Raw genomic sequence first — 57,671 nt, forward strand, 5'->3', positions numbered from 1 at the left:
TGCCGTCGCATGCCCGCCGCAGCTTCACCTTCGACCGCGGTACGGAGTTCATGGGCTATCGGGCTCTGGAAGATAGCATCGGTGCGAGAAGCTGGTTCTGCGATCCCAATTCGCCGTGGCAGAAAGGCGCCGTCGAGAACGCCAACAAGCGCATCCGCCGCTTCATGCCTGGCGACACGGATCTGGCCACGGTGGGGTCAGTCCCAACTCGTCGCCCTCGCCCATCACCTCAATTCACTGCCACGCAAGTGCCTTGGCTTCAGAACACCTGCCGAGATGTTCATGGCGCATTCGCGCGAAGGCGGGTGATCCCCCTATCCTGCACACGCCCATATTGCACTTGGAGTCGATTCTCCAAAAAAGATGGATGGCGTAGACCCCGATGATGAGGTCTACGTCAGATTAAGCTGCCACGAAGTTGTGCATCGTCTGCACGATCAGCAGGCCCACGGTGGCGCCGGCATCCTGCAGGCCGCGGGACTTTTCCTGGAACGCGGCTGCCTTGCCGTGCTGAGCAACCATGGTCTTGGTGTTTTCCAGGGCTTCTGCAGCCGCACGGGTCGCCGCCGATAGTCCGCTCGCGAGGGAGGCGCCGTCTGCGGCCGAAGCTTCCATCGAACGGGCGATTGGATCGAGGACGTCGAGCAGCGTCTTGTCGCCGACCTTGGCCTTGCCGCGTTCGGCAACGCCGTCCGCGAAGGCGCGCCAGAAGGCGGCGAGTTCGGCGGTGCCGATCGCGGTAGCCTCGTCGAGCGCCTTGCCGCCGCGCAGGAAGCCGGTCGCCGTCAGCGTGCCCATGGTCGAGGGAGCGGTCTTCGCCATGATGACGCCGGCCGACTTCAGGAGCTTGGCGATCGAAGCCCCCTCGCCTTCGGCGACGACCGTGTCATAGGCCGCCGCAAAGGACTTGCTCATCGTGATGCCGAGATCGCTGTCGCCGACCTTGCCGTCGAGCGCAATCAGGAACTCGCGCTGCTCGGCGAAGGTTGCCTTCAGCGCTTCGAACAGCTTGATCAGCCCGGCTGCATTGATTGCATCCATCGGACGGTCTCCTCAGATCTTGTAATGATTGAAGAACGGCGTGCTGGCCGGAGCGCCGATCAGGCGATCGAGTTCCTCGTCGAGGTGCAGCACCGAAACCGAAGCGCCAGCCATCTCCATCGAAGTGGCGAACTCGCCGACCCAGACATGCTTGGTCTTGACGCCGCGCGCTTCGAAAAGCTGCGAGACACGGCGGAACATGACGTAGAGCTCTTCCTGCGGCGTGCCGCCGAGGCCGTTCATCAAAACGGCCACTTCATCGCCCTTCTTGTAGTCCTGCTCGGCGAAGATCCGCTCCATCATCTCGTCGATGACGGCATCGGCGGGAGCGAGCTTCTTGCGGCTGATGCCCGGCTCGCCATGGATGCCCATGCCGATTTCCATTTCGTCGTCACCGATGGTGAAGGTGGCATGGCCGACTTCCGGGACGACGCAGCTCGACAGTGCGACGCCCATCGTGCGGGTGCGCAGGCGCGCCTTGTCAGCAAGACGCGTCACTTCATCAAGCGACAGGCCTTCGGCGGCAGCCGCACCGGCCGCCTTGTAGACGAAGAAGATGCCGGCGACGCCGCGGCGCTTGTGCTCTTCACCGACGATCGAGGACGCGGCGTCGTCGTTGCCGACGACCTGCTTGACCTTGATGTCGTCGACATCGGCAAGCTCGGCCGCCATGTCGAAGTTGATGATGTCGCCCGTGTAGTTGCCGTAGATGTAGAGAACGCCGGCGCCCTGGTCGATCGCCTTGGTCACTTCATACATCTGCTCGGCACTCGGCGACTGGAACACGCCGCCGACGGCAGCGCCATCGAGCATGCCGTCACCGACATAGCCGAGGAACAACGGCAGATGGCCGGAACCACCGCCGGTGGCGATGCCGACCTTGCCCTTCTTCGGACGCGCAGTGACCATGCAGCGCTTGTCGTCAGCCACATAGGTCAGTTGATTGGGATGGGCGCGATAGATGCCGTCGAGCATTTCATCAACGAAATCGACGGGATTGTTCAGGAACTTCTTCATATTTCCCTCTTGGCTGGAAAGCTTATTTCTTGTGTTGGCTGGTGACGAAGAATGCGGCGGCGAGCAGGATAAAGCTGCCGACCACGACACGCTGCCAGGTGCTGGGAATGCCGACCATCACGAGCACGCTGTTGACGACAACGACGAGAAGGACGCCGAGGATCGTACCGAGCACGGTGCCGGTGCCGCCGGTGATGCGCGCGCCACCGAGGACCACGGCGGCGATGACGTTGATCTCCGTGCCGACGAGGTCGAAGGGGTTCGCCTGCCGGTTAGCGCAGACGTGGATGATGCCGGCGAGACCGGCGAGCGCGCCGGCATAGGCGAACATGAACACATGGACCTTGCGCAAGTTATAGCCGAGGCGGCCGGCGACATTCGCATTGCCGCCGACGGCGAAGATCGCGCGGCCCATCAGCGTCCGGTTCAGGATCCACCAGGTTGCGAGCGCCGCGATCGGCAGGATCAGGAAGTAGACAGGCAGCGTGATCATCGCGCCGTTAGCGCTCTCGAACTGCAGCAGCGGCATCCGGCCGAAGGCGCCCATCTGCGGCGGCAGCGACATGATCCAGGTCGTGCCGATGAACGACAGCAATGCCCCACGGAACAGGTACTGCGTGCCGATCGTGACGATCAGCGAGGGAACCTTCAGCGTGTGCACCAAAAGGCCGTTGATCACGCCGAGCAAGGCGCCGCCGACCGTCGCGATCAGCAGGATTACCGGCAGCGGCAGGTCCGGCGCCACTTTCAGCACGAACAGCGTCAGCGAATACATGGTGAAGGCCGCGATCGCCGTGAAGGAGACGTCGATGCCACCCGCCGCCAGGATCACGAAGACGCCGAGCGCGAACAGTCCCATCACCACGCTCGCACGGCCGATATCAATCAACGACGAGGGCTGCAGGAACGCGGGATTGGCGATCGAGACGATGACGCAGATCGCGACGAGCAGAATGAGCGTGATCGTCTCGGGCCGGCGACGCACGAGTTCACTGAGGCTGAACGAACGGGTCTGTTCCGGAGCGGCCCGAAGTTCTTCGAGATGTGACGCACTCATGCGGCATTCTCCGTCTTGGAAGTAAGCATTGCTTTGTAGAGCTGGTCCTCGTCGGCCTTCTCGGCGTCGAATTCGGCGACGACGCGGCCGCCATTCATGACGAGAATGCGGTCGGCGTTCTGCAGGAGTTCCGGCAGGTCGTCGCTGACGATGATCAGCCCCATACCGGCCTCTGCGAGCCTCTGGATCACGCGGTAGATCGTGTCCTTCGAGCCAATGTCGACCCCCACCGTCGGGCCGTGCAGCACCAGAAGCTTCGGCAGGATGCTCAACCAGCGGCCGATCAGCACGCGCTGCTGGTTGCCGCCGGAAAGCGCGCCGACCGGCAGATCGAGATCGCGCGTGTTGAGGCGCATCTCCTCGGAGAGCTTGGCGGCGAGCGCGCGGCCCTTCTCCCTGTCGACGACGCCGAAACCGTTTGCGAGCTTCTTCACGACCAGCGCGATTTCGTTTTCGAAGATCGACTTGTCAAGGAACAGACCCTCGGCAAGCCGGTCTTCCGGGACGTAGCCGATGCCGTGTTCGATCGCATCGGAGGGGTTGCGGACCTTCACAGCCGCGCCTTCGAGACGCATACCGCCCCGGCTCGCGGGCTCGACGCCGGCGATCGCCATGGCGAGTTCGTTGCGACCGGAATCGGCAAGGCCGGTAATACCGAGGATCTCGCCCTTCTTCAGGGTAAGGTTGACGTCCTCGAAACCGCTCGATGTGCCGAAGCTCTGGGTGCTGAAAAGCTCCACATCATCTGGCTTGCCAGTGCGATAACGCTCGGCGGCGATCAGCCGGCCGGTCATCAGCTCGGCGATCTGGGCCTTGGTGTACTGCTCGATCGGTCCCTGCGCGACGCATTCACCGTCGCGGAAGACGACCGCATGCCCGCCGATGCGGTAGCATTCTTCGAGTTTGTGGGTGACGAACAGAACCGCGACGTTTTCCGAACACAGGCGTTCGACGACCTGAATGAGATTGTCCACTTCGCGGCGGGTGAGCGAGGTCGTCGGCTCATCCATGATGACCAGCTTCGCCTTGGTCGCGATGGCGCGCGCAATGGCGACGAGCTGGCGGGACGCCAATGGCAATTCTGAAACGATGGTATCGAGGAAGGCGCGGTCCGTCGGCAATCCAACGGTCTCCAGCGCACCGGCCGCCGTCTCCATCAGGCGCTTGCGGTCGAACAGGCGCGCAAGCCGGCCCCCGCCGCGCACGAGCTGCTCGTTGAGCGCCACGTTTTCCGCGACCGTCAGGTTCGGCAGCAGCGAAAGATCCTGGTAGACGGTCTCGATGCCGGCTTCGAGCGACTGGATCGGCGATAGCGAGCGGAAGCTCTTTCCGTCGAGGACGATCTCGCCCTCGTCGGGCGCGTGCGCACCGGACATCACCTTGATGACCGTGCTCTTGCCGCAGCCGTTTTCACCGAGCAGATGATAGGCCTCACCACGCTCCAGCGTCAGATCAACACCACGCAACGCATGCACACCGCCAAACCGCTTGTGGATCTGCCGCAGCTCGAGAAAGCGGCCGCCGCGGCCCTCGCCGTTCGAGTTCTCTAGCACCCGCGAATTCCTTTATGTGATGATGGTTGGTCCGCGGTCGAAAGCACCGCCGCCGGGGGGCGGCGAGCCGACCCCCGGGGCAAGCATTCACGACCGGCTTTAGAACAGGCGTTCCTTGTAGGTCGCCTTGTCGGCCAGAACCATGCCATTGCCGATGATCAGCAGGCCTTCGCCGGCACCCTTCTTGACGGAAACCTTGTTGTAGCCTTCGACGCCGAGGTCCATGCCGTCGGTGACCTCCTGCTTGTTGACGAGCAGTTTGGCAACCGCATTCATCGCCATGCCGGCGTTCTTCGGGTCCCAGAAGCCGATCGCGGTGATGGCGCCCGACTCGAGCAGGTCTGCGGACGGGTTCGGAAGGCCGGTACCGACCAGGCACACCTTGCCGGAAAGACCGGCTTCGTCGATCGCGCGGCCAACGCCAAGCACGTCGTTGCCAGCCGAGGTCTGGAAGCCCTTCAGGTCCGGATGCTTGCGCAGGATCTCCTTGGCCTTCTCGTAAGTGCCGTTGGCATCATCGAACGACTCATTGTTCGGGTCGACGAGTTGCATGTCGGGGTACTTCTTGGCGTTCTCTTCAGCGGCGCCGACCCACTGCAGGTGCGTGCGGCTGCCGAGCGAGCCGACAAAGGTCGTCCACTTACCGGTCTGGCCCATGCACTCGGCCAGACGCTCGTTAAGCGCGGCTCCGTACTCGCTGTTGTCGAAAGCTTCAACGTCGGCGTGGGTGTTGATCTGGTTGTCAGCCTCATGGGTGACGACGATCGTGCCGCGCTCCATGGCGCGCTTGAGCGTGCCTTCGAGAACCGCCGGATCCATCGGCACGACAGCGAGAGCGTTGACGCCCTTGGCGACGAGGTCCTGCACGATCTGGAGCTGCTGGGCGGCGTCAGCCGTGGCCGGGCCGCTCTGGCTCGCGTCGACGTCCGTGTTCGCTTCTGCGAACGCCTTGACGCCCGTATCCATCCGGTCAAACCACGGAATGCCGCTGATCTTCACGACGGTCGCGATAACCGGCTTGTCCTGCGCCATCAGCGTCCCGACGGAACCAGCCAGAAGGGCTGCGGCCATGACGGAACCGGCCAGAATCTTCTTCGAATTTACTCGCATAGTTTCCTCCACTAATACGCAGTATTTCCCTCAGGTGTCGCGCTTCGATGCGTGAGGGACGCGCATCGAACCGGTCCGCTGGCGATTGCCGGGGAACAGGTGGCCGACGAGGTCGAAGCGACCGACGGCAAGAAAGGCGAGCAGCAATGCACCCCATGCGAAATCACGCACGAAGTTGGAGAGGCCGCCGAAGTTGAGCATGCTTGACATCAGCTGAAGCGCGATCGCCGACAGGACGACGCAGACGACGCGCCCGTAGCCGCCCTCCGGCTTCACGCCCGCCATGACGGCGATGAGGATGGCGATCAGCAGGTAGGATGTACCGTAGTCCCACTTCACGTTGACATTGCGCGCGGCGATGATGATGCCGGCAAGGCTCGAAAGCACGCCGCTCAGCGCATAGGTCGCGACGATCACCCGATTCTTCGGAAAGCCGGCATAGGTAGCGGCTTTGGGATTGGAACCCATCAGCATCAGCCAGAGACCGTAAGGCGTGAACTTCAGGACCGCGGCGATCAGCGCGGCAACACCCGCAAAGATCAGGAAACTGATCGGAACTTCGAGGAACATGCTGTTGCCGATGCTCGACAGCGGCTCGGGGCTGCCAACCGTCACGGCCTTGCCGTTGGAAACGACGACCGCGACGCCGGTGAAAGCCATCTGCGTGCCGAGGGTGCAGAGGATCGGCGTGATGTTGAGGCGCGAGATGAGCAGGCCGTTTATGAGGCCACCGGCAAGGCCGATCACCAGTGCGCAGGCGATGAAGGCGAAGGTGAAGACCGCGCCGTTTTCTGAGCCTGAGACGAAGGAGGTGACGATAACTGCCGCAAGTACGCCGGAGAGATTGGCGAGCGCTATGCCGGAAAGGTCGATGCCGCCATTGCCAGCACACATCGCCAGCATGACGCCGATCGCAAGCAGGCCGATTTCGGGAACCTGGCTGGCCATGGACTGTAGATTGAACAGCGAGAGGAACGATCCGCCAGAAATGGCGGCACCCAGCACAAGCAGAAGGCAATTGATGGCGACGAGAACCACGAGCTGTCTGTTGGACTGGTGCATACTCTCCTCCGTTGTTTAGTAAATTTCATATCACTTCACTAAAGCGATTACCAAAGCTGATGGCCCCGCGCAAGGCGGTTTTTTGTGCAGATTGCATTTGCACAGGGCGGCGTTTTGCCTTAACGCTCGGCAAAATTGGCGTAATAATTTACTAAACAGAATTACGATTGCGGCCCTCTTTCAGCCGATAAGAACAAGCGCGGGAACCGATGAAGACTAAGAAATCCTTAACAATTCGAGACATTGCGGGCGCCGCCGGGGTGTCGCCAGCAACGGTTTCGCTGGTGCTGAACGGAAAAGGGGACATTTCTGAGGAAACGCGCGCACGCGTCCTGGAGGCGGTCGCCAGCCTCAACTATGTGCCGCGCGCGGCCAAGGGTCGCGTCGAGGCCACCGACACACTGCGCTTCCTCAAGATCGCCAAGCACGGGCATACCGTGAACCGCGACCACAACGTCTTCATCTCCGACTATATCGACGGCATGTCGAACGAGGCGACCCGACGCGGCTACACGCTGCAGGTGGTGACCTATGAGAGCCAGTCGATCGGCGCCATCGCCGAAACGCTTGCTGGCGCGCCGGTCCGCGGCGTCATCGCGCTCGGGACGGAGCTTTCCGAATCCGACATCCGGGTGATCCAGGGCCTCGGTTTACCAACCGTTTTCATCGACACGTTCTACGACGTGGTCGACGCGAACTTCGTCAACATGAACAATGAGGACGCCGTCCATAAGGTGCTCTCGCGCCTGAAGGGCCAGGGTTTTGAGCGCATCGGCTTCGTCGCCAGCCACGTCGACACGACCAATTTCCGCCTCCGGCAGGAGGCCTTTTTCAAGAACATGGCAAGGCTCGGCCTGAAGGTAAACGAGGCGGACATCCTTTCGGTCGAGTCGACCTATGAGGACGCCTATGCCGATACGCTCGCCCTGCTGAAGAATGGCATCGAGCTCGCCGAATGCTACTTCTGCACCAACGACGTCATCGCCTACGGCTTCATCAAGGCCCTGAAGGAATTCGGCATCCGCATTCCCGACGATGTCGCGATCATCGGCTTCGACAACCTGCCGCTGAGTTCCACCATGGATCCTTCGCTGACGACGATCGACGTGTCGAAGCGCAAGATCGGCTATCTCGCGGTCACGGTGCTGGACGAACTGATCAACGCCTCGGAGGCGCAGCCACCCGTCAAGATCCTGGTCGGCGCCGAACTGATCACGCGCGACAGCGACATGCGCAGCCCGACACCGCCCCAGTCGTCAAAGGCGAAGGAAAAGCTCGCCCGCACCTGAGGACACCGAACAGAGCCCCCCTGCCGGGCATCGGCCCGTCGCGACGCCTTCAACCACCTGCGCCGGAGCCCGCCCGGCCCGGCGCTCAATCGTCTTTCGGGAGTGAAAAAATGGAATACAGGACCCTCGGCCGCTCCGGCCTCAAAGTTTCCGCCCTCAGTATGGGCACCTTCTCATTCGGTGGCGAAGGTGATTTCGCCATGGTCGCCAGACAGGGGGTGAAGGAAGCCCGTCGGCTTGTCGATGCCTGTATCGACGGCGGCATCAACCTCTTCGACACGGCCAACATGTATTCGCTCGGCCGCTCCGAGGAGATCCTCGGCGAGGTGCTCGAAGGCAAGCGCGACGAGGTGCTGATCTCCTCGAAAGCGCGCATGCGCATCGGCAACGGCCCCAACGACGAGGGCGTTTCCCGCTATCACCTGATCCGTGAATGCGAACGCAGCCTCAAGCGCCTGCGCACCGACCGCATCGACATCTATTTCATGCACGAATGGGACGGGCTGACACCGCTCGAGGAGATGCTGTCGGCGCTCGATACACTCGTCCAGCAGGGCAAGATTCGCTACATCGGCTGCTCCAATTATTCGGGCTGGCACATTATGAAGGCGCTCGGCGTGTCGGACCTCCGCAACCTCCCGCGCTTCATCACCCAACAGATCCACTACACGCTGGAAGCGCGTGAGGCGGAATACGAACTCCTGCCGATATCGGTCGACCAGGGGCTCGGCGTCATGGTCTGGAGCCCGCTCGCTGCCGGCCTGCTTTCGGGCGCCTTCGGCCGCGACAGGTCGCCCGCATCCTCGCGCCAGGCGGCCGGCTGGAGCGAACCGCCGATCCGCGACAAGGAGCGGCTGTGGGCCATCGTCGACACGCTGACCGACATTGCCGCCGCGCGCGACGTTTCCGCCGCACAGATCGCCCTCGCCTGGACGCTGACACGACCAGCCGTCAGTTCGCTTGTCGTCGGCGGCCTGTCGGTCGAGCAGTTCCAGGACAACATCGCCGCGGTCGACCTCAAGCTGACCAGCGAGGAACTGGAAAGGCTCAATTTGGTGAGCCGCCTGCCCTACCTCTATCCCTACTGGCATCAGCACAACTTCGCCAAGGACCGATTCTGTGCGGGCGACTGGGCCCTGCATACCTTCTATGAGGATGTGGGGAAGGTCTAGGCGCAAACGTCGACGTTGATCATGCCCTATATTCAGGGATATGGCCCACTTTCAGATAATCTCATGGCTTGAGCCGTGTTGAGCCATGCAGGCGAGGTTGCAATGCGCCGCGGTTAGGCGCGTTGCGGCATCCTTGGCGTGCTGGCGAGCAGCCTTTGCGTATAGGGATGCGCCGGGCGGGCGAGGATTTCGCGCGTTGCGCCCTCTTCCACGACCCTGCCCTTTTCAAGAACCACCAACCTTTCGCACAACAACGCCACCAGCGCGATGTCGTGCGAGACAACGACGAAGGTCATGCGGGACGAGAGGTCGCGCATGAGATCGATGATGCGGGTGCGGGTGGAAAGGTCGAGCGCGCTCACCACCTCGTCGGCGATGATGAGGTCGGGTTTGGCGACGATCGCCCGCGCAATGGCGATGCGCTGGCGCTGGCCGCCGGAAAACTCGTGCGGATAGCGCCGCGCCGCATCCGCTGGTAGGTCGACATCCTGCAAGGCCTGCGCCACCGCCTCAGTGAGGTTCGTCTGGATTTTCAGCGAGCGCAGCGGCTCGGCGATAATGTCGAACACCTTCTGACGCGGATCGAGCGAGGAATAGGGATCCTGGAAGACCGCCTGGACGCTGCGGCGAAAGCCGCGCATGAAGCCGCCATCACGGGTATCAAGGCGCTCGCCACGGAAGGATACGGTGCCGGCGGAGGTGTGCTCCAGCCCGAGCAGCAGTTTCAGAAGCGTCGTCTTGCCAGAGCCAGACTCTCCGACAATGCCTAGATTGCTGCCGGCCTCAACGGTCAGATCGATGCCGTGCAGCACTGGGGTCCCCCGCGCATAGGCGAAGGACACCGCGGAAAGGTTGAAAAGAGTCATGGCGTCATCTCCAGCGCGGCATCAAAGGCGCGCGCGGCGGCGACCAGGCCCTCGGTATAGGGATGGGTCGGCCGGTCGAAAAGCGTTGCGACCCGGCCTTCCTCGATCAGATTGCCGTGGCGCATCACCAGGGCGCGCTCTGCGATGGTCGCCACCACCGGCAGGTCGTGGCTGATGAAGAGCAGACCCATGGCCTCGTCCCGCACCAGCGTCTCGAGCAGTTTCAGGATTTCGGCCTGCGTGGTGACGTCGAGCGCGGTGGTCGGCTCGTCTGCGATCAAGAGTTTCGGCCGGCAAGCGATCGCCATGGCGATCGCTGCGCGCTGGCGTTGGCCGCCGGAAATCTCGTGCGGATAGGCGCGTGCGATGCGCTCCGGCTCCGGCAGGGCGACACGTTCTAGCAAGGCCAGAACACGCGCCTGCACCTCGGTGTTGCCGGGCTTCTCGCCGTCCCGAAGAGTTCGGCGGCGCACCACCTCCCCCACCTGATCGCCGATCCGCATCAGCGGGTCCAGCGCCGTCATCGGCTCTTGGAACACGGCGGCGATGCTGACGCCGCGCAATGGCACCAGGTCCCGGTCGTGCGCACCGATCACCTGACGGCCGTCAAGTCGGATCGAACCACCGGCGCGCATGGTCTCCGGCAGGAGGCCGAGCACGGCCAGCGCCGTCAGCGACTTGCCGGAGCCGGATTCGCCGATAAGTCCGACCCGTTCCCCGGCGGCGATAGAGAAGGAGACGCCGGAGACGAGCGTGCGCCCGACGGTGCGGATGTCGAGATTGTCGACAGACAGCAAAGCGCTCACCGGCTTCTCCTCCGGGTTGGATCGGCGACCTCGCGGAGGCCATCGGCGAAGAGATTGAGGCCGATGACCAGCGAGACCAGTGCAAGGCCGGGCGCGATAGCGCCGAAGGGCGCGGTGTAGACGGAGGCCTGTGCCTCCTGCAGCAGTCGCCCCCAGGAGGCGTTCGGCGGCGGGGCGCCGAGGCCGAGATAGGAGAGCGAGGCCTCGGCGATGACCGCCAGTCCGAATTGCAGGGCAAAGTTGACGATCAGCGTAGGCCAGATGTTCGGCAGCACATGGAGGCGCACGATGCCCGGCCAAGCGGTGCCGGAAATGCGCGCCGCCGTGATGTAGTCCATCGCAAGGATTCGCTTGGCGAGGATGCGCGTCAGCCGCGCGACGATGGCGGAGCCCGCGATGCCGATGGCGAGGATCGCAGTTCCAAGGCTCGCGCCATCGCTGGAGGCGACGATCAGCATGGCGAGCAGCAGCGTCGGGAAGGCGATGAGGATATCGAGTGCTGCGGCCAGCACGTCGTCGAGCGTTCGCGTGGCGAAAGCCGCCAGCACGCCAATCGTAACGCCGATCAGCGCACCGAGCGCCACCGCTCCGCAGCCGACGAACAGCGCGATGCGCGAGCCGATCATGATCTGGGTCATCAGATCGCGGCCGAGCCGATCCGTGCCCGCCCAATGCGACAGCGACGGCCCTTCAAGGCGTCCGCCGACCATGTCGCCGACTCCATAGGGTGTCCAGACCAGCGAGAGCAGCGCAACGATGATATGCAAGCCGATTAGCAGGCCGCCGACGGCGAGTGGCCATGGAAGGGAGGACTTTTGCGGCACGCTCGTGCCGAGTGTTTCCGGCGCGCTCATGCGGTGCCTCCCGCCATGCGGCCGCGCAGGCGCGGATCGACGAGGCGCTGGATGAGATCGGCGGCAAAGCCGACCAACAACACCATCAGCGTCGAGACGAAGAGCACACCCTGCACATTGGGATAATCGCGCTGCTCGATGCCGAGCAGCAGCATGGAACCAAGGCCCGGCAGCGCAAACACCCGTTCTACAACCACCGCGCCGAGCAGCGTGGAGGCAAGCTCCATGCCGAGCACGGAAATGACCGGGACGGCGCCATTTCGGATGCCGTGGCGGAACAGCGCCTCGGAAAAGGTGGCTCCGAGCGCGCGGGCGGTACGCAGGTAGTCGCTGCCGAGCACATCCTGCGTCGCCGAGCGCACATAGCGGATCAGCGAGGCGGACATGACGATGGCGATGGTCGCCACCGGCAGGGTGAGCGCCTGGAAAGCCGCCCCGGCCGATTGCCATCCGCGCGAGGGGAAGCCGCCGGAGGGGAAAAGCCTGAGATTCACCGCAAAGACCGTGACCAAGAGGATGCCGATCCAGAATACCGGCACGGCGATGCCGAGTTGCGAGACGACCGAGATCAGCCCGCCATACCAGCGGTTCTGGCGCACGACCGAGAGGATGCCGAGCGGCACGGCGATGGCGATGGCGACCACGAAGGCGAGCAGCGTCAGCGGCACGGTGACGATGAGACGCTTGCCGATCTCGGTGAGCACGGGCGCGCCGGAAACAAAGGACGTGCCGAGATCGAAGCGCGCCAGGCTGCCGGCAAAACGCAGGAATTGTTCATAGAGCGGCAGGTCGGAGCCCACCTGCTTACGCGCCGCCTCGATCTGCGCCGCATCGGCTCCGACGGAGACTAGCGCGTTGGCGGGATCGCCCGGCAGAAGACGCAGCAGCACGAACAGGATGACGGCGGCAATGACGACCGACAGCGCCAGAATGGCGGAGCGGCGGATAATGTAAGAAAATATGGTGGTTACCTCTCACGCGCGGACGCCGCCCGAACATAGAGCAATTCCGGCAAAAGTGCGAAGCGGTTTTGCATCTGGAATGCGCCAAACAGGAAACCGGAACGTTTTCGCGAATGGCGACAACGCTCCGGTTCCAGACGACTTATCGTGTCGAGCTTACCGTTACTCGGCCTTGGCAATGCCGTAGGCGAAGAACTGCGAGTTGAGGCCGTTCACCGGATAACCGCTAACCGATGCCGTCGATACGACGATCTGCGGATAGAGGTAGAACCAGTTGCTGGCCGCATCCTCCGCGACGATCGTGTTGGCTTCTTTCAGCTTTTCGGTCTGCTCGGCTTCGGTGGCGCTGGCTTCGGCCTGCTTGATCAGGTCGACGACCTTGGGGTTGTTGTAGCCCCAATAGAAGTCCGGGTTGCCGTAAAAGACGATGTCGCGGTGGTTGACGTGCTCCTGCAGGGTCGCCTGGAAGTCATGCGCCTTGTAGATCTTCGTGTACCACTCGTTGGCGGTGATGACGTTGATCTCCACCTTCACACCGATCTTGGCGAGTTCACTCTGGATGAACTGGGCGGCAATCGGGTGCGGATCGTAGTTCGGCGTGTCGATGGTGAAGGTGAAACCGTCGGGGTAGCCGGCTTCCTTCAGCAGCGCCTTGGCGCTTTCCGGGTCGTACGCATCGGTCTTCGTCAGATCGACATACCAGGTATCCGTCGGCGGTACGAAGGAGCCGATGAGCGTGCCGTAATCGCCCCAGACGGCATTCAAGAGTTTCTCGTCGTCAATGGCGCGGGCAAGTGCCTTGCGGACCTTCACATTGTCGAAGGGCGCGACGCGGTCGTTATAGGCCAGCAGCAGCTTGGTGGTGGATTGGCCCTCGCTGACGGTGAAGTCCGGATTGTCCTTGAACTGCGCCAGCGAATCCGGGCTCTGCACGGAGGTGATGATATCGACCGAGCCGGTCAGCAGCGCATTGTTCAGCGCCGTCGCCTCGGTGAAATACTGGAAGACCACTTCGCCGTTCTTCGGCTTGTCGCCCCAATACTTGTCGAAGCGGGCAAGCGCCAGCGACGAGCCGCGGCGCCATTCCTGCAGCGCATAGGGCCCAGTGCCGTCCTCCTTCGCCTGAAAATCCGTCGCCTCGTCATTGGCGATCCAGACATAGCTGAGGTTATAGGGCAGCGAGATGGAGCGGGAGGCGAGTTTCACGACGACGGTCGCATCATCGGGCGTCTCGATGCCAGCGATGGACTTCAGGCTGCTCTTGCGCGAGCTCTTCGAGGCTTCGGTCGTCACGCGCTCGATAGAGAATTTCACGTCCTTGGAGGTGAGCGGCGCGCCGGAATGGAAGGTGACGCCCGGCTGCAGCGTGAACGTATAGGTAAGGCCGTCCTCGCTGACCTTGGTGTCTTTGGCGAGCACCGGCTCGACCGTGCCCGCATCCGTCAGGCGGAACAGCGCTTCGTAGACGTTGCCGTTGAAGGCTTCGTTGATGCCCTGCCCGGCGCCGGCGGTATTGTCGAGGTTCTGTGGCTCATAGAGCGAACCGATGTTGATCGTCGCGTCTGGATCGCTCTCTGCGGCAAGCGCCTGGCCGAAGGTGCCCAAAGCGAGCACGGTGGCAAGCGCCGTCGTTGCTGCCCGGTTGTTGCGTCCTGCCCTGTTGCCGGTTTCAAAACCGCTCATCTCATTCTCCTGTTTGCATAGGTCGTTGGCAGAGGCCCGACATGGGCGGGGATTGTATGCATCCCCATAGGCCGGCGATATCCGGTTCCACTCCAATTTGCGGAAATTAAAGGGAATTGTCTTTCAACGATAGCCAAATCCATAGATAGTTTTCGCGGCTACGGCCGGTCGACAGTCCCGGCAACAGCGCGCGGGCACAGCAGATCGATCGCGACGATCTAGCCGTCCTGCGACGGAGTTACCTTGCGTAAGCTGGTCCGAACTTCTGACCTCTATTCCGGAACGTTTCATGCGAAAGATTGGCGGTCATAGTCGATCGGAAGGCGCAGGTGGCGGCGTTCGAGCGGACGCTTGCCATCCCTCCCCAACGGGAACCAACGACGGCACTTAGTATCAAGGATTCCGAGACAGTGCGCTTGGCAAGGCGCTGGCCGAGAAGACGGGCTAGACCATCACGATGGCCAACCGCCGCGCACTCGAAGAGCGACTGCGGCACCTCGTCAATGCGGGAAATCGTACCGTGGTGGACGATTCAACCTAGCTGCCACATCGTTGTAGCCGCGGTACGTAGGGTTTGCCATTTCTCGGCGCCAGATCTGAAACCCCGGACGGAAACGGCAGAAGCTGGCGATAAAGGTGCAGTCCCCTGAGGAAGCGGCCTTCTCTCCATTCCCGAAGAGAAGGCCGAACACTGACGGGACGCCGGCCGGAGCGCCGGCCGGCTCGCCGCCTCTACTGCGCTGGTGCGGGTTGCACGGGCGCCGGTTGCGCCGTCGCGGATCCAGCCGGCAAGGGCTGCGCCGGCGGCACGATCATCTCGATCGTCCCCGCAGCGTCCGGCGGCGTCAGCGACCGCGAGCGCAAGTTGAGGTCGCGATACTGTCCGACCGACAGCCAGAACATCACAACGAGCGCTGCGATCGTCACACCGAGGGCGAGGTAGCGCACCCAGACGGGCGCGCGTCCGCCCGGATGGAGGTGCTTTTCCTCGATGTCGCGCTTGCGCGTGATCGACGACGAGTAGAACACCATGGTTGCGATCACGAAGATCAGCGACCAGCGCGTCTGTTGGCCGTCCGAGCCGACCAGGGCGGTCATGCAGTAGACCGCGCCGACCAGTCCGGCCACCACGAAGAACGTGTACTGGCTGTTGGGCATCTTGCGATAGCCCAGCACCTTTATGGCGATCGTCGAATAGATGTATGGCAGCAGCGTCATGATCACCGCGATCGAGGCGATCTTGCCGAACTGTTCGCTGGCCGTTGGCGACATGGTGGCCAGAACTTGCAGGCTCATCAGGCCCGCGACGATCACCAGGCCGAGCGAGGGCACGCCGCGCCGGTTGACCTTGGCGAAGATCCCGGGGAAGAGCCCGTCGTCGGCCGCAGCCTTTGCTGACTGGCCGACGAGCAGCGTCCAGCCGGCAAGCGAGCCGAGGCAACCAACCGCCGCGAATAGCGCCACTGCGCCGCCGGCGACATCGCCGAGCGCGATCCGGGCGGCGTCGGCGAAGGGAGCCGACGAAGCGACGAGATCTTCGTTCGGGATCATGCCCATGATGACCGACGAGCTCAGCACATAGGCGACCGAGGCGAGGATCACACCGGCCACGGTGGCGATCGGCACGTTGCGCGACGGATTATCCACCACTCCGGCCGAGACCGAGGCGCTTTCCACCCCGATGAAGGCCCATAGGGTGAAGGTGAGCGTTGCCATCACAGCGCTTGTGTCGCTTTTGCCCGAAACGTTCCAGGCTGCTGCATAGGTCTCGCCGCTAAACCAGAACCAACCGAACAACGCCGTCCCGAAAATCGGGATCAGTGCGATGATCGTGGTGAAGGACTGCAGGCGCCCGACGAGCTTGGGACCCAGTATGTTCGCGTAGGCGAAGAACCAGATCACCGCGATCGAGCCCATGGCCAGGATGAGCGGTTCCTTGAGCGCGGGGAAGAAGTGCGAGAGATACCCCAATCCCGCGATCGCCAGCGCAACGTTGCCGACGACGTTGGCGAGCCAATAGACCAAGTTGGTCTGGTAGCCCATGTAGTCGCCGAAGGCCTTGCGGGTATAGGCGTAAGGGCCGCCCGCGGCAGGGTCGATCGCCGCGAGCTTGGCGAAGACGAGGGCGAGCGCAACTGCGCCCACCACCGTCAGGAGCCAGCCAATCAACGCGATGCTGCCGATCGCGGAAAGATTGGCCGGGAGCATGAACACGCCCGAGCCCATCATGTTACCCGCGACCATCAAGGTCGCGGGCAACAGGCCCATCTTGTGTGTGCCGGATATGGCTTTTTCGTTTGACATGGCCGTCTCTCCCGTCAGCGCTTGACCGCAAGGACGTGGTAGACGCCGTCCTCGACCTCGACGCCGTGCGTGTCGTGGCCAAAGCCGGGGAAACGCCGGTCGTAGGATTCGAGCGCCTTGAGATAGCCGATGAGCGCGCCATCGGCGGGACCGGCATTCTCGCCAGGCATCATCAGCGGGATGCCCGGCGGATAGGGCACGACGCCCGTCGCCAGCGTGCGGTTCGCAAGCTCGTCGAGCGTCACCTTCTCGACATTGCCACGCACGAGCTCCTCATAGGCCATGACCGGGCTCATGTCGGGCTTCGGCAGGATTTCGAAGGCTTCAGACATCGTCTTCGTGGTCTTGAGCTTGCCCATCGCCTCGAACATCAGGTCGGCGAGATCGCGCAGACCCATGCCGTCGTAACGATCCCCGTGTTCTGCCACGAGGCGCGGAATGGCACGTTCGAGCGGCGTGTTGGCGTCATAGTCCTTGCGGAAGTCGAGCAGCGCGTTGACCAGCGTGCCCCACTTGCCCTTCGTGACACCAAGAGAGAAGAGCACGAGGATGGTGAAATCCGTGGTCTTCTCGACGACGATGCCGCGGGCGCCGAGATAGGCGGTGACGACGCTGGCCGGAATGCCGACGGCCTTCATGTCGCCTTGGGCATCCATGCCAGGTGTCAACATCGAGACCTTGATCGGATCGAGCATGCAATAGTCCGGCTCAATGTTGCCGAAACCATGCCATGCCGCGTTGGGGGCAAGATGCCAGCAGGACGGCTCGCTTTCGAGGTGGGCCGGATCGCATTCGTGGAAGGGCACCTTACGGCCCCGCGCATCGATCACTTCCGGCGGCTGCCAGACGTCGAAGAACCAGCCGCCTTCGTCAGCGATCTCCGCGTTCAACCGTGCGATCATCTGCCGGAAGGCGATCGCTTCGCGGATCGAAGCGCCGGTGAGCTTTTCGCCCGACCCCTCCATCATCGCGGCCGAGGCGTCGTTCGAGGCGATGATCGGATAGAATGGCGACGTCGAGGCGTGCATCATGAAGGCTTCGTTGAAGCGCGCATGGTCGATTGGGTTGCGCCCGTCGCGCACATGGATCATCGATGCCTGTGAGAGCGCCGCGAGCAGCTTGTGCGTCGAATGGGTGGTGAAGACGGTCGGCTTGGTCCGGTCGCGCACGGCGGCCTCGCCATGCATGCCATAGCGCTCGCGGTAGATCGGGTTGAACCGCGCATAAGCGTACCAGGCTTCGTCGAAATGCAGCCGGTCGACGCTTTCGCCCATCAGCTCCTCGATGCGGGCGACGTTGTAGCATAGCCCGTCATAGGTGGAGTTTGTGATAACCGCATGAACAGGCTTGGCATCAGGCCCCTCCTTCACCAGCGGGTTTTCGTTGACGAGGCGGCGCAGTGCGGCCGGCGTCAGGCGCTCGGGGGGAATCGGCCCGATCAGGCCGAGCGCATTGCGGGTCGGCATGAGGTAGGCGGGAATCGCACCCGATAGCGTCATCGCATGCTCGACCGACTTGTGGCAGTTGCGGTCGCACAGCGCCACCTGGTCCCGCGTCACGCTCGCCATCAGGATGACGCGGTTCGACGTCGACGAGCCGTTGGTGACATAGTAGCTGCGGTCCGAGCCGAACACCTTCGCGGCGAAACGTTCGCCGGCTCCGATGGCGCCGCTGTGATCGAGCAGCGAGCCGAGTTCGCCGACCGAGATCGACAGGTCGGATCGGAAGAGGCTTTCACCGAAGAACTCGAAGAAGGCGCGGCCGACGGGTGAGGTCAGGAAGGCGGTACCGCCGGTATGTCCCGGCGTGTGCCAGGAATATTCGTGCGTTCTGGCGAATTCGACCAGCGCCGCGAACATCGGCGGCAGGACGGTTGAGCGATAGCGCTGAAGGGCTGCCAAGATGCGGCCACTAATGAAATCGGCCGTGTCCTCCAGCAGCCAGATGAAGTCGTCGGCCTTGGTCATGACCTCGGCCGAGAGGGTTGAGGCAGCGCTCCGATTGGCCAGCAAGAAAATCGGCACGTCGGCATTAAATTCGCGCATCGCGTCGAGTACGGCGCGGGCCGATTGGTGTTGGCCGCCATCCCTAAGATCCCAGTCCAGCAGCAGGCACTGGATGGTCGGATCGGAGCTGACAATGGCGACGGCGTCGTCGACATTGGTGGAGCGGACCACCTCGATCTCACGTCTTTCGAGTTCATCGATCAGGTCTGCAACCGCGCGACCGGCAGCAGACTCTCGAGTGAAACACTCTCGGACCAGAAGCGCTCGCATAGCGAAGCGGAGGCTTGAGCGTGACGTCATGGGCGTTCTCCTTTGAAGAGATACAGTTGCCCTCCCGCCGTCGCCTCTACGCCTCTCGGGCAGTGCTCCGGTTGATGCAAATCAAATTGATGAGGGCCATCAATATATGCGTTACCGTGTTCTCGGCCTTGTCGCAAAGTTCCGAATGGACGACCGTCAGCGAGATCGCGCGCGCCGTGAAACTATGTTAAGTTATTGAAATCTCGCGAGACGCGCCGGGATCATTCCGGTTGATAACACTCCAGTCACCGGAACAGCCAAAGCGAGGATTGGAAGCCACCGATCTTCGGCATGCTTCACCCGAATGTGATCGCGCCGATCACCGAACGACATCTCGAGGATCATGTTGGATGTCCTTCCGCGATCATGATGGACGGAGCATTCCTGTCCCCGAGGGTATCTGCACATGACCGATGCGTCAGCGATCCGGAGCCCGGCGATGCCATGAACGCGGCGGCGCAGGCTCACGCTCACCCTCACCCTCACCCTTCGAGCAGTTTGCTCACCGCTCGATAACGTGACAACTCCCCCGAGCGTTCTTCGTCAGGGTTTCTTCGAGAAATCGCTTCGAACAATACCGTGGCGCTGCAACTTGTCGTAGAAGGTCTTGCGCGGAATGCCAAGGGCGGCAACAGTCCGTTGCACGTCACCATCGAAAGATGTGAGCGTCGCGCGAATGATCGCGGCCTCTTGCTGTTCAAGTCGCTCAGGAAGAGAGGCAAGCGCGCCGTCCGCGATCGGATCAGAACGTGGCTCTGCCGGCTCAAGCCCCAGTACCACACGCTCGGCGAAATGCGACAGCTCGCGGACGTTGCCAGGCCAGGCGTGCTCCTTCAGATGCCGGGCGACCGCGGGCGTCGGCGACGGCACCTCCCGTCCGAACCGTCGAGCCGCCCTTTCGGCAAAATAGCTGAACAACAGGGGCACGTCCTCGCGGCGTTCCCGCAAGGGTGGGATCGAGACAGCCACCACGTTGAGGCGATAGTAGAGGTCTTCGCGAAAACTCTTTCGCTGCACCGGATCACCGAGGTCGACTTTGGCCGCCGCAACAATGCGAAGATCCACCGGCCGGACCTCATTGGTGCCGAGCGGCGTGACCTCACGCATTTCGAGGACACGCAGCATCTGCACCTGTGCCGATAGCGGCATGCTTTCGATCTCGTCGAGAAAGAGCGTGCCGCCGCTCGAGTGCTCGATACGACCGATGCGTTTTTTCTGCGCGCCGGTGAAGGCACCCGGCTCGTGGCCGAAGAGTTCGCTCTCGATAATCTGTTCGGGCAGCGCGCCGCAATTGAGAGCGACGAAGTTTCCCCGGGCCCGCCGGCTCCAATCGTGGAGCAGCCGCGCGACAACCTCCTTGCCGCTCCCCGTTTCGCCGGTCACCAGCACGTCGACATCCGTTTCGGCGATCTGGCGAAGTGTCTGGCGCAAACGCTCCATTGCCGGTGTTTGGCCGATCAGCGGCAGATCATCCTCAATCTTGGTCGCCGCTTCCCTCAGGCGCCGGTTCTCGATGACAAGCCTCCGCATTTCCGCCGCGCGACGAACCGCCTGGACCAACGTTTCGGCCGGGAATGGCTTGGCGATGAAGTCATAGACGCCGTCCTGAATGGCTTTGACTGCCATCGGTATGTCCCCGTGGCCGGTGATCAGGATGACAGGCATCTCGTCATCGATCTCGCGGATGCGTCCAAACAATTGCAGACCATCGATACCCGGCATGCGAATGTCCGAAATCACAACGCCCTCGAAACCCGCATCAAGCACGGCAAGCGCGCCGGCGGCAGACTGTAGAGGCGATACCTCGAAACCGGCGAGTTCCAGGGTCTGCGCCGTTGCGCGAAGCAAGGCGTGGTCGTCGTCGATCAGAAGCACGGGAACTGCGCTGATCATCTATCAGCCTTTCGCAGGTTAACGAGGAACCGGGCGCCCTTTTCGCTGCTTTCCACCTCGAGGCGACCGCCGTAGTCGCTGGCGATATCCCGTGAGATGACGAGGCCGAGGCCGAGGCCTTTTTCCTTGGATGTGTTGAAGGGCTCAAACAGCGATCCGAGAACGGACGGCGAGATGCCGGGACCATTGTCAGCAACGACAACAGCAACCAAGTCGCCGCTGTCATGGAAAGAGACATTGACCCGACCTTCAGCGCGATCTTCAACGGCTTCAAGGGCGTTCTGGAAGAGGTTTATGAAAATCTGCTCCAACCGCAGGCGATTTCCCAGTACACGCAATCTGGCCGGCGGTGGTTCGATCACCAGGCGCTCCATGCGCCCCGTGAAGCGACTACGCAGCAGAAGGACGGCTCCATCGATCACATCCGCAAGTCCCACGGGCTCCGGTTCGGTGCGGCCCTTGCGTGCCAAGGCCTTCAGATCTGCAGTGATAATGCCGATCCGCTCCGTGAGACCGGCGATGAGGTCGAGGTTTTCGAAGACCGGCTTTGTCTGTTGCCGCTCGAGAAAGACCTTGGAATTGTCCGCGTAGGCCCGGATCGTCGCAACCGGCTGATTGATCTCGTGCGCGACCCCTGCAGCCACTTGGCCGAGGATTGCCAGTCGATTTGCATGGACAAGATCTTCCTGCACTGCTTGCAATTGCGCTTCCGTCGCCCGGTGATCCGAGATTTCCGCCTGCAACCGGTCGCGCGCGCGGCTGAGGTCGATCGTACGCTCGCTCACCCGGCGCTCGAGGTCCTCGCGCGCCATCTGTTCTCTTGCTTTTGCGGCCAAGGCACCTTCGCGCCGACGCAACCATATCGCTATTGCGAGCAGGAGCGCGGCCGCGCCGAGGATTGCAGCGAGCCTGGCCTCGCGGATCGCCATCGCGACGGCTGCATCTATGGGCACGAGATATTCAAATTGCCAGGGCGTTGACGCGACCGGGGCGGAGATACGTAAGTAGTCCGTCGCCACGCCACCGGGCGGGACAGTACGGATGAGGCTTGCGCCCTGTCTCTGTCGTTCGATTTCAGTGAACGGCAGGGGAGCCAGTGATGCCTCGCCAAACTGGAGGCTGTCGCGGATATCAACCAGCTTGTCCGATGCAAGGGGCACCGTCGTCATGAAACGCCATGACGGGATGCTGGTGATCAAGACAACGCCATTTACGTCGGTGACGTAGGCGGGGCGTTGTGCGTCGCGCCAATCACTCTCGAGCCGGTCAAACTCCATCTTGACGACGACAACGCCGCTTGTCGCGATGGCAGGTCCCACGCGATGTGAAATGTAGAGCCCGGGGCGATTGCTACTGGTGCCGAGTGCGAATTGCTCGGCCGTACCATCCTTCATTGCCCGGGAAAAATACTCTCGAAACGCGTAGTCATTGCCAACGAAGCTCGTTGGCTCCCGCCAGTTGCTGGCGGCAATCGCAACGCCCGTTTTGTCCAGCACATAAAGTACCGAGGCGCTTGTGCCTGCGACGAGGTCCTCCAACTTGCGGCTAAGCGCCTGCCGTTTCGCCGGATCCTGCGCTTCCAGTGCCTCCTCAACGTCCCTGTCACGCGACAGCAAAAACGGAAGGGCACGCGGCCGCTCCAAGACGGCACGCAGCAGCGAAATCTTCAAGTTGGCGTCGATCCGTCCCTGAACTTCGAGATCAGACAACGAGGATGACCGTCCATAGGCTCCAGCCAGATAAAGCGCGAGGAAAGTTACTGCCAAGGCGGCGAGACTGAATAGGAGCCACACCCGGCTTGCCCGGCGGCGCAGTGCCAGATCGTCGGACATAGGCAGGGCGTAGCTCATTGGTAAGCTTGAGCATAATTTCGCACATCACTCAACAGAATAGTGCGAATTATCGCACATCGCCAAATTTCGACGCGCACCCCTTGCTCAAATAAACAATTCAATATCAGCCACTTAAGAATGGGCAAGCGCAATTGGCATGCCGCTTGCGAGCCTCGGTAGCAATACCAGCAATCCGCCCCGGGAAGAGCCAGTTTTCGGTGAGGGCGAGAAGGAGGACATCATGCACATTTCTTCTACAGTCGCAGACAAACCCGGCCCCCTGCCGTTCTACCGCCACCTCTATTTCCAGGTGATCCTGGCAATCGTCGCCGGTATGCTCGTCGGTCACTACTATCCGGACTTCGGCGCCAGTCTGAAGCCGCTCGGCGATGCCTTCATCAAGCTCGTGAAGATGATCATTGCCCCGGTGATCTTTTTGACGGTCGCGACCGGCATTGCCGGCATGTCTGACCTGAAGAAGGTCGGGCGCGTCGCTGGCAAGGCGATGCTCTACTTCCTGACCTTCTCGACGCTCGCGCTTGCGGTTGGCATGGTGGTCGCCAATGTCATACAGCCGGGTGCCGGCATGCACATTGATCCGGCATCCCTCGATGCCGATGCGGTGTCCAGCTACGCAGCCAAGGCGCACGAGTCGACCATCACCGGCTTCCTCATGAACATCATTCCGCAGACGATCGTCGGCGCTTTTGCAGACGGCGACATCTTGCAGGTGCTGTTCATCTCGGTGCTCTTCGGCATCGCCCTCGGCATGGTCGGCGACCACGGCAAGCCCGTCGTCGATTTCCTGCATGCGCTCACCGCCCCCATCTTCCGGCTTGTAGCAATCCTGATGAAGGCGGCCCCGATCGGCGCATTCGGCGCGATGGCGTTCACCATCGGCAAGTACGGTATCGGCTCGGTCACCAACCTCGCCTTCCTCATCGCCACATTCTACCTGACCTCGTTGCTGTTCGTATTTGTCGTTCTCGGCGCGGTGGCCCGGTACAATGGCTTTTCGATCCTGGCACTCATCCGTTACATCAAGGAAGAATTGTTGCTCGTCCTTGGTACTTCCTCTTCAGAGGCCGCGCTGCCCGGGCTGATGCAGAAGATGGAGCGCGCTGGATGCAAGCGCTCGGTCGTCGGCCTCGTGATCCCGACTGGGTACTCGTTCAACCTTGACGGTACCAACATCTACATGACACTTGCGGCACTCTTCATCGCACAGGCGGTCGATATCCAGCTCTCGTGGGGAGACCAGATCCTGCTGCTGCTGGTGGCGATGCTGAGCTCGAAAGGTGCAGCGGGCATCACGGGCGCCGGTTTCATCACGCTCGCGGCAACGCTTTCGGTGGTTCCGTCCGTTCCCGTCGCCGGCATGGCGCTCATCCTCGGCATCGACCGTTTCATGTCGGAATGCCGCGCGCTGACCAACTTTGTCGGCAACGCCGTCGCCACCATCGTCGTCGCACGCTGGGAGAACGAACTTGATGTCGCGATGCTTGATGCCGCGTTGAGTGGAACCGTAGTCGAAGATGAAGTCTTGACGCCGGCACTTCAACCTGCCGAATGATTTCCTCCCAAGGAAGAGAGGCCCGATCAGGTCTCCCGAAAAGCCCGCTCGCAGAGCGGGCTTTTTGCATTTTGCACGCATCCAACAGCAAGCGGCTCCAGAAACGACGACTAAGCGATGCCCGCGAAATACCTTGGTCAGGCGGGCTGGCGCCATTTCCAGGATAACGGTCTATCGGGCGTTGGTCAGCGTTGACCAGCACCGTATTCTGACTCCGTTCTTCAGTCGGCCAAAGTCGCAGCTTCGGGCCGACTGGGGCCAACAAAGTGCAGATTTCGCTGATGAACGGCTCGTTGCGGCCCCCCCCCCGCCGACCTGAGCCTTACCCCCGGAAAATCCAGCTCCCGGTGGCCCAATATCGGGGAGCACGTCACCTCGATTTCTCGAGCTGCCCGATTGTTTCCTAGGGAACATCGGTCGCGGAATTTCTGAACAATATGGCGGACATGAACGAAGACCGCCCAGAACTAAAAAAAGCAAATCTGCATAGACGCCGCACCTTTGAGTGCCGGCGAGTGAATATCCCATGCCGCAAAATATTCAGGAGACAGGAATGACAAGCTCACATGGTTCGGATGACGCCGATACGCTGACCGGCGGCTTCGGCGACGATCAGATATTCGGTATCGGCGGAAACGATACGCTCAGCGGCGCGCTCCAGGGCGACTTCCTCTTCGGCGACACGGGTGAAGACACGCTGAATGGTAACAGCGGCAATGACATTCTCGATGGCGGCGTGGGAAGAGACCGACTTGATGGCGGCTCGGGGCGGGATACGATCATGGCGGAGGTGCCGCCAGTCGCGCATCCGCTGCTGGAGTTCGGTGCCGGCGACATTGTCGACGGCGGCTCGGGCACGGATCGCCTCATGGTCGACTATGCCGAACTCAGCGAGGGCGTGACAATCACCATCCAGGACTGGGTCGCGCCGCAGACTCTGATCGGCAACATCCAGGCGACCAATGTCGAAGCTTTCAACATCACCGGTACGAGCTTTGCCGATACGATCACCGGCGGCAACTATGGCGACAGCCTGATGGGTGGTGCCGGCGAGGACAGGCTGACGGGCGGTCGTGGTGACGACAGCCTGATGGGCGACCTCGGCAACGACACGCTGAAAGGCGGATACGGGCTGGACAGCCTGACCGGTGGCGACGGCAATGACGTGCTTGCCGGCGATGCAGGAAACGACATTCTTTCGGGCGGGAACGGCAACGACGAAGCGCGCGGCGGCACGGGATCGGATTCCGTTTTCGGGGGGCTTGGCGATGACCGTCTGTTCGGCGACGACGGTGACGACAACCTCTTTGGTGGCGATGAAGCCGATACCTTGAGCGGGGGCAATGGCAACGACGTGCTCGAGGGCGGTATCGGCGATGACGTGATCGAGGGCGGGGTCGGCAACGACACGATCACCTATCGCTACGGCGAAGGCAAGGACAAGATCACCGATGCCGGCGGCAGCGATCGGCTGATCCTTCAGGGCTTCACCGGCGATTTTACCGCGAAGCTCGCGACGCAAGTGAACACGCTGGTTGGCGGCACGACCTTCGCCGGCATGGAACACTACAGCATCTATGCCAAGGGGACCGGCATCAACAAAATCGTGACCGGCGCCGGCGCCGACGTCGTGTACGCCGGCGCCGGCAACGACACGATCACGGGTGGCGACGGCAATGACAAACTCGATGCGGGCATCGGCAAGGACGTCGTGTCGGCCGGCAGCGGAAACGATATCGTCAGTCTCGGCGACGGCGGATCCGACAATGGCGATGGCGGCGCCGGTATGGATACCGTGTATGTTGATCGGCGTTCGGTGACGGCGGGCCTGAATTTTTCGGCGACGAGTGCCGCGGCAACGCTTTCAGACGGCAGCAGCATCAAGAACTTCGAGCACTACCGCGTTTCCTTCGGATCGGGCAGCGACGTCGTCAAGTCTGTCGGAAATGCGCAAAGCGTCAGCCTCTACGGCTTTGCCGGCAATGACACGCTGATCGGCACCGCAGGGTCGGACATGCTCGACGGCGGCACCGGCAACGACAAGCTGTCCTCCGGCGCCGGCAACGATTCCCTTGTCGATTTCGGTGGCACCAACGTCATCAAGGCCGGCGATGGCAACGACAGCGTGTCGGTCGGTGACAGCGGCGTGGCTGCCCAAAACACGGTCGATCTCGGCGCCGGCAACGATACCTTCAAGCGGAGCGCCTCCACCGGCAAACTCTCGCTTGATGGCGGCGCCGGCTCGGATTTCGCGACAATCGACTTCAGCAAGTACACCGCTGGCATAACCTTCAAGCTGTCGTCCTCGGTCACTGCCACCAATGCGCCGGTGACGGTCAAGAATGTAGAGCGCGTGGCGCTCTACGGCGGCGGCGGTAATGACATCTTCGTCGGCGGCGGATTGAGCGACGAACTGCGCGGCGGGCGTGGCAATGACAGCCTGACCGGCGGTGCTGGCAACGACGTGCTCGTCGGCAACCTCGGCAATGACACGGTGAAGGGCGGTCTCGACAACGACACGCTCTATGGCGATAGTTCCAACGAGTATGGCGGTCGGGACAAGATCTACGGTGAAGACGGCAACGACCGCGTCTATGCCGGGATCGGCGATACCGCCGATGGCGGTCCCGGCACCGACACCCTGGACCTGAATGTCAGCGAGCAGACCAAAAACATCGCCTTCAGTTTTGCCACCGGCACGGCCACGGTAGACACGACGACCTCCTTCAAGGGCTTCGAAATGCTGAACTATTTCGGCAGCGCGGGCAAGGATACGGTCACCGGCGGCAACCTTGCCGACCGGCTGGAGGGCAACAGCGGCAACGACACGCTTCGCGGCGGAAACGGTGATGACGTCCTGCGCGACGGTGCGGGCAACGACAGCCTCTCAGGCGACGCCGGAAACGACACGTTGACGCGAACCGCATTCACCGGAACCGATGTGTTCGATGGCGGTGCCGGCACCGACACGCTCTCCTTCGCAAGCGCCAGCGGCACATCGGTTGTGCTCGATCTTGAGAACCAGGCGCTGAACAGAGGCATGTCGCATGGCCTGACGGTCACGGGTTTCGAGATCATCAACGGCAGTGGCAGTGACGATGTCATTCGCGGCGACGGCGCCGCCAATACATTGAATGGCGGCGGGGCTGACGACGTCCTCGACGGCCGCGGCGGCGCGGATCGGCTGAACGGCGGCGCCGGCGACGACTGGCTGACCGGCGGCGCCGGCAACGACGTCTTCGTCTTCGACCGCTCCGGCCGGGACGGTGAGGGCGACGTGATCACCGACTTCACCCGCGGCCAGGACAAGCTTCTGATCGACAGGAGCGATTACGGCATTGCCGCGACCGACGCGACGGTGACGCTCGTCGTCGGCGCCGATCCGGTGGCAAGCGGCAGCAAGGGCACGTTCCTGTTCGAAACCGACAACGGCCGACTGTGGTTTGATGCCGACGGCAAGGGCACCGAGGCGGACATGGAACTGGTGGCGATCGTCAAGAACGTCGCCGCGCTGTCGGCCAGCGATTTCCTCCTTGCCTGACGAGGTTGCGCGAATGATCCGCGACGAGCCCGTCCCGCATCGGCGGGGCGGGACCTCCCAAAAGACCGCAAGATCATACCGGACACCGACAGCGACCCGTTGTCGATTTCGGCCGCAACAGGAACGGCTCCAGCAGAATGGCTCCAGTACGCCGCCAACGCTTGCTCGACGCCTTCCCGAACACGCCGTTGCGATGCAGCCGGTCATGCGATCGTGAAACTGCGCGTCCCAATACAATCACTAGGAGACGGAAATGGGAAATATCACGGGTACGGCCGGCAATGATATTCTGATCGGCAGCGATATCGAGGGCGATCTCATCGAGGGCCTTGCGGGAGCCGACATCATCGATGGCGGCATGGATAACGACGAGATCTCCGGCGGGGCGGGCAACGACAGCATCAGCGGTTCGTTCCAGGATGACGACCTGATCGGCGGCGATGGAGACGATACGTTGAACGGCGGCAGCGGCGGTGACAGGCTGATGGGCAATGCCGGCAAGGACCGGCTCAATGGCGGCAGCGGCCAAGATGTCATTGTGGCGGAAGCAATCGATGAGCTTGTCGATGACATCGTCGACGGCGGTTCCGGCGTCGACATGCTAGCGCTCGACTACTCGGCCCACGGCGTAGGACTGAACATTACCATCGGTGACTGGATTACGCCGCAGGTGCTCGCCGGCGGCATCCGGGTGACGAACGTCGAAACTTTCAATATCACCGGGACCAGCTATGACGATGTAGTCGTCGGCGGCAACTATTCCGATGTTCTGGTTGGTGGGCTCGGCAATGACATGCTTTCAGGCGGCCGCGGCTACGACAACCTGTACGGTGGCGAGGGCGCCGACGTGCTCGCGGGCGGCGCTGGTTATGACTATCTGCAGGGTGATGCCGGGGATGATGTGCTCCTGGGTGATGCCGGAGGCGATTATCTCTATGGCGGCGTCGGCGACGACGAAGTTCATGGCGGCGACGGCGACGACAATCTCAACGGCGACGCCGGCAACGACCTTCTTTCGGGCGGCGCGGGTAATGACCATCTGTCCGGCAGCGATGGCGCGGACATGCTCCACGGCGGCGCGGGTACCGACTATCTCAATGGCAGCACGGGCGACGACAGGTTGGAGGGTGGCGCGGGCGACGATACGTTTCAATACACCTACGGCCAGGGACAGGACCGGATAACCGACTCGAGTGGCAGCGACCGTCTCGTTATCGAGTGGTTTACCGGCGACTTCACCGCAAAGGCGGCGACCGAGGTCAATACACTCGCTGGCGGAACGACTTTTATCGGTATCGAGCACTACTCGATCACCGCCACCGGGTCCGATGCCAACAACATAACAACCGGCGCGGGCAACGACTATGTCGATGCTGCGGGGGGCGATGACACGATCGACCTCGGGGCCGGCAACGATGTTTTCTATGAGGGCCTTGGCCAGGACAGTGTCTTCGGCGGCGCGGGCGATGACGTCATTCGTCTTGGCGCCGGCGGCGCGGACCAGGCCGATGGCGGCACGGGAACAGATCGAGCAACCGTCAACCGTCGCTCGTTGACGGTTGGCCAGACCTTCTCGGCTATCGACAGTTCCGCCACCCTTTCCGACGGCACTGTCCTCACCAATTTCGAGCACTATCGTGTCGAGTTCGGGTCCGGTGACGACGTGGTCGCATCCATCGGCTCAGCCGAGACCGTCGCGTTCTACGGCTACAGCGGCAAGGACACGCTGATCGGCGGCAACGGGGCGGACGTCCTCGATGGTGGCAATGGTGACGATACGCTAACCTCCGGCGCCGGCGACGACATGATCATCGATCTCGATGGCAGGAACACGATCAATGCCGGCGATGGTAATGATCGGGTCACGGTCGGCGACGGGTCGAGCGGGGCCAGCAACAACACCGTGGATCTCGGCGCCGGAGACGACGTCTTCTGGCGCGGGGGGTCGACGGGCACGCTCGTGCTCGATGGCGGCGCCGGGATCGATTACGCATCTATCGACTTCAGCAGATATGCGGCGGACATCACCTTCAAGCTTTCGCCGGATACGACAGTGACCGGCGCACCGGTTACCATCAGAAACTTCGAGCGCGTCAGCCTCTTTGGCGGCAGCGGCCACGATGTCTTCGCGGGCGGTAGTCTCAATGACGAGTTGAGCGGCGGTGCGGGCCATGATTCGCTGAACGGTGGAGCGGGCGACGACGTGATATCCGGCGGTGCCGGCAACGATTCGCTGCGAGGCGGCGCGGGCAACGACATCATTCGCGGCGCAAATTACTCCGCCACCGACGGCAAGGACATCATCTATGCCGAGGACGGTAACGATACGGTCTATGCCGGTATCGGCGACAAGGCCGATGGCGGTGCAGGAATCGATCAACTCATTCTCGATCTGTCGCAGTTGAGGCAGGACATAAGCTTCAAGTTTTCGCCGGCGGCGGTCATCGTCGACACGGCGACCTGGTTCAGTGATTTCGAAGCGCTTGAATATTGGGGCAGCGAAGGGAAGGACACGATAGCGGGCGGTGATCGCGACGACACGCTCTACGGCAATGACGGTGACGACGTTCTTTCGGGCGGCGGGGGCAACGACACGCTGTGCGACGGTGACGGCGACGATCGGCTCTTCGGCGATGCCGGGAATGACATCCTGGTCCGTAAAGATTGGTCCAGTCGTGACGTGTTCGACGGTGGAACCGGCGTCGATACGCTTTCGTTCGAAGAGGGGCCGACGTCCGTCGTTCTCGATCTGGAGAACCAGGTCAACAACAAGGGGCTGGCGCTCGGCCTGACCATCCGCAACGTCGAGATCATCGAAGGCAGCTACCGCGATGACGAAATTCGCGGCGATGCGAACGGCAACAATCTCAGTGGCCTCGAATCCGACGATGTCCTCGACGGTCGTGCTGGCGCGGACCGGCTGAACGGCGGTGCGGGCGACGACTGGCTGACCGGCGGTGCCGGCAATGATGTCTTCGTCTTTGACGAAGACGGGCTCGATGGCGAGGGCGATGTCATCACCGATTTCGTGCGCGGCCAGGACAAGCTTGCCATTGAGCGCGCCGGTTTCGAGATCGCGACCCGAGACACCAAGGTGACGCTGGTGACCGGGACGGACCCTGTCGCCTCGAGCGGGAAGGGCACATTCCTGTTCGAAACGGACAATGGTCGCCTTTGGTTCGACGCCGACGGATCAGGTGACAACGCCGACATTCAACTGGTCGCAATCCTGGAGAACGTCCGGACGCTCTCGACCAACGACTTCATGTTGTTTTGATGGTTCTTCGATCCTCCTGAACAAAACTTAGGGCGGGGGATCCGCGATTATTGGACGTCTCCTTTGTCGCTGATCGCCTGTCTGATGAAGACGAAGAGTACCGGGAATTAAGAGAAGCCATTAAGGCGTCTGGTCAGACGACACCTGTCCTTGTCCGACCCAACTCAGTGGATAGCTATCGCTACATGGTCGTCTTTGGCCATCGGCATTTGAAGGTGGCGCAAGAGCTCGGCACGGCCCCCAAACGGTGAACCGTGGAAGCCTCTCTCGTATCCTTGGCAAGATCAAAAGCCGCTCGGCGAACCAATCCCCGCAAGTTATCCCCATCGGCCCGTTCCATGGTCCGCGTGGGGGGACTTGATCTGCCTTCATGTTGAGTGCAGCAATGCAACCTAAGGCTGATCGAAAAGAATCCAAAGCCAGGGGAACGAATTCACATGGAATCAAATAAAACCCGCGGGTCCGGACCGCAGACGGTCTATGGCAAGATCCGCCAGGAAATCCTCACGATGGCGCTGAAGCCCGGCAGCGCTCTGGATGAGGTTAGCCTCTCCGATCGCTTCGGAATGTCGCGCACACCGGTTCGCGAGGCGCTGTTGCGGCTCGCGGCGGACGGGCTGGTGACGACTTTGCCGAACCGCAACACGGTGGTTGCGGCCATCGATTTTGCGGCTCTTCCGGCCTATTTCGATGCCTTGACGTTGATGTACCGTGCGACGACACGCGCCGGCGCGATGCGCAGGGATCCGGATGCCATCGCAAAAATCCGCAAGCACCAGCGCGACTTCACCAACGCCGTGGAAAAGCAGGACGCGTTCGCGATGATAGAGGCAAATCGCGACTTCCATGTCGCAATCGCCGAACTTGGCGGCAACCCCTACTACACGGCCTTCTTTGCACGCCTGCTGGATGAAGGCCGGCGTATCCTTCGCCTGTACTATTCGTCATTCGATGACCGCCTGCCGCGCCAATATGTCGACGAGCACGAAGAGATCATCACCGCGATCGAGGCCGGAGACATAGACCTGTGCGACCGGCTGGCGGCAGAGCACGCCTCCCAGATCGTCCGCCAGATACAGGACTACATCGCGCGCGACTTGCAGCGCCCGATCGATTTCGCGGCAGCATAGTCACCGGCAAAAGAAGTGCGGTCGAGATCGCAGTTAGGATCTGCGATCTCCGCCGGCTGTCTGTGTGCAGATGCCTCAGGCGAGCGGGCCGCCGCGCTCCTTCACCATCGTCATGAGGCGGGCGATGACAGCGCTCGACTGACGCACGCCGTCGTGCTCGTACTCGTTCGTGACCCAGGCCTCGAGGTTTCCAACGCGGCGGGCGGTGTCGAGCGAAAGTTCAGCATCGACATACATATCGTCGAAGTAGATGGCCGCGGCCACAGGCACTTCATTTGCGGCCAGCCGTTCAGGATCGTAGAGCCGGCCGTGGCTCTTGCGCGCGGCAAGCGCCTCGGTACCGGCGCGGAACGGGCGCAGCGAGCGGATCTCCTCGAACATCCACGGATACATCATCTCGCCGGTGAGCAGCAGCGGCCGGCGCCCATCGGCGAAGTCGGGGTGCTCGGCGCGAATGCGTTCAGCCGCCCAATCGGTGGCTCCATCGCCTTGGCCGTAGATGCTCTCATGCAGGGCGGCAAAGAGCGGATTTCCGTCATAGGAGGTGAGCGCCATGACGCAGGCGAGGAAATGATCCGACAGGCGGTCCTCTTTCGGCCCCGAGAACGCCTCGTCCATCAGCCAATGGATGTTTTCGAAACCCGGCCCCATGCCGAAATCGATACCGAGCGTCTGCAGTCGGCGAACCGTCAGTCGATCGCCATCCGGCAGGCGAACGTCGTTCTCCGCGATAAAATCAGCGATCCGGCCGATCCGCTCGCGATCGTGGGGGTAACGACGATAGTAGCGCGCGTTCTTCTCCGCCACCCGCGGATAGGTCCGCCGATAGACATCGGCCGCCGTCGCGTCGAGCCCCGCCAGCCCGCCTGTCACATAGCAGGCCGATAGCCCTTCCGGTGCCTTCGACAAATAGGTCAGTGTCAGAAAGCCGCCGTAGCTCTGGCCGAGCGTCGACCACTTCGATCCGCCAAACACGGTTTTCCGCAGATGCTCGCAGTCGGCAACAATACTGTCGCCGCGAAAATGAGAGAGATAATCGCCCGCCGCCTGACCGTTCTCGAACCCCGCCATCGTCGCGCTTTCAATGCGTGTGCTCCGACCTGTGCCGCGTTGATCGATGAGGATGACGCGGTGGGTCTTCAGTGCCTCGGCAAGCCAGGATGGGCCGCCACCTGTCGGGCGCGGCGATTTGCCCCCAGGCCCGCCCTGAAGGAAAGCAAGCATGGGCAAAGTCTCGCGCCGTCGCACCGGATCGCAGACCTCCCGGGCGAACACATCGATCGTCGCGCCATCGGTCCCCGACCAATCGAGCGGAACGGAGACGAGATGATCGCGGATAAACATTCCCGGAATGGTGTACTCTCGGACTGACACGAGCCTGATCCTTGTCTTCGATTGAAAATCCGCGACCGAAGATACGGCGCGTGAGCGGTGGAGATCAACAATAGCAGTCGCCACGCCTGTCGACAAATTGACGACAAAAGAAATATGCTGGGTCGATCAGACACTATTGTCGCCAATGATGAAGGCCGCTAACCGGAAACTGGAGCATCGCATGTCCTCTTCAAGTCAACCCGCGTTCATAACCGATGCAGAGCGGCAGATGCGGCTGAAACGACTGCGCGAGAACGCACAGGCAGCCGGTTTCGCCGGCGTGCTGCTCGGTTCGACAGATAGCCTGCGCTATTTCACGGGCCTCGAGTGGCACCAGAGCGAACGGCTGCTCGGCGCGCTCGTCACCCCTTCCACTCTCACCTACATCGTTCCTGCGTTCGAGCGCAGCCGCGTGGAAACTCTGCCGCACCTGCCGGGCGAAATTGCCACGTGGGAGGAGGAGGAAAGCCCGGCTGCACTCGTTGCCGCGTTGCTCGGACCGAAGGGGAAGCTTGCGCTGGACGACGCGCTGCCGCTCTTCAGCTACCACGCGCTCGCCGCATGGGTGGGAACCGAGCGGCTTGCCGACGGCGGCCGGCTGCTCCGCGACTTGCGCCTGCGCAAGTCACCGGCGGAGATCGCGATTATCGAATATGCCATGGGGCTGACGCTGGAGGTGCAGCGGCGCGCCCATGCCATCATGAAGCCCGGCATCCGCGCGTCGGAGGTCGTACGCTTCATCGACGAGCAGCACAGGGCACTTGGCGCAACAGGCGGATCGACCTTCTGCATCGTCTCCTTCGGCGCCGCCACAGCTCTTCCGCATGGCGCCGACGGCGACCAGACGCTTGCCGCCGGCGATGTCATCCTAGTCGATACGGGAGCGAGGATCGACGGCTATCACTCCGACCTGACCAGGACCTATGTGCTGGACGAGCCGGATGCCGAGTTCGCCCGCGCCTGGGCGATCGAGCGCGAGGCACAGCAGGCGGTCTTTGACGCGGCGAAGATCGGTGCGCCGTGCCACAGCCTCGATGATGCCGCGCGCGCAGTGTTTGCGCACCACGGGCTGGGACCGGATTACAGGCTGCCGGGCCTGCCGCATCGTGCCGGTCACGGGCTGGGGCTCGAAATCCACGAGGAGCCCTATATCGTTCGCGGCAACACGGTGCCACTTGCCGAAGGCATGTGCTTCTCCAACGAGCCGATGCTTGTCTTCCCCGATCGCTTCGGGATCCGGCTCGAGGACCACATCCACATGACCGCGAACGGACCTGCATGGTTCACGCAGCCGGCAAAAAGCCCCTCCGAGCCGTTTGCCTGAAGGCCCAAAGCGCACACGGCGGCACTCATCGCCGCCGTGCCCGCGCGACTGCCCCTTCTGGCACCTGCTTGACGGCCTGACGTTATGGAACGAGGACAGCCGCACCGCTGAGCCGCCCGGCCCGCAGATCGGCAAGCGCATCGTTGGCCCGCGCCAACGGATAAGTGACGATATGCGTCCTGACCGACGCCTTGCGCGCGATCTCGAAAATTTCCCGCCCGTCCTGACGTGTCAGGTTGGCAACCGACGCGACGCTCCGCTCACCCCATAGGATGGAATAGGGCATGGCCGGAATGTCGCTCATGTGAATGCCGCCGCAGACGACGCGGCCGCCCTTGCGGACAACGCGAAGAGCGGCAGGAACAAGTTCGCCGACCGGGGCGAAGATGATGGCCGCGTCCAGTTCAACGGGCGGCGAAGAATGCGAGCTGCCTGCCCATACCGCGCCAAGGCCGACCGCAAAAGCCTGCGCCGATGCGTTGGGCCTCGCCGGCCTTTTTCAGCGCACGCCAGCCAATCAATCCCGCGCAGAGGAGCGGCGCGAGCGAAGCTGCAGCCTCATTCCGATCGAGCGCGAAGGCGAAATTCGCATCGGCTACCGTGTGCGTCGCAAAGCCGCCGTCGCAGGTATAGCCCGTGAACAGCGGGCGGTCGCAGAGGTTCTCCTCGTCCCTGCGGCAATAGGGGCACTGGCCGCAGGTGTGGCCGAGCCATGGAACGCCGACGCGGCGTCCGATCATGTCACTGGAAACACCCGCTCCGACCGCTTCGACGATGCCCACGATCTCGTGGCCCGGCACGAGCGGAAGTTTCGGTTCGGGGAGGTCACCATCGACGACATGCAGGTCAGTGCGGCAAACAGCGCAGGCCTCCACCCGGATCGCAAGCTGGCCGGTAAGCGGCGACGGATCGGGGCGGTCGACCAACGAAAGCGGGCCGCCGATCTTTTCCAGCACCATTGCCTTCATGGGCTTCGCTCCAGACGAGAGCCAACCTAGGCGTTCAGTCTATTCCAGTCCTGAAATTGCGAAAGCCTGAGGAGGGCACATTGAGGTTTTTCAGAACGATCAGTCCTGGTTGATCTCGGACAGAAGCTCATGCGCGACATCGCGCAGAAGGACGGCGGTCTCCTTGAGGAAGCCGCCCATCGCCGTGCTCTTGCGCCAGCAAAGTGCGATCCGCCGCGTCGGCGTTGCGCCCTTGAAACGCAGCAAGCGGATCTGGGCCGGCGACGGCTGGCGCGCGGCAAGCTCCGGCAGAAGCGTGATGCCGACGTCCGCGCCAACCATCTGGCGCAGCGTTTCGAGGCTCGTCGCACGGAACGAGCTGCGCTCACGTGCGCCCGCCAACCGGCAGACATCCAGTGCCTGCTCGCGCAGACAATGCCCCTCCTCAAGGAGCATCAGGTCATGTCCGTCAAGTTCGCCGAGGCTGAGCTCGTCGCGCTTTGCCAACTTATGCGTGGCGGGCACGGCGAGCAGGAACCGCTCCTCGAACAGAAATTCCGTCTGCAGGCGGTCGTCATCGACAGGCAATGCCAGCACCGCCGCGTCGAGCTTGCCCTCACGCAAGCGCGAGATCAGGCTCTCGCTCTTTTCCTCGACGAGCAGAGTCTCGAGCTCGGGAAAGCGTTCGCGGATGCGCCTCACAACATGTGGCAGAAGATACGGTCCGAGTGTGGGAAAGATGCCGAGCTTCAAAGACCCAGTCTCCGGGTCGCGGCATCGAAGCGCCGCACGCCTCATTTCGCCGACCTCCTCCAGGATCCGGCGTGCGCGCGCCACCGCATCCTGGCCGAACGGGGTCAGCATCATCGATCGGGCCGTCCGCTCGATCAGCGGCGCGCCCAACTCGTCCTCGAATTTCCTGATCTGTGTCGACAGCGTCGGTTGGCTGACATGGCAGGCCTCTGCGGCACGGCCGAAGTGCCGGTGTTCCGCCAGGGCGATCAGATATTCCAGTTCGCGCAGGGTCATGAGCAATCAATGCGCCCCGAATCGATTTCTCGATCCGGGAGGCGGAATCCTTTTTAGCTACGCCATGCAGGCGAGACGGCCTCAGGCGGCCTTCGCGTTGTCCGTGTCCGGCGCAGACGTGCGCATCAGATGGTCGAAGGCGGCAAGGGAAGCCTTGGCCCCCTCGCCTACTGCAATCACGATCTGCTTGTAGGGCACCGTCGTGCAATCGCCAGCGGCAAAGACGCCGGGCACGGAGGTCTGGCCATGATGGTCGACGACGATCTCGCCGCGCGTAGACAGCTCGACCGTGCCCTTCAGCCATTCGGTGTTCGGCAGCAGCCCGATCTGGACGAAGATGCCCTCCAGCGACAGCGTGTGGCGCTGGCCCGCAATGCGATTTTCGTAAGTGAGCCCGGTGACCTTCTGCCCGTCGCCGATCACTTCCGTCGTCTTGGCATTCAGCAGGATATCAACGTTCGGCAGGCTGCGCAGCTTACGCTGAAGGACGTCGTCGGCGCGAAGCTTGCCGTCGAACTCGATCAGCGTTACGTGGGCGACGATGTTGGCGAGGTCGATCGCCGCTTCCACACCCGAATTGCCGCCGCCGATTACGGCCACGCGCTTGCCCTTGAACAGCGGGCCGTCGCAATGGGGGCAATAGGCAACGCCCTTGTTGCGGTACTGGTCCTCGCCCGGAACGCCCATCTGCCGCCAGCGCGCGCCAGTGGAAAGGATCACGGTCTTCGAGCGCAGCGTCGCTCCGTTGGCCAATTCGACTTTGATCATGTCTCTGCCGGGCACGAGCTTTTCGGCCCGCTGCAGGTTCATGATGTCGACGTCATAGTTCTTCACATGCGCTTCCAGCGACGCGGCAAGCTGCGGACCTTCGGTGTGGGGGACGGAGATGAAGTTCTCGATTGCCATGGTATCGAGCACCTGACCGCCGAAACGCTCGGCGGCGATGCCGGTGCGGATGCCCTTGCGCGCCGCATAAATTGCAGCCGCAGCCCCTGCCGGCCCACCGCCGATAATCAGCACCTCAAAGGGTTCACGCTCATTGAGCTTCGATGCGGCGCGGGCTGCCGAGTTCGTGTCCAGCTTGGCGACGATCTCCTCGACCTCCATGCGCCCCTGCGCGAAAACCTCGCCGTTGAGGTAGACGGTCGGGACCGACATGACCTGCCGGCTCTCCACCTCCGCCGGAAACACGCCGCCGTCGATCGCCACGTGCTTGACGCGCGGGTTGAGGACCGCCATCAGGTTCAGCGCCTGCACCACGTCCGGGCAGTTCTGGCAGGACAGCGAGAAATAGGTTTCGAAGGTCAGGTCGCCGTCGAGCTCGCGGATCTGGTCGATGATTGCCTGCTCGACACGCGGCGGATGGCCGCCGACCTGAAGGAGTGCCAGCACGAGCGAGGTGAACTCGTGGCCGAGCGGAATTCCGGCAAAACGCAGGCTGATGTCGTGACCGGGGCTATTTAGCGCAAACGACGGCGCGCGCTGACCGTCGTCGCGGCGCTCGATCACGGAAATCTTGTCGCTGAGCACGACCAGTTCGTTCAGCAGCGCCATCATCTCATGCGACTTCGCGCTGTCATCGGTAGAGGCCGTGATCTCTACCGGGCGAACGAGCTTTTCGAGATAGGCCTTGAGCTGGGATTTCAGATTGTCGTCGAGCATCGGGCACTCCGTATAGGAGCAACTCCCGCAAAACTAAGCAGCGGCTTTGCGTTTGGAATTGCGTACAAACAAGCAGTTAGACATCGCGGCCGCGGTCTTGGGAGGACGCGCGGCAGGGTTACCGCCCCGCATCGCGCGGGGCGGCGTATCGTCAAACGTCAGATCTTGCCGACGAGTTGCAGCGAGGGGGCGAGCGTCTTGGCGCCTTCTTCCCATTTGGCCGGGCAGACTTCACCGGGATGCGCCCGGACGTACTGGGCGGCCTTGACCTTGCGCAGCAGATCGGCGGCGTTGCGGCCGATGCCCTCGGCGGTGACTTCCATCGCCTGGATGATGCCATCAGGGTCGACGATGAAGGTGCCACGGTCGGCGAGGCCTTCGCCTTCGCGCATCACTTCAAAGTTGCGAGTGATCGCACCGGTCGGGTCGCCGATCATGGCATACTCGATCTTGCCAATCGTCTCGGACGCGTCATGCCAGCCCTTGTGGCTGAAGTGCGTGTCGGTCGAAACCGAGAACACCTCGACGCCGAGGCGCTGCAGTTCGGCGTAATGATCGGCCAGGTCACCGAGTTCGGTCGGGCAGACGAAGGTGAAGTCGGCCGGATAGAAGAAGAAGATCGCCCACTTGCCCTGGATGTCGGCTTCGCTCACTTCGATGAACTTGCCCTGCTTGAAGGCCTGCGCCTTGAACGGCTTGATGGGGGTATTGAGGACGGACATGGGTACTCCTGTAGAATTTGCTGCAAAGCGAAGGTCGCTTCGCGGCGCAACATAGACAGGTGCAATCCATAAATGAAATAGATAAAAACTGAAAGTTCGATAGGTGCGAACTATCGCCGCGGCTGTGGCAAAACAGGCCCCGGGGGCTGACGGGCCCTACTGTAGGAACCGCTCCACCGCACGCGCGATTTCCAGGACTTCGCCATCCGCGCCAGCCAATCCCGCAACCATCAGTCCGACCGGCGCATCACCAGGTTTGCCGATCGGAAGGGAAATCGCGCAACCGTCGATCATGTTGATGAACGAAGCATTTCGCAGCACGTAGAGGTTGGCGCGGGTGAAGGCCTCATCGTCGGCGAGATCGGCAATGCGCGGCGGCAAAATGCCGACAGTCGGCATCAGCACTGCGTCGAACCGGGCGAACCGCGCCTCGATGTCGGCGATGAGACGGCTGCGCGCGGCCCCGAGTTCGATGTAGTCCGCAGCTGACTGCGAGGCGCCGGCGCGGATGCGCGTGGCGACGCGGGGATCATAGTCTTCTCCCCTCCGGCCGATAAGGTCCTTGTGCCAGGCATAGCTTTCCGCCGCGCTGAACCCGCCCTTCGCGTTCATCTTCGGAATATCGAGAAACTCCGGAACCTCGATCTCCTCGACCAGAGCGCCGGATTGCGAAAGGCGCGAGAGAGACGAGCGGAACAAGTCCGCGACCTCAGCGTCCATTCCATCCAGCACAAGCGTCGTCGGTACGGCAAGGCGAAGTCCGGCCACCGGACGATCGCGCAGCGATGTCCCTTGCTCGCCGGCCAGAATGGCGTCCATGATCGCGCAACATTCGACTGACCGGGCAATCGGACCAATGGAATCGAGGGTGGATGACAACGGGACGGCTCCTGTGCGCGGGACCCGGCGCGCGGTCGGCTTGTAGCCAACGAGCCTGTTGAACGCTGCCGGTATGCGGCAGGAACCACCTGTGTCAGTGCCGAGTGCCGCGTGCGCCATTCCCTCGGCGACGGAAATTGCAGCTCCGGAAGACGATCCTCCCGGCACCCGGGCGTTGTCACGATCCCATATGCTGCGCGGCGTTCCGTAGTGTGGGTTAATCCCGAGCCCGGAATAGGCGAACTCGGTCATGTTGGTGCGCCCGATCACGATGAAGCCGGCCCGGCGCAAGCGTGCAACTGCAACCGCATCCGCTGTGGCGGGCGCGCTGTCGGCAAGTGCCAGCGAACCCGCCTTTGTCACATCGCCCACGATGTCGAACAGATCCTTCACCGAAATCGGGATTCCGGCCCATTGGGACGGCGCGGCCCCTCCCCGGCGCAGAAGGTCCATAGCATCGGCCGCCTGTAGCGCGGTCTCGCGTGACACCTTGATAAAGGTCGCTTTACCTTCGGACGAGGACTCGATGCGGGCGAGACACGCTTCGACAAGCGCACGGCTCGTCGTGCACCCCAGAGCGAGGTCATTTGCGAGTTGTGTCAGCGTCGGGGCGGATACGATCATTTTGTTTGCACTCCACGGCCGGACCACAGGACGTGCTTGCCGTTTGCGGTACCTTCTTCAAGGGGGAATGTCATGTCGATGCGGCGGGGGCAAGCACCGAGGCGATATCGCAACGCAATCTGGCGTCTTTGATCGCGGTTTCCGGCCAGCACCACCCGGCCGCTGTAGATAACAACCATGCGGCGTCATCGACAAATTCGCCCGTACGGCGCGTTAACCATTTACTTACGATAGAAATGCGCGGAAAATTACCGGCGCGGGAGGAAGCATTCGGCCCTCTCAAACAAGCGCCCGAACGGCTTTCGCCCCTTTTCAAGGGAGGACTAGTCATGAGGCGTATCTTGTTGCGCGCGGCAGCATCCGTCGCGGCGCTCTCGCTTGGCGTGTCGTATGCATCCGCGCAGTCCGGAAGTGTCGAGAAGGCGGTCGGCGGCTACAATTTCGAAGAGGCCGCAAAGGAAGCCCCCGGCACGAAGGATTTTCATTCGGCCGACGGCCACCTCACCTTCGCCATCGTCACGCACACGGCTGGCAACGGCTTCTTCGATCCGGTCTACGTCGGCGCTTTGGCGGCGGCCAATATGATTGGGGCGAAGGTCCTGTTGCTTGGCTCGGAATCACCGGTGGACGATCCAGCCCGAGAGATCGAAATCCTGAACCAGATCGTTCAGGATCCGACCATTGACGGCATCATCATGACGACGCCGCAGGTGGGCGCTTACAACGACATCGTCAAGGCCGCCGAGGCAAAGGGCATCCCTGTCGCAACGACGAACTCCTTTGACGGCACGATTCTGAATCGCAGCAGCATCAGTCACACCGGGCAGGATGCATCCGCGGCTGCGATCGGCGGCGAGGCGCTCGCCAAGTGCGTGCTCGCCAGCGGCGCTGAAAAAGGTTCGATTGTGCTGCCTTCCTCCACCGCGATGGGCAACATCGAGGTGAACAATCGGGTAACTTCTGCGTTCAACGCCATCGTCAAGACGCTGAAGGACGCTGGCAAGCTTGAGAACTTCAAGGTCGACGCCGGACCGGAGAATGTCGGCATCGACACGAACCCGAACGATCCGGTGAACGCACTTGTATCGTTGTTTGAGTCCCGCGGGGATGTTGTCGGCGTGTTCACCGCCAACAACGTCTTCACCCCGCCGCTCGTCAAGGCGGTCGCGCAGACCGGCAAGATGGACAAGATCTGCGCCTTTGGCTTCGATCTGGGGCCGGCACAGCAGGAGGGCATCGCCGCCGGGAACCTGACTGGCTCGCTGGGGCAACAGCCGTTCCTGCAGGGCTTCTGGCCGGTCATGCAGCTCTATCTGCAGATCGACCGCGGTATTTCCGCCGCCAATCTCGACACGCGTGCGCAGCTGGTGACGAAGGACTCCGTCGCCAAGGTCGGCAAGCGCTTCGAAAACTGACTTCGCGTGAACCACCCGAGAAGTGGGCGGTCGGGTAGCAGCCCCACCGCCCACGGCCGGTGGGGACAGCCGGATAAAATCCATGGCGCCAGCTACGACGACATCGCTCGGCCGCGCGCCTCCACAGCTCGCCGGCGGCTGGGAGGCCGGACTACTGTTGTTCCTTGTCCTGCTCTATTTTGCCGGAGCGTTCCTCAATCCGGCCTTCTTCGCATCGACCGAAGCACTCCACGCCCTACTGCGCGACACATCCCGTGTCGGAATCATCGCTGTCGGGATGACCTTCGTCATCGTCAACAAGGACCTCGATCTGTCGGTAGGATCCACTTACGGCCTTGTCGCCGTCATGTTCGCCCGCCTCTTCGCGCCGAGTTTCCTCGATCTCGGTATCGTCACCTCGATCATCCTCTGCGTGCTGCTCGGGACAGCAATCGGTCTATTCAACGGTATACTCGTAACTGTTCTGAGAGCACCGGCATTCATCGCGACGCTGACGGTTCTTTTCATCGGCCGCGGCTTCGTGCTGGCGCTGACCCATGGCCAGGCGATCTACTATTCCGACAAGGCGAGTGCCTATCCGCACTTCTTTCATCTCGGAGAAACGAATTTTCTCGGCTTCAACAATCAGATCTTGATCTTTGCAATCGTCGCCGCAGTCGGAGCCTTTGTGCTTGCCAAGACACGTTGGGGCTATGAGACCTTCGCCACCGGCGGCAACGAGCAGGCGGCAGTCTATGCCGGTATCCCCACGCGCTGGGTGCGCATTCGGGCCTACCTGATCTCGTCTCTCTGCGCCACACTTGCCGCACTCCTGTCGGCAGCACAGGATAAGGGCGTGACCCCGCTTTACGGCGTCAGCTGGGAACTCACGGTGATCGCATCGGTCGTCATCGGTGGCGCATCGATCCTCGGCGGTCGCGGCCGCGTTCTTGGCTCGTGCCTCGGAGCTGCGGTCGTCGTGCTGATCGACAAGGTGCTTCGGGAAGGTTGGCCCATTACTCGCACTGTCGTCATCGACGGCGAGAGCATTGCGGTCAACGCCCGGTTCACCCTGCCGGCTGGTGCTGTGCTGGTTTTTCTTGGCCTCCTGCTTGTCGCTGCGGTGCTGATCGAGCCCTACCTCATCCGCCGCCAGGTCGCGGCGCGCTTCTGGGCGTGGCTGCGCGGCGGCCCGCCCCCTCCCGCCTATGAGACGGGCGGCGTCGCCCTCGAAGGCGTCCAGACCAAGGGAGCGACGGCAAGCGATACGGCGCTCGCGGCAACTGGATTCGGCAAGTTCCTTGCCCGCCGCGACGCACTCGCCATCATCCTGACCGCCCTGTTGTGGCTGACGGGGCTCGCACTCCGGCCCGATTACTGGTGGAACCTGTCGAACACCTTCGCAATTCTCCTCAACTACACCGAACTTGCACTGATTGCGGTTGGGCTGACCTATGTGATCGCGGCCGGCGATATCGATCTCTCCGTCGGCGCCGTGTTGGCGCTTGCCGGCAGCACGGCGGCCTACTTCCTCAAGGTGCTCGGCGCCGATCCGATGACATCAGTGGCGATGGGCATGCTTGCCGGTATGGTCGCTGGCCTCGTCAACGCCACGGTCACGGTTGGTTTCAAGCTGCCGGCCTTCATCGCCACGCTCGGCATGTTCTACATCGCCCGCGGCCTTGCCGCCTGGTTCGTCGCGGGCCAGCAATTGACTGGCTGGCCCGAGAGCTACAATCTGCTCGGCCGCAAGATGAATGACGTTCTCCTGCATTTCGGCGTTTCGCCGCCGCCCGGCCTCATTCGCTCAATCGCGGAAGTCGTCAGCGTGCAAACGATCTGGATGTTCCTCGTCGCCCTGCTTGCCGGCGTCGTGCTCGCCTACATGCCCTTTGGGCTGAAGGTCCTGTCCACCGGTGGCAACCTCCGCGCCGCGGCCTACGCCGGCATCAACACGAACCGCGTACGCTTCCTCGCGCTTCTGCTGTCAGCGCTCTGCGCGTCCATGGCCGGGATCATCAACATCGCCTACTTTCGCAGTTTCAACCCTGTCGCCGGTCAGTTCCGGGAGCTCGACGCCATCGCCGCCGTGATCATTGGCGGTGGATCGATCTTCGGCGGCTACGGCACGATCATCGGCTCGCTTGCAGGCGCTGCTGCAATCACGCTGGTACGGGCGCTGCTGCAATTGAACGTTCAGGGCTTCACCATGCCGCAGCACTGGATCAACGTCTTCATTGGCGTCATTCTAATCGTGGCCGTGCTCGTCGACATCTGGGTGCGCCAGGCGAACATATTCGGGCGCATACGGTCTCTATTGGCGCGACGGAGGCAAGTAGCGGAGGGCACGCATGCCGGTTGATACGCAAAGCGCTCCCATCGTGGAAATGCGCGGCATCGAAAAGGCCTTCGGAGCGGTGCAGGCGCTGCGCTCTGTCGATCTCGTGCTGTATCCCGGCGAAATCCTCGGCCTCGTCGGGGACAATTCAGCCGGCAAATCGACGCTGATGAAGATCCTCACCGGCGCCTACCAGCGTGATGCCGGCGAGATCTTCGTCGCCGGCCGGCCGGTGCACTTCAAGAGCCCGCACGAAAGCCGCGATGCCGGCATCGAGATGATCTACCAGGACTTTGCCTTGTGCGGGAACATGGATGTCGGGCAGAACATCTTTTTGGGCAGATGGCCGCTGCGAGGACTCTTCGTCAACCGCCGGCAGATGTATGCCGAGGCCGACAAAGTGCTCAAACGGCTGAAGGTCGACGTCAACTCGGTCTATCAAAAGGTCGAAAGCCTGTCGGGCGGCCGCCAGCAATCCGTCGCGATCGCCCGCGCGATCTCTTTCGAGCCGCGGGTCGTCATTCTTGATGAGCCGACGGCCAATCTTTCCGTGATGGCGACCGAACGCCTGCTGGAAACGATGCTAGAACTGAAAAAGCAGGGCGTCGCCCAGATCATCATCTCGCACCGGCTGGTGGACATCTTTGCCGTCGGCGATCGCGTCATGGTGCTGAAACGCGGCGAGTATGTCGGCGACCGCTACATCAGGCACACCGACGAGCACGAGGTCCTGGAGATCATCGTTTCCGGTACCCGCGACCAGGCGCTGACGGCCGAACAGTCAAAGAAGACCTGACCCACGCAAATACAGCTATTCTTCTTCCTCCGCCCCTATGGCCGTCAGGTCGGTGGCAACATCAACCGGCGCATTTCGGCTCAGCAAGCCTGCATCCTCGAGCGCCTCAATATCGGGCAGGTCGCGCAGCGTCTCGAAGCCGAAGGCGGAGAGGAAGTGCTTTGTCGTCACATAGGTATAGGGTGCGCCGGGGGTGGGGCTGCGGGGGCCAGGGGCGAGAAAACCGTCGGCGCGCAGATTGGCGATCGTATCGCGTGAGATTTCCTTGCCAAAGATCTTTGACAGATCCCCCCGCGTGACTGGCTGGAAGTAACCCACTGCTACGAGAACCGCCGCCTCGTGCTCTGCAAGCGTGGATGACGCTGAGCGCGTCGGTGCATCCAAGGCGCGGATGAAGGGACCATAGGCGGACCGAGTTCTGTGCTGCCAGCCACCGGCAACGGAGACGATGTCATAGGGACGGTTGCGCAGTTCCTCACGCAGGTCGTCGATGATGAGGTCGATGCTGCAATTCTCTCCTACGACGTGCGCAAGGGTCTCGCGCCGCACCGGCTCGACTGAGGCAAAGATGACAGCCTCTACCCGCATCATCCATTCTCGCCAGCGCAGCTCCGCCGACAGGTGCTCAAGCTCGCGGTCGAGGGCCTCATCCCGCGGTCCTGCCCTCCTGTTCGACCTCGCAGTCCTGCCTTGACCTCCGTCCGCCATGGTCACAATCCGAAAATCCGGAAGGTCGACCGGCCGGACAGCTCCCGCACCGCTCCCAAGGTCTCAAGCCGCTCGAACAACCGTCGGCTCGCCCAGCGGGAGAGGTTGGCGCCGGGAGCCGCGGCCGAGACAGCATCGTCTTCGAGCAGCATGCGGATTACCCGTTCCGCTCCCTTGGTTCTCACCTTCGGCGCTGCCGCCAGGAGCCGCTCGGCCCGGCGGCCGATCTCGTTTGCGTGCCGTAAAGCATCGCCCACACCGTCTACCAGCGCCAGGCAGACTGCACGGGCAAAGCCCTCCTCGCCGGGATGCACGCGTCCCTTGCCTCCCGACACGCGGAATGCAGACCCATGGCGCGCACCCATCAGCAGCGGCACCGGCCGCTCCCACTTCAGCTTTTCCGCGACCAGCCAGTCAGCCAGCCACCACGCCAGCACCTCGGCGTCCGGCCGTTCGGCGCAGATCGCTGTTACGAGATCCGCTGCTGCGAAGGGCACCGCGCGACCGGACTGCGAGGCTTCCTCAACATAGTCGGCGGCCTGCGCCAGTGGATCATTCCATTTCAGGGCCAGCAGATCGGCGAGTTCGGCCAGAAGGTTAGCGTTGACCGTCCGTATGCGTCCGGTGAGCTTCTTATGGGCGAGAAATATCCGGCCGGCCGGGCCCGGATCGTCGCCGGGTACCACCAGCAAAACCGCGTCCCGAAGGCCCGCTTCGTCTTCGGCTCGCCCGGCCAATCGGGTGGCCGCAATGGCACATTTGAGCGCAAGGCGCATGCGCCAGCAACCGCCCCAGACGGGCTCTGATCGGACGAGACTATCTAGGGTATTCAGTGCCGATCCCGCAGCAAAGGCAGCGTCCGCCTCGCTTGCTGCAGAATTGCGCGACAGTGCCCAGCCAGGGACGACGCGGGATGAATGGCTCGAAAACGGGGCGGAAGCGGGCGAATCCATGGGCTTGAGCATAGAGCAAGCGAGCGGTTTCCACCAACCGCAAAGATCCAAACCGCACACTGTGCCTGTGGCGCGGCGACTGCTCGAGCGGGCGCGTATCCAAAAATCCATTCGCGAGGCATCTGTGTTTGATCTTGCGCAAAGTCGCCTGCGCTCCGCTATACTAGTGTCGCCGCAAGTCGAAGGATCTTGCATTGAAGCATAAGCTCAATCCATTATCGCCGTTGATACGGCTGGTCTGCGCGCTGGCGCTGGTGCTTGTGGGCTTTGCCCACAAAGTACCATCCCTCGCCGCTGCCCCTTCGCCAACCGAGCTTTCTGCCTACGTCCTGCCGGACGGGACGATTCCCGTCATCTGCTTTAGCGGGCACGACGAGGGTGGCGGGAGTAACGGCCAACTGTTTGGCACCGGCTGCGAGGCCTGCCTCATTTCGTCGGCAGCCATGCTGCCGGTTCCACTCGATTCTGATCGCAGCCCGAGCGTCATCCCGCTCGAAGCACTGACGCCGCCGAGCGCACCATCCTCGCGGCGCCACCTTTTCCCTCCGAACGCGGCACCACGAGCGCCTCCCGCCCTGCGGCTTGCCTAGGCCGGCATTTCCGCTGATCGGCCCAGGAGGCACCCGTGCAACCGCACGCGGTTTCAGGCATCTGACGCTGACCGCCCACGGGCAAGAAGCATCATGCATCGGGTCGTGATTCGGACGCGATATCTCTCTCCTATCAAGTTCGAAAACACGATCCACCTTCCGCCGACCGCGTGCGGACGCCTACCGTCATGACCGTTCCTTTTTCCGCAAGCTCAGGTCACGGCCAGTCCCTTTCCACAAGCTCAACGAGGGCGTTCGAACTTCCGCGATCCACGGGGCCTCGCGACCCGTCGCGTGACTGCTCGCGCCTCCACCCAAACCAGTCAAAGAGAATTCATATGATCAAGCTCGCAATCCCACTCATTGCCGCCTTCGCGGCCTTCGCCGCTCCGGCATCCGCCGAGATCAAGGTCACCGACATCAAAGGACGTGAGGTGACGCTGCCCAAGCCCGCCGAACGCGTCGTACTCGGCTTCTACTATGAGGATTACCTGGCCGTTGCCGGTGCAGGCGCCATCGACAAGGTGGTGGCGTTGTCCCTGTCCACCTGGAAGGACTGGCGGCCGAACCAGTTCGCCGCCTACGAAAAGGCGCTGCCGAAGCTCAATTCGATCCCGGATGTCGGCAACACCGACGACGGGACCTTTTCCGTCGAGAAAGTCATCGCCGCCAAGCCCGATCTGGTGATCCTCGCAGCGTGGTCCTACGACGCGCTCGGCGAGGGCATCAAGCAGATCGAGAGCGCGGGCATCCCCATCGTCACGCTCGACTACAACGCACAGACGGTCGAGAAGCATGTCCAGTCGACCCGGGTGCTCGGCAAGGTGATGGGCGCAGAAGATCGCGCCGAGAAACTTGCCGAGAACTACACGAACGCCATGGCCGACATCGATGCCCGCATCGCCAAGGCCGGCAAGACGGACATGAAGGTCTATGTCGAACTCGCCCAAAAAGGCCCCTCCGAAGTCGGCAACTCCTACGGCGGCAGCATGTGGGGTGCGCTGATCGACAGGCTCGGCGGCATCAATATCGCAAAGGACCAGGTCGGCAACTGGGGGCCACTCAGCCCTGAATACGTGCTTGCTCAGAAGCCGGACCTGATCTTTCTTGCCGGTTCGGAGTGGGTTGGCAAGCCGCAGGCCGTGACAGTGGGCTTTGGGGCGGATCCGGCCGTGGCGCGCGAGCGCATGGCGGCCTATCTCGGGCGACCGGGTTGGGCCGACCTTCCGGCCGTGAAGAACGGCGCCGTCCATGCCATTTATCACGGCGGGGCACGCACGCTCTCCGACTATGTCTACGCACAGTACATCGCCAAGCGTCTCTACCCGGAAGCCTTTAAGGACGTACACCCCGGCAAGAACATTCGCGAATACTACAAGACATGGCTGCCGATCGAGGCTGAAGGCGTGTTCGTCCTTCCTTACCAGGCGCCCGGGCAATGACAGCCGCGGCCATAGGCCTGCATGAAAGCTATCGTCGCGTCAGCCGCCAGCGAATGGCGGCTCTCGCAGCCAGCATCGGCCTTTTGATCGCCCTGACGCTGGCCGACCTGCTGCTCGGGCCGTCAGGCATGACGCTCGCAGATGTTTGGACCACGCTTCTTGCGGGACCAAATGCTGCGGACCGGATGAACGCGACGATCCTCTGGCAGATCAGACTGCCGCAAACGCTGACTGGCATTCTGGTCGGCGCGTCGCTCGGGCTCGCGGGGCTTACCATGCAGACGATCCTCAACAATCCGCTCGCCAGCCCCTTTACGCTGGGCTTCTCGGCGGCGGCCGGTTTTGGTGCTGCACTCGCCATCACCTTCGGCGGCATCCTACCGGTTGCCTCCTACATTCTGACGCCGCTGGCAGCGTTTGCGATGACGCTGCTGGCTTGCGGCCTCGTCTACCTGATCGCCCTGTCGCGAGGAGCGCGGGCGGAAATCCTGGTACTGGGCGGCATCGCCGTAATGTTCTTCTTCCAGTCATTGCAGGCGCTCCTGCAGTTTCTGGCGAGCCCCGAGGTTCTACAGCAGATCGTCTTCTGGCTGTTCGGCAGCCTGCTCAAGGCAAGCTGGACGAGTGTGGCGGTCCTGGGTGTCGTGCTCGCAGCGTCGTTGCCACTGCTGGCGCGTGACTGCTGGCAGCTCACAGCGCTCCGCATGGGCGACGAGAATGCCGAGAGCCTCGGAATCGCGATCGAACGGTTGAGGCGACGAAGCTTCGTGATGATCGCGCTGCTTACCGCCGCCGCCGTCAGTTTTGTCGGCACGATTGGCTTCATCGGGCTGATCGCCCCGCATGCCGCGCGTGCTCTGGTCGGCGACGACCACCGCCTGTCGCTGCCGCTCGCCGGCGTGACGGGCGCCGCGCTCCTGATCTCGGCTTCCGTCGTCGGCAAGCTGATATCGCCCGCCGGCGCGCTCCCGGTCGGCATTGTCACGGCGATCGCCGGCGTGCCGCTCCTCGTCTTCATCATCATAGGAACTTCCCGGAGATATCCATCATGACCGATCGCCTTGTCCTGCGCACTGTTACGGTGCGCCGCGCGAATGCCACCCTTCTTGACGACGTCACGATCCAGCTCCAAGCCGGACAGCTTGTCGCCCTCGTCGGGCCGAACGGTGCCGGAAAGTCCACGCTGCTCAAGGCAATCGCCGGATGGATGGCGCACACCGGGCGCATTCTCTGGTGCGGCCAGCCCGTCGATCGTCGGCAGGTCGGCTTCATGCCCCAGCACTGCCAGGTTAGCGCAAACCTAACTGTCCTCGAAACGCTCCTCCTCGGGCGCCATGAATTGCTCGGCTGGCGAGTGAAGGATGTCGATATCGGAGCCGCCACCGAGATCCTCGCCGACCTCAGTCTCTCACATCTCGCGGAGCGCCCCATGACCACGTTGTCGGGCGGGCAGCAGCAGGCGGTTCTTCTCGGCCAGAGGCTGATGCGGCAGCCAAAGCTGCTACTACTCGACGAAGTGACGTCTGCGCTCGACCTTCGCCACCAGGTCATGGTTCTTGAACTCCTGAGGCGGTATGTCTCCCGGACGGGCGCACTCGTTCTATCGGCAATGCACGATCTGAACCTCGCGGCCCGAAACGCTGACGCGGTCCTGATCATGCGCAAGGCAAAGCTGGTTGCGTTCGGGCGGGCGCAGGACGTCTTCACCCCGGATTGCCTGCGCGCCACTTACGATGTGAACATTGCGCGGATGCAGCTTCCCGACGGAACGCCGATCGTGGTGCCGGTCTGAGCCAGCTATCAACGGCCCTACTCGCGAAACTCCCACAACGCTCCGGTCGCGTCGGAACGTGCGGTCTGCTAAGCCTGAGCGGCGGCGGCGGCGAACAGCGACCATTCGCGATCCTCATATCGCACGCATAACACACCATTCGTCGCCATACAGGCGGCGGCTGAAATCAGTGCGGGCCGCGCTGCCTCCATCGATCGCAACCTCCTGATATCACTCAGCCCTAGGCTAGGCTCTAACGCAATCTTAAAACTCCGACGCCTACATGGACTTGAACCAATCATGCGGAGCGGGCGTAGAAATACGCAGCAATAGCTGGCAGGGAAGCCCAGATGGCAGGGACGATTTCAGTCGTGACACCAAGCTATTCTCGCGATTTCGAGAGCTGTCAGTTGTTGTGCGAATCCATAGACCGCTATGTGAGCGGCTACGAAATGCACTACCTCGTCGTAGGCGATGAGGATGTGAACCGTTTCGCATCCCTGGAAGGACCGAGACGACGGGTTGTGGCATCGTCCGAACTCTTGCCGAAGCTCTGGCCCCTGCCCAAATGGCGCGGACGCCGTTATTGGTGGGCGCCCGGCCTTGGTCTGCCGATCTACGGTTGGCATCTTCAGCAGATCCGCAAGATCGCCATGACGCTATCCCAGCCGAGCGAACGGATCATGTGCGTGGACTCGGACAATTGCTTTTGCCGCCCCCTTGATCTTTCAGATATCGCAACGGCGCCGAAAGTGACCCATTTTGCACGACCGAAGGAAATCGATTCAGAAAGTCCGGGTCATGCCGTCTGGCTGGCAAATGCCCATCGATTGCTTGGCCTCCCCGCGCCGTCGCTGCCGGGTGACGATTTTATCGGGCAGATGATCGTGTGGGAGCGGGAAACGGTGCGCGCCATGACCGATCGGATCGAGAAGGTAACCGCTACGGCATGGTGGCGCGCGCTCGCTCGGTTGCGCCATTTCTCAGAATATCTGATCTACGGCGCCGCGGTTGCCAGCGATTCATCGCTTGCAGGCCGACATGAACGCACGTCGCAATCGCATTGCCTTGCCTATTGGTCCGGTCCGGCCCTCGATGAGGCCGGCCTTTCTCGCTTGTTCGCTGAGCTCGAGCCGCATCAAAGGGCGATCGCCATCCAGTCCCATACGCGCACGCCGGTCGAACTCATTCGCAAGAGGGTGCTAGTGGAGATGGCCGCGAAGAATTAGCGCGGCATGTCCTTATGGCGCTGCCGCTCCGCGCCGGTCGCTATTTCAGGCTTCCTCCGGCTGCGTCGAGATCCCGGACTTCCTTCTCATCATTCCGATCAACTTGGTACGAATGCCAGCCACATCCAAGGCGAACGTCGACGCTGCGTAGGCGAGGATGCCCGTCGCGACAGGGAGCGCAAGTTCGAGACTGCGTTCTCCTTGAAAGTTGCGATCGACGAAGTACGTCGGCACGACCATGATGGCGGTCGCCAGGCCGACCTTGCAGATCGGCCAGATTTCAAGCGGCAGCCGGTAGGCCTTGCGGGAGAGGAAGTACCCCACGATCACACCACCGGCCTCGGATATCAGCATCGACCAAGCGACCCCAAGCAATTGGAACCGCGGAACCAAAATGGACATGGCAGCGACGTTTGCTGCCAGGATGACGGCGCCCTGTATCCCCATCAGGGCGGGCTTCTTGTCGAGTTGGAAGCTCACATGCACAAACTGATAGGAGACGGAGCGGAACAACCAGGCAAACACGATAATCGGAATGAGGCTTGCTGCCGCTTCATGGAACTCCTCGCCGAGAATGAGGCCCGAGAGCTTCGCCGCCACAATGGCCATGCCTGCTGCTGCCGGTGCCAGAACGCCCAACAGCAACTCCATGCTGTCGAGCATGTGCCTATCGACCGCCGTGCGGTTTCCCTGCGTCATCAGGCGAATGGCGATCGGAACGACGGCCGAGCCGATGGCAACACCGGGGAAGAGAATGACTTGGCGCACGAGATCGGCAGAGGCTCCATAAACGCCTGCCGCTTGTTCCCCAAGATACGCCGCGACAACGAGCCGGTCCAAAATCATCTGGAGCATGAAAATTGACCCCGAAAACGCCATGGGCAGGCCAAATCGCAGCATTTCCTTCAGGATGCCGGTATCGAACGGATGCAGCGGGCGCCGCCAGAGCTGAACGGAATAAAGGGCCGCCGCGAGCATGTACGACAGCGCAATGCTGATCAGAAGGCCTCGCCCGCCAAAATCGAAGACCATCACCAGAATGCAGGAGAATGCGAGCGCCAGGCCGGCGCGAACGATCGTCGCCCACATGTAGACGGTCGTCTGCTGCCTGGCCCTGAAGATTTCGAGGTAGAATTCAAAGAATCCGATCGTGAACGCCAGAATGATGGCCGGCAGAAGATATTCTGAGGCCTCGGGTGCAAAGATGTTTGCCCCCCCCATCAGGATAGGAATCAACAAAGCCAGAAAGACGCAAGAATAGGCCGTCGTAAGTCGGACGTCGGCGGCCCCCTCCTCGGCTGTGATCCGCATGACCGACGCCTTGATCCAGCCAAACAGCACGGTGGAGATCATCGCGGCGACACTGAAGCCGATGATGTAGATCCCGTACTCCTGCGGCGTGAGGATGCGCGTGAACAACACGACGGATGCAAATCCGAACATCGCCGATACGATGTTGGCGATCATGTATGAGGAGACCTGTCGGAACATCAGCGATCGCCGCGCGTGAATTCTTGGATGACACGCATCAGCGCCTTGGGCCTGTAGTTCGCGTCAAGCGGCAGTGGACGGTTCGGCCTGCCGTCGCTACGGCTGAACCAGATCGGCACCCACGTGTATTGATCCGTTATTCCCCAGGTCAGGATTGCTTCAGGACGGCAGACATCGCCGATTGCGCCAAGAAAATCACGCGCCCGCGACGCGACGATCTCGTCACGATCGAAGTTTGAGGCCGGAAGGTTGTTGTCGATGACGTCGAGCTCCGTCACGAGGATCGCAAGCCCCATCCCGTGCAGTTCCGCGACGAACCTCGATAGTCCCTCCCTGTCGATCTCCTGATCGCCCGGGAGGTGTCCCTGGAGACCGATTGCGTGAAGGGGAACATCGCGGTCCTTCAGATCGCGCACCAGATTGAGAAACGCCTGCCGTCGCGTACGGCATTGCTCTGTCGGATTTTCGAAGTTGTAGTCGTTGATCACCAACTGCGCGTCGGGATCGACGAAAGCTGCGGTGCGGAGGGCGAGCTCAATGTAACCCTTGCCGAGACGGTTCTGCCACATCGACTCACGAATTGGCGCGTCACCCGTCGGTGTGTCAGCGATCGCTTCGTTGACCACGTCCCAACTCGGAATACGGCCTTTGTAGCGCGCGACCACAGTTTCGATATGGCGGACAAGTTCGGTCTGCGCCTCCTTGGGCGTAGCGATCGTCTCGGTCCACTCCGGCATGGCGCCGTACCACGCAAGGGTGTGCCCCCGCATTTGCAGCCCGTTTTCTTCGGCAAAAGCGAGCAGCCGATCCGGCTGATCGAACACGAACTGATCGCGGTCCGGGCGCAGGTCGATCCACTTCAACCCGCCCTCGCCCACGACGATCTGGCAATGGTTGAGGATCGCCCGTCGATAGTCGAAATTGTTTTTCAGGTGGTCGACGCGCACTGCCGCGCCATACGGAATGGCAGCAGGTTCGGAGGCTTTTGCCTCGATCTGTTTTGTGAAAGACGCATCTAACGCGCCAGCGTAACCGATACCGGAGGCTAAAGCACCGAGGACAAACTCTCGCCTTCGCATAAAAGTGTCCCTAGCATCTGCGGCTCTGCGGCCATTGAACCGCAAACTTATTCATTTTGCCACCATACAGGACGGTTCCCGCACGTGCACGTATGCAACAACGTTTACGTTAATGATTACTTAAGGGAAAAGGGGTTTGTTAACCAAGAGCTCCGGAAATTCCGCCATCGATTTGGACGCCAGCATTATGTACGAAGGCAAGCCTGAACATCCCACGCCGGTTGCCAGTACAACTGGCCTCAAGGGCACAGTGCTTTCTTCGCGCAGTGCCCCCCAAAAAGCTTCGTCGAGAGGGACCTCCGCCCGCCGTTCGCGGTCCCCGGTAATCAATACACGCACGTGGCTGCAAACCGGCGGCAACCCGTCAGACGAGAGCTCAGTTTCGCTGCTCGACGGAGGTGGTGGCTCGGTTGAACTGCCGAATCTTGCGGACGATGCACGCCTGAACAATAGGCTGGCAATCCTGCAGGAGCTCCTGCGGCTCGACCCATTGCGCATCTTCTCATGGATGCAAGCGGGTTGGCTCTGGATTGTTCTCTTTACTGTGTTCGGCGCCGTTGCCGGCTATGGCGTGGTGTTGGTCGTCAAGCCGCGATACACGGCATCGATAGACCTGTTGGTCGATCCCGCAAACCTCAAGGTCGTCGCAAACGATGTCTTTTCCGAGAGCATGCAGCGCGACCGACAGTTGTTGGATGTTGACAGCAAACTGCGAATTATCACCTCAGGCAATGTCCTGAACCGCGTGGTTGCAGACCTGAAACTTCAGGATGACCCGGAATTCGTGTCGGCTTCGTCCCGTTCGCCTGCGGCCGACGCCCTGGTCGCGCTTGAGAAAAGGATAAGTGCGCGCCGCGATGAACGGTCGTTTATCGTGAACATCGCCGCCTGGACACAGGATCGGCAGAAGTCGGTCGATATCGTCAACGCCGTCGCGAAGAGTTTCCAGGAGGAACTCGTCGGAGCGGAATCGGAAGGTGCTGGGCGCGCTGCAAGCGCACTGGTTGCACGACTCGATGACCTCAAGGTGGAAGTGACCAAGGCAGAATCTGACGTTGAGCAGTTCAAGCGCGAGCACGGTCTCCAGTCAATTTCGGGCGAACTCGCCAGCACGCTGATGTCGCAACAGATGAACACGAAGCTTGTGGAGGCCAAGGAACGCCTGATCCAGGCCCGTATGCGCGTCAACAACCTGACGTCTGCCAGTCCCGAAAGCCGCCTGAGCGCGGATAGCCTGCAGTCTGAAACGATGACGTTGTTGCGTACCCAATACGCCACGCTTAAGCAGCGGGTGACTGCCGAGGCGGCGGTACTCGGTCCCCGCCACCCCTCGATCTTGACCCTGAATCCTCAACTCGATGCCCTGGAGCGACAGATCAGGGCCGAAACGGACCGCATTGTGCAGGCCGCAAGGATAGAACTCGAGCAGGCACAGACGGCGCTCGACGCACTGACGTCGCAGGCCGATCATATGAGAGCCTCGGTTTTCCAGGATACGACCGCGCAGATCCAACTTCGCGAACTTGAACGCGAGGCGCGGGCCAAGGCAGCCGTTTACGAAGCCTTCATGGCACGCGCGGGAGAAGCGGCCGAACGCCAGCAGATCGACACGACGAACATCCGCATTGTTTCGCCGGCCGTGATTCCGGCAAATCGCAGCTTCCCGCCACGCGGCTATATGCTGGCCGCTATCGGTGCCATGATGGGTTTCTGCCTCGGCTTGCTCTTCGCCGCATCACTTGGGCTTTGGCGCGACTTCCGGCACCTCGCCGTGGGCCGGAGCGAGGCCAATGTCTAATGCAACCGGGGAGCCCTTTAAGGGCCATGGCGGCTGGTTCTCTTCGGTTCTCTTCGTCGTTGTCTTCTACTATTTCTGGATAGGCTTGGCGCCATTTCCAAATCCGAACGATGATGGCCTCCTCACGGCATATGGCAACGCCTCCAATCTCGTCAATCAGTTGATTGTCGTGGCAATGTCATTCTTGGTGCTTGCCACGCTCCTGCAGCATCCGGAACGCCAACTGGTGCTTCGGTCCTATGGCCCACTCGTCATCATCTTCCTGTGGCTGCTGTTTACCGCCCTTTTTTCAGACGCGCCGGCCATTGCGCTTCGTCGCATCGTTTTCGCTGCCCTTGTCTGCTTGTGCGCCAGCGCAGTGCTCTTGCTTCCCCGATCCAGCGCGCACTTCGCGAAACTGATAGGACTATGCCTGCTCTTTGCAGTCAGCCTTTCTCTCTTCGGGGTCTTTGCACTCCCGCATCGAGCGATCCATCAGGCGACCGATGCTCTGGAGCAATCGCTTGCGGGCGACTGGCGCGGCCACCTTGGTCACAAGAACGTAGCTGCGGCTGCGATGGTTTATGCGGTCTTCTTCGGCCTTTACATTGCAAAACGCCGCTCTTTCCGCCTCGGTGCACCGATTGTACTATTTGCCGCGACCTTTCTGTTGAATTCGGGCGGGAAGACGTCCGCCGCTATGCTTCCAGCCACTCTGGTAGCATGCTGGCTCTTCGAGCGCTGCGGCCCCTTTCGCTTATTGTTGCTCGTCGGTGGGCTGGGAGCATCGAACGCCATCCTGCTGTCGGCGGCTGTTTCGCCGTCGATCCAGAACTTCCTCACGTCAATGGGAGTGGACCCAACGTTCACCGACCGCACGTCGATCTGGGAACTCGCACTTTCAGCCATCGCGAACCGCCCATTTACAGGCTATGGCTTTCAATCCTTCTGGCAGACAGACGCCCTGGTCTACAGCGGCCAATCGATAGGCACCTGGGCAGTTTCGGCGGCGAACGCTCACAATGGATATCTTGACCAAGTGATCAACGGCGGCTTGCCACTGTTGCTCCTCATGTTGGTGTGGCTGGTCTTTCTGCCTTGCTATCATGCTGGGCTCGCGCTCAAGCGCCAACACGACCCGGAATTGACGCGCCTTTTCATTCGCGTCTGGCTCTTTTCGCTGTTCACCAGTTGCCTTGAAAATATCTTCTTCG

At 62.1% G+C, this 57,671-nt stretch carries 42 protein-coding genes and 3 pseudogenes (1 of these 45 running past the window's edge); 19 read left to right on the forward strand and 26 right to left on the reverse strand.

Annotated features, from left to right (window positions below; genetic code table 11):
* Positions 1-309, forward strand: a pseudogene (locus IB238_RS24645) (IS30 family transposase); the annotation flags it as partial.
* A gap of 93 nt (positions 310-402) precedes the next feature.
* On the opposite strand, the gene IB238_RS20325 reads toward IB238_RS24645, so the two are convergent.
* From IB238_RS20325 to IB238_RS20350, 6 genes are all read right to left on the reverse strand, one after another.
* A complete protein-coding gene (locus IB238_RS20325; RefSeq protein ID WP_192251376.1) occupies positions 403-1,041 on the reverse strand; it encodes a DAK2 domain-containing protein in 639 nt (212 codons plus the stop codon).
* A gap of 12 nt (positions 1,042-1,053) precedes the next feature.
* Complete coding sequence (locus IB238_RS20330; RefSeq protein WP_192251379.1) at positions 1,054-2,058, reverse strand: dihydroxyacetone kinase subunit DhaK; 1,005 nt, start codon at positions 2,056-2,058, stop codon at positions 1,054-1,056.
* A gap of 22 nt (positions 2,059-2,080) precedes the next feature.
* The gene (locus IB238_RS20335; RefSeq protein WP_192251382.1) at positions 2,081-3,115 is read right to left on the reverse strand and encodes an ABC transporter permease; all 1,035 of its coding nucleotides are present in this window, start codon (positions 3,113-3,115) and stop codon (positions 2,081-2,083) included.
* Positions 3,112-4,668 carry a sugar ABC transporter ATP-binding protein gene (locus tag IB238_RS20340; RefSeq protein WP_192251384.1) on the reverse strand — a complete coding sequence of 519 codons (1,557 nt, stop codon included), beginning with the start codon at positions 4,666-4,668 and terminating at the stop codon, positions 3,112-3,114. The genes IB238_RS20335 and IB238_RS20340 overlap by 4 nt, the downstream gene beginning before the upstream one ends.
* A 99-nt stretch (positions 4,669-4,767) precedes the next feature.
* Positions 4,768-5,778 carry a substrate-binding domain-containing protein gene (locus IB238_RS20345; protein ID WP_192251387.1) on the reverse strand — a complete coding sequence of 337 codons (1,011 nt, stop codon included), beginning with the start codon at positions 5,776-5,778 and terminating at the stop codon, positions 4,768-4,770.
* A gap of 30 nt (positions 5,779-5,808) precedes the next feature.
* Entirely contained in the window at positions 5,809-6,840 is a 1,032-nt protein-coding gene (locus tag IB238_RS20350; protein ID WP_192251390.1) for an ABC transporter permease, read from the reverse strand.
* Positions 6,841-7,049: 209 nt separating this feature from the next.
* Between IB238_RS20350 and IB238_RS20355 the strand changes: the two genes are divergently transcribed.
* Positions 7,050-8,129, forward strand: coding sequence for a LacI family DNA-binding transcriptional regulator (locus IB238_RS20355; protein ID WP_192251393.1), 1,080 nt, complete (start codon positions 7,050-7,052; stop codon positions 8,127-8,129).
* A 110-nt stretch (positions 8,130-8,239) separates the two neighbouring features.
* Positions 8,240-9,301, forward strand: a complete 1,062-nt coding sequence (locus IB238_RS20360) for an aldo/keto reductase (RefSeq protein ID WP_192251396.1) — start codon at positions 8,240-8,242, stop codon at positions 9,299-9,301.
* Between the two features lie 113 nt (positions 9,302-9,414).
* Here the strand turns inward: IB238_RS20360 and IB238_RS20365 are convergent, their stop codons facing one another.
* The 9 genes from IB238_RS20365 to IB238_RS20405 form a co-directional block, all read right to left on the reverse strand.
* Positions 9,415-10,167, reverse strand: coding sequence for an ATP-binding cassette domain-containing protein (locus IB238_RS20365; protein ID WP_192251399.1), 753 nt, complete (start codon positions 10,165-10,167; stop codon positions 9,415-9,417).
* Positions 10,164-10,973: an ABC transporter ATP-binding protein gene (locus IB238_RS20370; RefSeq protein ID WP_192251402.1), complete on the reverse strand. Its 810-nt coding sequence runs from the start codon at positions 10,971-10,973 to the stop codon at positions 10,164-10,166. The genes IB238_RS20365 and IB238_RS20370 overlap by 4 nt, the downstream gene beginning before the upstream one ends.
* On the reverse strand, positions 10,970-11,827 hold the full coding sequence (locus IB238_RS20375) for an ABC transporter permease (protein WP_192251405.1): 858 nt from the start codon (positions 11,825-11,827) through the stop codon (positions 10,970-10,972). Before IB238_RS20375 ends, IB238_RS20370 begins: the two co-directional genes overlap by 4 nt.
* The gene (locus tag IB238_RS20380; RefSeq protein WP_348648287.1) at positions 11,824-12,774 is read right to left on the reverse strand and encodes an ABC transporter permease; all 951 of its coding nucleotides are present in this window, start codon (positions 12,772-12,774) and stop codon (positions 11,824-11,826) included. Before IB238_RS20380 ends, IB238_RS20375 begins: the two co-directional genes overlap by 4 nt.
* Before the next feature lie 177 nt (positions 12,775-12,951).
* On the reverse strand, positions 12,952-14,472 hold the full coding sequence (locus IB238_RS20385; protein ID WP_192251408.1) for an ABC transporter substrate-binding protein: 1,521 nt from the start codon (positions 14,470-14,472) through the stop codon (positions 12,952-12,954).
* Positions 14,473-15,204: 732 nt separating this feature from the next.
* Complete coding sequence (adiC, locus tag IB238_RS20390) at positions 15,205-16,776, reverse strand: arginine/agmatine antiporter (protein WP_192251410.1); 1,572 nt, start codon at positions 16,774-16,776, stop codon at positions 15,205-15,207.
* 14 nt (positions 16,777-16,790) lie between these two features.
* Complete coding sequence (locus IB238_RS20395) at positions 16,791-19,082, reverse strand: Orn/Lys/Arg decarboxylase N-terminal domain-containing protein (RefSeq protein ID WP_192251413.1); 2,292 nt, start codon at positions 19,080-19,082, stop codon at positions 16,791-16,793.
* A gap of 543 nt (positions 19,083-19,625) precedes the next feature.
* On the reverse strand, positions 19,626-20,975 hold the full coding sequence (locus tag IB238_RS20400) for a sigma-54 dependent transcriptional regulator (RefSeq protein ID WP_192251416.1): 1,350 nt from the start codon (positions 20,973-20,975) through the stop codon (positions 19,626-19,628).
* The gene (locus IB238_RS20405; protein ID WP_192251419.1) at positions 20,972-22,825 is read right to left on the reverse strand and encodes an ATP-binding protein; all 1,854 of its coding nucleotides are present in this window, start codon (positions 22,823-22,825) and stop codon (positions 20,972-20,974) included. Before IB238_RS20405 ends, IB238_RS20400 begins: the two co-directional genes overlap by 4 nt.
* A 223-nt stretch (positions 22,826-23,048) precedes the next feature.
* On the opposite strand from IB238_RS20405, the gene IB238_RS20410 reads away from it, so the two are divergent.
* The 5 genes and pseudogenes from IB238_RS20410 to IB238_RS20430 all read left to right on the forward strand — a co-directional run bounded on the left by IB238_RS20410 (position 23,049) and on the right by IB238_RS20430 (position 32,328).
* Entirely contained in the window at positions 23,049-24,380 is a 1,332-nt protein-coding gene (locus tag IB238_RS20410; protein WP_192251422.1) for a dicarboxylate/amino acid:cation symporter, read from the forward strand.
* Positions 24,381-24,933: 553 nt separating this feature from the next.
* Positions 24,934-27,921 carry a calcium-binding protein gene (locus tag IB238_RS20415; protein WP_192251425.1) on the forward strand — a complete coding sequence of 996 codons (2,988 nt, stop codon included), beginning with the start codon at positions 24,934-24,936 and terminating at the stop codon, positions 27,919-27,921.
* A gap of 253 nt (positions 27,922-28,174) precedes the next feature.
* Positions 28,175-31,198 carry a calcium-binding protein gene (locus IB238_RS20420; RefSeq protein WP_192251428.1) on the forward strand — a complete coding sequence of 1,008 codons (3,024 nt, stop codon included), beginning with the start codon at positions 28,175-28,177 and terminating at the stop codon, positions 31,196-31,198.
* 38 nt (positions 31,199-31,236) lie between these two features.
* A pseudogene (locus IB238_RS20425) lies at positions 31,237-31,431 on the forward strand (ParB N-terminal domain-containing protein); the annotation flags it as partial.
* A 204-nt stretch (positions 31,432-31,635) separates the two neighbouring features.
* On the forward strand, positions 31,636-32,328 hold the full coding sequence (locus IB238_RS20430; RefSeq protein WP_192251431.1) for a GntR family transcriptional regulator: 693 nt from the start codon (positions 31,636-31,638) through the stop codon (positions 32,326-32,328).
* A gap of 75 nt (positions 32,329-32,403) precedes the next feature.
* Here the strand turns inward: IB238_RS20430 and IB238_RS20435 are convergent, their stop codons facing one another.
* A complete protein-coding gene (locus IB238_RS20435) occupies positions 32,404-33,672 on the reverse strand; it encodes an alpha/beta fold hydrolase (RefSeq protein WP_192252418.1) in 1,269 nt (422 codons plus the stop codon).
* 211 nt (positions 33,673-33,883) lie between these two features.
* Between IB238_RS20435 and IB238_RS20440 the strand changes: the two genes are divergently transcribed.
* Positions 33,884-35,026 carry a Xaa-Pro peptidase family protein gene (locus tag IB238_RS20440; RefSeq protein WP_192251434.1) on the forward strand — a complete coding sequence of 381 codons (1,143 nt, stop codon included), beginning with the start codon at positions 33,884-33,886 and terminating at the stop codon, positions 35,024-35,026.
* An 82-nt stretch (positions 35,027-35,108) separates the two neighbouring features.
* Here the strand turns inward: IB238_RS20440 and IB238_RS20445 are convergent.
* The 6 genes and pseudogenes from IB238_RS20445 to IB238_RS20470 all read right to left on the reverse strand — a co-directional run bounded on the left by IB238_RS20445 (position 35,109) and on the right by IB238_RS20470 (position 41,068).
* A pseudogene (locus IB238_RS20445) lies at positions 35,109-35,994 on the reverse strand (alcohol dehydrogenase catalytic domain-containing protein).
* Positions 35,995-36,093: 99 nt separating this feature from the next.
* On the reverse strand, positions 36,094-37,002 hold the full coding sequence (locus tag IB238_RS20450; protein WP_192251437.1) for a LysR substrate-binding domain-containing protein: 909 nt from the start codon (positions 37,000-37,002) through the stop codon (positions 36,094-36,096).
* Between the two features lie 81 nt (positions 37,003-37,083).
* Positions 37,084-38,664 (reverse strand): alkyl hydroperoxide reductase subunit F, encoded by a 1,581-nt coding sequence (ahpF, locus tag IB238_RS20455; protein WP_192251441.1) that lies wholly within the window; start codon positions 38,662-38,664, stop codon positions 37,084-37,086.
* A 158-nt stretch (positions 38,665-38,822) separates the two neighbouring features.
* Positions 38,823-39,386 (reverse strand): alkyl hydroperoxide reductase subunit C, encoded by a 564-nt coding sequence (ahpC, locus tag IB238_RS20460; RefSeq protein ID WP_192251444.1) that lies wholly within the window; start codon positions 39,384-39,386, stop codon positions 38,823-38,825.
* A 156-nt stretch (positions 39,387-39,542) separates the two neighbouring features.
* Positions 39,543-40,886, reverse strand: a complete 1,344-nt coding sequence (locus tag IB238_RS20465; RefSeq protein ID WP_192252421.1) for an amidase — start codon at positions 40,884-40,886, stop codon at positions 39,543-39,545.
* A complete protein-coding gene (locus tag IB238_RS20470) occupies positions 40,886-41,068 on the reverse strand; it encodes a hypothetical protein (RefSeq protein ID WP_192251447.1) in 183 nt (60 codons plus the stop codon). Before IB238_RS20470 ends, IB238_RS20465 begins: the two co-directional genes overlap by 1 nt.
* Positions 41,069-41,218: 150 nt before the next feature.
* Between IB238_RS20470 and IB238_RS20475 the strand changes: the two genes are divergently transcribed.
* The 3 genes from IB238_RS20475 to IB238_RS20485 all read left to right on the forward strand — a co-directional run bounded on the left by IB238_RS20475 (position 41,219) and on the right by IB238_RS20485 (position 45,417).
* Positions 41,219-42,304 carry a substrate-binding domain-containing protein gene (locus tag IB238_RS20475; RefSeq protein ID WP_192251450.1) on the forward strand — a complete coding sequence of 362 codons (1,086 nt, stop codon included), beginning with the start codon at positions 41,219-41,221 and terminating at the stop codon, positions 42,302-42,304.
* Positions 42,305-42,386: 82 nt separating this feature from the next.
* Positions 42,387-44,645, forward strand: a complete 2,259-nt coding sequence (locus IB238_RS20480) for an ABC transporter permease (protein WP_192251452.1) — start codon at positions 42,387-42,389, stop codon at positions 44,643-44,645.
* Positions 44,635-45,417: an ATP-binding cassette domain-containing protein gene (locus tag IB238_RS20485; RefSeq protein WP_192251454.1), complete on the forward strand. Its 783-nt coding sequence runs from the start codon at positions 44,635-44,637 to the stop codon at positions 45,415-45,417. The genes IB238_RS20480 and IB238_RS20485 overlap by 11 nt, the downstream gene beginning before the upstream one ends.
* Positions 45,418-45,432: 15 nt before the next feature.
* Here the strand turns inward: IB238_RS20485 and IB238_RS20490 are convergent, their stop codons facing one another.
* On the reverse strand, positions 45,433-46,008 hold the full coding sequence (locus tag IB238_RS20490) for an SMC-Scp complex subunit ScpB (RefSeq protein WP_246723769.1): 576 nt from the start codon (positions 46,006-46,008) through the stop codon (positions 45,433-45,435).
* A 119-nt stretch (positions 46,009-46,127) separates the two neighbouring features.
* A complete protein-coding gene (locus IB238_RS20495; RefSeq protein ID WP_348648275.1) occupies positions 46,128-47,273 on the reverse strand; it encodes a DUF1403 family protein in 1,146 nt (381 codons plus the stop codon).
* Between IB238_RS20495 and IB238_RS20500 the strand changes: the two genes are divergently transcribed.
* From IB238_RS20500 to IB238_RS20520, 5 genes are all read left to right on the forward strand, one after another.
* Positions 47,273-47,668 (forward strand): hypothetical protein, encoded by a 396-nt coding sequence (locus IB238_RS20500; protein ID WP_192251460.1) that lies wholly within the window; start codon positions 47,273-47,275, stop codon positions 47,666-47,668. The two genes, IB238_RS20495 and IB238_RS20500, sit on opposite strands and share 1 nt — an antisense overlap.
* Before the next feature lie 338 nt (positions 47,669-48,006).
* Positions 48,007-49,110 (forward strand): ABC transporter substrate-binding protein, encoded by a 1,104-nt coding sequence (locus IB238_RS20505; protein ID WP_192251462.1) that lies wholly within the window; start codon positions 48,007-48,009, stop codon positions 49,108-49,110.
* Entirely contained in the window at positions 49,107-50,162 is a 1,056-nt protein-coding gene (locus tag IB238_RS20510) for an iron ABC transporter permease (protein ID WP_192251464.1), read from the forward strand. Before IB238_RS20505 ends, IB238_RS20510 begins: the two co-directional genes overlap by 4 nt.
* Positions 50,159-50,902, forward strand: a complete 744-nt coding sequence (locus IB238_RS20515) for an ABC transporter ATP-binding protein (RefSeq protein WP_192251467.1) — start codon at positions 50,159-50,161, stop codon at positions 50,900-50,902. Before IB238_RS20510 ends, IB238_RS20515 begins: the two co-directional genes overlap by 4 nt.
* A 329-nt stretch (positions 50,903-51,231) precedes the next feature.
* Positions 51,232-52,110, forward strand: a complete 879-nt coding sequence (locus IB238_RS20520; RefSeq protein WP_192251470.1) for a DUF6492 family protein — start codon at positions 51,232-51,234, stop codon at positions 52,108-52,110.
* Between the two features lie 45 nt (positions 52,111-52,155).
* Here IB238_RS20520 and IB238_RS20525 read toward each other — a convergent pair whose 3' ends face one another.
* Both IB238_RS20525 and IB238_RS20530 read right to left on the reverse strand, forming a co-directional pair.
* Positions 52,156-53,601: an oligosaccharide flippase family protein gene (locus IB238_RS20525; RefSeq protein WP_192251473.1), complete on the reverse strand. Its 1,446-nt coding sequence runs from the start codon at positions 53,599-53,601 to the stop codon at positions 52,156-52,158.
* Entirely contained in the window at positions 53,601-54,680 is a 1,080-nt protein-coding gene (locus IB238_RS20530; protein WP_192251476.1) for an endo-1,4-beta-xylanase, read from the reverse strand. Before IB238_RS20530 ends, IB238_RS20525 begins: the two co-directional genes overlap by 1 nt.
* 136 nt (positions 54,681-54,816) lie before the next feature.
* Between IB238_RS20530 and IB238_RS20535 the strand changes: the two genes are divergently transcribed.
* Positions 54,817-56,478 (forward strand): GumC family protein, encoded by a 1,662-nt coding sequence (locus IB238_RS20535; RefSeq protein WP_246723752.1) that lies wholly within the window; start codon positions 54,817-54,819, stop codon positions 56,476-56,478.
* A protein-coding gene (locus IB238_RS20540; protein ID WP_192251479.1) for an O-antigen ligase crosses the window boundary here: on the forward strand, positions 56,471-57,671 show its 5' portion. The gene runs 134 nt beyond the window's last position; the window shows 1,201 of its 1,335 coding nt (coding positions 1-1,201); it begins with the start codon at positions 56,471-56,473; the stop codon falls past the right edge of the window. The genes IB238_RS20535 and IB238_RS20540 overlap by 8 nt, the downstream gene beginning before the upstream one ends.

Origin of the sequence: Rhizobium sp. ARZ01, assembly GCF_014851675.1 — a bacterium.
In the GTDB taxonomy this organism is placed as follows: domain Bacteria; phylum Pseudomonadota; class Alphaproteobacteria; order Rhizobiales; family Rhizobiaceae; genus Mycoplana.

Excerpts from the sequence above, each read along its gene's own strand:
- IB238_RS20325 (WP_192251376.1), bottom strand. The coding sequence starts at position 1,041 with ATGGATGCAATCAATGCAGCCGGGCTGATCAAGCTGTTCGAAGCGCTG.
- IB238_RS20330 (WP_192251379.1), bottom strand. The coding sequence starts at position 2,058 with ATGAAGAAGTTCCTGAACAATCCCGTCGATTTCGTTGATGAAATGCTC.
- IB238_RS20335 (WP_192251382.1), bottom strand. The coding sequence starts at position 3,115 with ATGAGTGCGTCACATCTCGAAGAACTTCGGGCCGCTCCGGAACAGACC.
- IB238_RS20345 (WP_192251387.1), bottom strand. The coding sequence starts at position 5,778 with ATGCGAGTAAATTCGAAGAAGATTCTGGCCGGTTCCGTCATGGCCGCA.
- IB238_RS20350 (WP_192251390.1), bottom strand. The coding sequence starts at position 6,840 with ATGCACCAGTCCAACAGACAGCTCGTGGTTCTCGTCGCCATCAATTGC.
- IB238_RS20355 (WP_192251393.1), top strand. The coding sequence starts at position 7,050 with ATGAAGACTAAGAAATCCTTAACAATTCGAGACATTGCGGGCGCCGCC.
- IB238_RS20360 (WP_192251396.1), top strand. The coding sequence starts at position 8,240 with ATGGAATACAGGACCCTCGGCCGCTCCGGCCTCAAAGTTTCCGCCCTC.
- IB238_RS20365 (WP_192251399.1), bottom strand. The coding sequence starts at position 10,167 with ATGACTCTTTTCAACCTTTCCGCGGTGTCCTTCGCCTATGCGCGGGGG.
- IB238_RS20375 (WP_192251405.1), bottom strand. The coding sequence starts at position 11,827 with ATGAGCGCGCCGGAAACACTCGGCACGAGCGTGCCGCAAAAGTCCTCC.
- IB238_RS20385 (WP_192251408.1), bottom strand. The coding sequence starts at position 14,472 with ATGAGCGGTTTTGAAACCGGCAACAGGGCAGGACGCAACAACCGGGCA.
- adiC (WP_192251410.1), bottom strand. The coding sequence starts at position 16,776 with ATGTCAAACGAAAAAGCCATATCCGGCACACACAAGATGGGCCTGTTG.
- IB238_RS20395 (WP_192251413.1), bottom strand. The coding sequence starts at position 19,082 with ATGACGTCACGCTCAAGCCTCCGCTTCGCTATGCGAGCGCTTCTGGTC.
- IB238_RS20400 (WP_192251416.1), bottom strand. The coding sequence starts at position 20,975 with ATGATCAGCGCAGTTCCCGTGCTTCTGATCGACGACGACCACGCCTTG.
- IB238_RS20405 (WP_192251419.1), bottom strand. The coding sequence starts at position 22,825 with ATGAGCTACGCCCTGCCTATGTCCGACGATCTGGCACTGCGCCGCCGG.
- IB238_RS20410 (WP_192251422.1), top strand. The coding sequence starts at position 23,049 with ATGCACATTTCTTCTACAGTCGCAGACAAACCCGGCCCCCTGCCGTTC.
- IB238_RS20415 (WP_192251425.1), top strand. The coding sequence starts at position 24,934 with ATGACAAGCTCACATGGTTCGGATGACGCCGATACGCTGACCGGCGGC.
- IB238_RS20420 (WP_192251428.1), top strand. The coding sequence starts at position 28,175 with ATGGGAAATATCACGGGTACGGCCGGCAATGATATTCTGATCGGCAGC.
- IB238_RS20430 (WP_192251431.1), top strand. The coding sequence starts at position 31,636 with ATGGAATCAAATAAAACCCGCGGGTCCGGACCGCAGACGGTCTATGGC.
- IB238_RS20435 (WP_192252418.1), bottom strand. The coding sequence starts at position 33,672 with ATGTTTATCCGCGATCATCTCGTCTCCGTTCCGCTCGATTGGTCGGGG.
- IB238_RS20440 (WP_192251434.1), top strand. The coding sequence starts at position 33,884 with ATGTCCTCTTCAAGTCAACCCGCGTTCATAACCGATGCAGAGCGGCAG.
- IB238_RS20450 (WP_192251437.1), bottom strand. The coding sequence starts at position 37,002 with ATGACCCTGCGCGAACTGGAATATCTGATCGCCCTGGCGGAACACCGG.
- ahpF (WP_192251441.1), bottom strand. The coding sequence starts at position 38,664 with ATGCTCGACGACAATCTGAAATCCCAGCTCAAGGCCTATCTCGAAAAG.
- ahpC (WP_192251444.1), bottom strand. The coding sequence starts at position 39,386 with ATGTCCGTCCTCAATACCCCCATCAAGCCGTTCAAGGCGCAGGCCTTC.
- IB238_RS20470 (WP_192251447.1), bottom strand. The coding sequence starts at position 41,068 with ATGGTTGTTATCTACAGCGGCCGGGTGGTGCTGGCCGGAAACCGCGAT.
- IB238_RS20475 (WP_192251450.1), top strand. The coding sequence starts at position 41,219 with ATGAGGCGTATCTTGTTGCGCGCGGCAGCATCCGTCGCGGCGCTCTCG.
- IB238_RS20480 (WP_192251452.1), top strand. The coding sequence starts at position 42,387 with ATGGCGCCAGCTACGACGACATCGCTCGGCCGCGCGCCTCCACAGCTC.
- IB238_RS20485 (WP_192251454.1), top strand. The coding sequence starts at position 44,635 with ATGCCGGTTGATACGCAAAGCGCTCCCATCGTGGAAATGCGCGGCATC.
- IB238_RS20490 (WP_246723769.1), bottom strand. The coding sequence starts at position 46,008 with ATGATGCGGGTAGAGGCTGTCATCTTTGCCTCAGTCGAGCCGGTGCGG.
- IB238_RS20495 (WP_348648275.1), bottom strand. The coding sequence starts at position 47,273 with ATGCAAGATCCTTCGACTTGCGGCGACACTAGTATAGCGGAGCGCAGG.
- IB238_RS20505 (WP_192251462.1), top strand. The coding sequence starts at position 48,007 with ATGATCAAGCTCGCAATCCCACTCATTGCCGCCTTCGCGGCCTTCGCC.
- IB238_RS20510 (WP_192251464.1), top strand. The coding sequence starts at position 49,107 with ATGACAGCCGCGGCCATAGGCCTGCATGAAAGCTATCGTCGCGTCAGC.
- IB238_RS20515 (WP_192251467.1), top strand. The coding sequence starts at position 50,159 with ATGACCGATCGCCTTGTCCTGCGCACTGTTACGGTGCGCCGCGCGAAT.
- IB238_RS20520 (WP_192251470.1), top strand. The coding sequence starts at position 51,232 with ATGGCAGGGACGATTTCAGTCGTGACACCAAGCTATTCTCGCGATTTC.
- IB238_RS20525 (WP_192251473.1), bottom strand. The coding sequence starts at position 53,601 with ATGTTCCGACAGGTCTCCTCATACATGATCGCCAACATCGTATCGGCG.
- IB238_RS20530 (WP_192251476.1), bottom strand. The coding sequence starts at position 54,680 with ATGCGAAGGCGAGAGTTTGTCCTCGGTGCTTTAGCCTCCGGTATCGGT.